This window comes from Streptomyces sp. NPDC044061 (assembly GCF_056434305.1).
The window spans coordinates 357,655-413,017 of record NZ_JBWKFL010000005.1 but is presented as its reverse complement, the minus strand read 5'-3'; the positions used below and the strand labels follow the sequence as shown (position 1 = coordinate 413,017).

General features: G+C 72.2%; 51 protein-coding genes and 1 pseudogene (1 of these 52 cut by a window edge). 24 read left to right on the top strand and 28 right to left on the bottom strand.

Annotated features, from left to right (window positions below; all coding sequences use genetic code 11):
- The 5 genes from AC07CM_RS11225 to AC07CM_RS11205 all read right to left on the bottom strand — a co-directional run.
- Positions 1-931, bottom strand: the 5' portion of a protein-coding gene (locus AC07CM_RS11225) for an SGNH/GDSL hydrolase family protein (protein ID WP_478876084.1). It extends 290 nt beyond the left edge of the window; the window shows 931 of its 1,221 coding nt (coding positions 1-931); it begins with the start codon at positions 929-931; its stop codon lies off the left edge, out of view.
- Positions 928-3,279 carry a glycosyl hydrolase family 95 catalytic domain-containing protein gene (locus AC07CM_RS11220; RefSeq protein WP_478876083.1) on the bottom strand — a complete coding sequence of 784 codons (2,352 nt, stop codon included), beginning with the start codon at positions 3,277-3,279 and terminating at the stop codon, positions 928-930. The genes AC07CM_RS11225 and AC07CM_RS11220 overlap by 4 nt, the downstream gene beginning before the upstream one ends.
- Before the next feature lie 12 nt (positions 3,280-3,291).
- On the bottom strand, positions 3,292-5,085 hold the full coding sequence (locus tag AC07CM_RS11215; protein ID WP_478876082.1) for an alpha-galactosidase D: 1,794 nt from the start codon (positions 5,083-5,085) through the stop codon (positions 3,292-3,294).
- A gap of 39 nt (positions 5,086-5,124) precedes the next feature.
- Positions 5,125-6,312 carry an ROK family protein gene (locus AC07CM_RS11210; RefSeq protein WP_478876081.1) on the bottom strand — a complete coding sequence of 396 codons (1,188 nt, stop codon included), beginning with the start codon at positions 6,310-6,312 and terminating at the stop codon, positions 5,125-5,127.
- Positions 6,313-6,477: 165 nt separating this feature from the next.
- Positions 6,478-8,259 (bottom strand): M4 family metallopeptidase, encoded by a 1,782-nt coding sequence (locus AC07CM_RS11205; RefSeq protein ID WP_478876080.1) that lies wholly within the window; start codon positions 8,257-8,259, stop codon positions 6,478-6,480.
- A gap of 312 nt (positions 8,260-8,571) precedes the next feature.
- On the opposite strand from AC07CM_RS11205, the gene AC07CM_RS11200 reads away from it, so the two are divergent.
- The 10 genes from AC07CM_RS11200 to AC07CM_RS11155 all read left to right on the top strand — a co-directional run bounded on the left by AC07CM_RS11200 (position 8,572) and on the right by AC07CM_RS11155 (position 19,051).
- Entirely contained in the window at positions 8,572-9,798 is a 1,227-nt protein-coding gene (locus tag AC07CM_RS11200; protein ID WP_478876079.1) for a serine hydrolase domain-containing protein, read from the top strand.
- 118 nt (positions 9,799-9,916) lie between these two features.
- Positions 9,917-10,594 (top strand): AIM24 family protein, encoded by a 678-nt coding sequence (locus AC07CM_RS11195; protein WP_478876078.1) that lies wholly within the window; start codon positions 9,917-9,919, stop codon positions 10,592-10,594.
- A 154-nt stretch (positions 10,595-10,748) separates the two neighbouring features.
- Entirely contained in the window at positions 10,749-11,789 is a 1,041-nt protein-coding gene (locus AC07CM_RS11190) for a tetratricopeptide repeat protein (protein WP_478876077.1), read from the top strand.
- Positions 11,786-12,817, top strand: a complete 1,032-nt coding sequence (locus AC07CM_RS11185; protein ID WP_478876076.1) for a polyprenyl synthetase family protein — start codon at positions 11,786-11,788, stop codon at positions 12,815-12,817. Before AC07CM_RS11190 ends, AC07CM_RS11185 begins: the two co-directional genes overlap by 4 nt.
- 82 nt (positions 12,818-12,899) lie before the next feature.
- Positions 12,900-13,865 carry a threonine/serine dehydratase gene (locus tag AC07CM_RS11180; protein WP_478876075.1) on the top strand — a complete coding sequence of 322 codons (966 nt, stop codon included), beginning with the start codon at positions 12,900-12,902 and terminating at the stop codon, positions 13,863-13,865.
- Positions 13,866-14,062: 197 nt separating this feature from the next.
- Positions 14,063-15,643, top strand: coding sequence for a serine/threonine protein kinase (locus AC07CM_RS11175; protein ID WP_478876074.1), 1,581 nt, complete (start codon positions 14,063-14,065; stop codon positions 15,641-15,643).
- 48 nt (positions 15,644-15,691) lie between these two features.
- Complete coding sequence (locus tag AC07CM_RS11170) at positions 15,692-16,663, top strand: LLM class F420-dependent oxidoreductase (RefSeq protein WP_478876073.1); 972 nt, start codon at positions 15,692-15,694, stop codon at positions 16,661-16,663.
- 106 nt (positions 16,664-16,769) lie between these two features.
- Positions 16,770-17,810, top strand: a complete 1,041-nt coding sequence (locus AC07CM_RS11165; RefSeq protein ID WP_478876072.1) for a hypothetical protein — start codon at positions 16,770-16,772, stop codon at positions 17,808-17,810.
- A gap of 62 nt (positions 17,811-17,872) precedes the next feature.
- Positions 17,873-18,298 carry an SsgA family sporulation/cell division regulator gene (locus AC07CM_RS11160; RefSeq protein WP_478876071.1) on the top strand — a complete coding sequence of 142 codons (426 nt, stop codon included), beginning with the start codon at positions 17,873-17,875 and terminating at the stop codon, positions 18,296-18,298.
- Positions 18,299-18,376: 78 nt separating this feature from the next.
- Entirely contained in the window at positions 18,377-19,051 is a 675-nt protein-coding gene (locus AC07CM_RS11155; protein ID WP_478876070.1) for a DUF2238 domain-containing protein, read from the top strand.
- Here AC07CM_RS11155 and AC07CM_RS11150 read toward each other — a convergent pair.
- The 6 genes from AC07CM_RS11150 to AC07CM_RS11125 all read right to left on the bottom strand — a co-directional run bounded on the left by AC07CM_RS11150 (position 19,009) and on the right by AC07CM_RS11125 (position 25,207).
- The gene (locus tag AC07CM_RS11150; RefSeq protein WP_478876069.1) at positions 19,009-19,521 is read right to left on the bottom strand and encodes a DUF6328 family protein; all 513 of its coding nucleotides are present in this window, start codon (positions 19,519-19,521) and stop codon (positions 19,009-19,011) included. The genes AC07CM_RS11155 and AC07CM_RS11150 overlap by 43 nt on opposite strands.
- Positions 19,522-19,573: 52 nt before the next feature.
- Positions 19,574-20,557, bottom strand: coding sequence for an aldo/keto reductase (locus AC07CM_RS11145; protein WP_478876068.1), 984 nt, complete (start codon positions 20,555-20,557; stop codon positions 19,574-19,576).
- A gap of 154 nt (positions 20,558-20,711) precedes the next feature.
- Complete coding sequence (locus AC07CM_RS11140; protein ID WP_478876067.1) at positions 20,712-21,308, bottom strand: TetR/AcrR family transcriptional regulator; 597 nt, start codon at positions 21,306-21,308, stop codon at positions 20,712-20,714.
- Positions 21,305-22,798 carry an MFS transporter gene (locus AC07CM_RS11135; RefSeq protein WP_478876066.1) on the bottom strand — a complete coding sequence of 498 codons (1,494 nt, stop codon included), beginning with the start codon at positions 22,796-22,798 and terminating at the stop codon, positions 21,305-21,307. The genes AC07CM_RS11140 and AC07CM_RS11135 overlap by 4 nt, the downstream gene beginning before the upstream one ends.
- A gap of 97 nt (positions 22,799-22,895) precedes the next feature.
- The gene (locus AC07CM_RS11130; RefSeq protein WP_478876065.1) at positions 22,896-23,717 is read right to left on the bottom strand and encodes a lipase family protein; all 822 of its coding nucleotides are present in this window, start codon (positions 23,715-23,717) and stop codon (positions 22,896-22,898) included.
- 272 nt (positions 23,718-23,989) lie between these two features.
- Positions 23,990-25,207 (bottom strand): FAD-dependent monooxygenase, encoded by a 1,218-nt coding sequence (locus tag AC07CM_RS11125; protein ID WP_478876064.1) that lies wholly within the window; start codon positions 25,205-25,207, stop codon positions 23,990-23,992.
- Positions 25,208-25,551: 344 nt separating this feature from the next.
- Here AC07CM_RS11125 and melC1 point away from each other — a divergent pair, with 344 nt between their 5' ends.
- The gene (gene melC1 / locus AC07CM_RS11120) at positions 25,552-25,926 is read left to right on the top strand and encodes an apotyrosinase chaperone MelC1 (RefSeq protein ID WP_478876063.1); all 375 of its coding nucleotides are present in this window, start codon (positions 25,552-25,554) and stop codon (positions 25,924-25,926) included.
- 34 nt (positions 25,927-25,960) lie between these two features.
- Positions 25,961-26,782: a tyrosinase MelC2 gene (gene melC2, locus AC07CM_RS11115; RefSeq protein ID WP_478876062.1), complete on the top strand. Its 822-nt coding sequence runs from the start codon at positions 25,961-25,963 to the stop codon at positions 26,780-26,782.
- On the opposite strand, the gene AC07CM_RS11110 is transcribed toward melC2, so the two are convergent.
- Together AC07CM_RS11110 and AC07CM_RS11105 are read right to left on the bottom strand one after the other, a co-directional pair.
- Positions 26,783-27,475 carry a ribonuclease H family protein gene (locus AC07CM_RS11110; RefSeq protein WP_478876061.1) on the bottom strand — a complete coding sequence of 231 codons (693 nt, stop codon included), beginning with the start codon at positions 27,473-27,475 and terminating at the stop codon, positions 26,783-26,785.
- Positions 27,476-27,509: 34 nt separating this feature from the next.
- The gene (locus tag AC07CM_RS11105) at positions 27,510-28,304 is read right to left on the bottom strand and encodes a VOC family protein (RefSeq protein ID WP_478876060.1); all 795 of its coding nucleotides are present in this window, start codon (positions 28,302-28,304) and stop codon (positions 27,510-27,512) included.
- 315 nt (positions 28,305-28,619) lie between these two features.
- Here AC07CM_RS11105 and AC07CM_RS11100 point away from each other — a divergent pair, with 315 nt between their 5' ends.
- Genes AC07CM_RS11100 through AC07CM_RS11085 form a run of 4 tightly spaced genes read left to right on the top strand, consistent with a single transcriptional unit; the run spans position 28,620 to position 33,025 of the window.
- The gene (locus tag AC07CM_RS11100) at positions 28,620-30,062 is read left to right on the top strand and encodes a family 2B encapsulin nanocompartment shell protein (RefSeq protein ID WP_478876059.1); all 1,443 of its coding nucleotides are present in this window, start codon (positions 28,620-28,622) and stop codon (positions 30,060-30,062) included.
- A gap of 16 nt (positions 30,063-30,078) precedes the next feature.
- Positions 30,079-31,131: a family 2 encapsulin nanocompartment cargo protein terpene cyclase gene (locus AC07CM_RS11095; protein ID WP_478876058.1), complete on the top strand. Its 1,053-nt coding sequence runs from the start codon at positions 30,079-30,081 to the stop codon at positions 31,129-31,131.
- 53 nt (positions 31,132-31,184) lie between these two features.
- The gene (locus AC07CM_RS11090) at positions 31,185-32,063 is read left to right on the top strand and encodes a geranyl diphosphate 2-C-methyltransferase (protein WP_478876057.1); all 879 of its coding nucleotides are present in this window, start codon (positions 31,185-31,187) and stop codon (positions 32,061-32,063) included.
- 53 nt (positions 32,064-32,116) lie between these two features.
- Positions 32,117-33,025: an aminoglycoside phosphotransferase family protein gene (locus AC07CM_RS11085; protein ID WP_478876056.1), complete on the top strand. Its 909-nt coding sequence runs from the start codon at positions 32,117-32,119 to the stop codon at positions 33,023-33,025.
- 22 nt (positions 33,026-33,047) lie between these two features.
- Here AC07CM_RS11085 and AC07CM_RS11080 read toward each other — a convergent pair whose 3' ends face one another.
- Positions 33,048-33,530: a VOC family protein gene (locus AC07CM_RS11080; protein WP_478876055.1), complete on the bottom strand. Its 483-nt coding sequence runs from the start codon at positions 33,528-33,530 to the stop codon at positions 33,048-33,050.
- Positions 33,531-33,652: 122 nt separating this feature from the next.
- Between AC07CM_RS11080 and AC07CM_RS11075 the strand changes: the two genes are divergently transcribed.
- Positions 33,653-34,858, top strand: a complete 1,206-nt coding sequence (locus AC07CM_RS11075) for an epoxide hydrolase family protein (protein WP_478876054.1) — start codon at positions 33,653-33,655, stop codon at positions 34,856-34,858.
- Positions 34,859-34,880: 22 nt separating this feature from the next.
- Here the strand turns inward: AC07CM_RS11075 and AC07CM_RS11070 are convergent, their stop codons facing one another.
- Positions 34,881-35,276: a helix-turn-helix domain-containing protein gene (locus AC07CM_RS11070; RefSeq protein ID WP_478876053.1), complete on the bottom strand. Its 396-nt coding sequence runs from the start codon at positions 35,274-35,276 to the stop codon at positions 34,881-34,883.
- Between the two features lie 230 nt (positions 35,277-35,506).
- Here AC07CM_RS11070 and AC07CM_RS11065 point away from each other — a divergent pair, with 230 nt between their 5' ends.
- Positions 35,507-36,394: an RNA polymerase sigma factor SigF gene (locus AC07CM_RS11065; protein WP_478876134.1), complete on the top strand. Its 888-nt coding sequence runs from the start codon at positions 35,507-35,509 to the stop codon at positions 36,392-36,394.
- 103 nt (positions 36,395-36,497) lie between these two features.
- Here the strand turns inward: AC07CM_RS11065 and AC07CM_RS11060 are convergent, their stop codons facing one another.
- Positions 36,498-36,950, bottom strand: coding sequence for an ATP-binding protein (locus AC07CM_RS11060; RefSeq protein ID WP_478876052.1), 453 nt, complete (start codon positions 36,948-36,950; stop codon positions 36,498-36,500).
- A 452-nt stretch (positions 36,951-37,402) separates the two neighbouring features.
- Positions 37,403-38,677: pseudogene (locus tag AC07CM_RS11055) on the bottom strand (DUF6777 domain-containing protein); the annotation flags it as partial.
- A 174-nt stretch (positions 38,678-38,851) separates the two neighbouring features.
- Here AC07CM_RS11055 and AC07CM_RS11050 point away from each other — a divergent pair.
- Positions 38,852-40,120, top strand: coding sequence for a streptophobe family protein (locus AC07CM_RS11050; RefSeq protein ID WP_478876051.1), 1,269 nt, complete (start codon positions 38,852-38,854; stop codon positions 40,118-40,120).
- Here AC07CM_RS11050 and AC07CM_RS11045 read toward each other — a convergent pair.
- The 4 genes from AC07CM_RS11045 to AC07CM_RS11030 form a co-directional block, all read right to left on the bottom strand.
- On the bottom strand, positions 40,117-41,121 hold the full coding sequence (locus AC07CM_RS11045; RefSeq protein ID WP_478876050.1) for a serine/threonine-protein kinase: 1,005 nt from the start codon (positions 41,119-41,121) through the stop codon (positions 40,117-40,119). The two genes, AC07CM_RS11050 and AC07CM_RS11045, sit on opposite strands and share 4 nt — an antisense overlap.
- A complete protein-coding gene (locus AC07CM_RS11040) occupies positions 41,121-41,678 on the bottom strand; it encodes a hypothetical protein (protein WP_478876049.1) in 558 nt (185 codons plus the stop codon). Before AC07CM_RS11040 ends, AC07CM_RS11045 begins: the two co-directional genes overlap by 1 nt.
- A gap of 7 nt (positions 41,679-41,685) precedes the next feature.
- Positions 41,686-44,025, bottom strand: coding sequence for an ABC transporter ATP-binding protein/permease (locus AC07CM_RS11035; protein ID WP_478876048.1), 2,340 nt, complete (start codon positions 44,023-44,025; stop codon positions 41,686-41,688).
- Positions 44,026-44,108: 83 nt separating this feature from the next.
- Positions 44,109-44,519: a hypothetical protein gene (locus AC07CM_RS11030; RefSeq protein WP_478876047.1), complete on the bottom strand. Its 411-nt coding sequence runs from the start codon at positions 44,517-44,519 to the stop codon at positions 44,109-44,111.
- A 314-nt stretch (positions 44,520-44,833) separates the two neighbouring features.
- Between AC07CM_RS11030 and AC07CM_RS11025 the strand changes: the two genes are divergently transcribed.
- Together AC07CM_RS11025 and AC07CM_RS11020 are read left to right on the top strand one after the other, a co-directional pair.
- The gene (locus AC07CM_RS11025; protein ID WP_478876046.1) at positions 44,834-45,217 is read left to right on the top strand and encodes a nuclear transport factor 2 family protein; all 384 of its coding nucleotides are present in this window, start codon (positions 44,834-44,836) and stop codon (positions 45,215-45,217) included.
- Between the two features lie 199 nt (positions 45,218-45,416).
- Positions 45,417-45,662 carry a DUF1905 domain-containing protein gene (locus AC07CM_RS11020; RefSeq protein ID WP_478876133.1) on the top strand — a complete coding sequence of 82 codons (246 nt, stop codon included), beginning with the start codon at positions 45,417-45,419 and terminating at the stop codon, positions 45,660-45,662.
- A 65-nt stretch (positions 45,663-45,727) separates the two neighbouring features.
- On the opposite strand, the gene mgrA is transcribed toward AC07CM_RS11020, so the two are convergent.
- On the bottom strand, positions 45,728-46,720 hold the full coding sequence (mgrA, locus tag AC07CM_RS11015; protein WP_478876045.1) for an L-glyceraldehyde 3-phosphate reductase: 993 nt from the start codon (positions 46,718-46,720) through the stop codon (positions 45,728-45,730).
- A gap of 112 nt (positions 46,721-46,832) precedes the next feature.
- Between mgrA and AC07CM_RS11010 the strand changes: the two genes are divergently transcribed.
- The 3 genes from AC07CM_RS11010 to AC07CM_RS11000 all read left to right on the top strand — a co-directional run bounded on the left by AC07CM_RS11010 (position 46,833) and on the right by AC07CM_RS11000 (position 49,861).
- The gene (locus tag AC07CM_RS11010; RefSeq protein ID WP_478876044.1) at positions 46,833-47,747 is read left to right on the top strand and encodes a LysR family transcriptional regulator; all 915 of its coding nucleotides are present in this window, start codon (positions 46,833-46,835) and stop codon (positions 47,745-47,747) included.
- A gap of 67 nt (positions 47,748-47,814) precedes the next feature.
- Positions 47,815-49,317: a carotenoid oxygenase family protein gene (locus AC07CM_RS11005; RefSeq protein ID WP_478876043.1), complete on the top strand. Its 1,503-nt coding sequence runs from the start codon at positions 47,815-47,817 to the stop codon at positions 49,315-49,317.
- Between the two features lie 28 nt (positions 49,318-49,345).
- Positions 49,346-49,861: a mycothiol transferase gene (locus AC07CM_RS11000; RefSeq protein WP_478876042.1), complete on the top strand. Its 516-nt coding sequence runs from the start codon at positions 49,346-49,348 to the stop codon at positions 49,859-49,861.
- Here the strand turns inward: AC07CM_RS11000 and AC07CM_RS10995 are convergent.
- The 6 genes from AC07CM_RS10995 to AC07CM_RS10970 all read right to left on the bottom strand — a co-directional run bounded on the left by AC07CM_RS10995 (position 49,843) and on the right by AC07CM_RS10970 (position 55,323).
- Positions 49,843-50,922 (bottom strand): adenosine deaminase, encoded by a 1,080-nt coding sequence (locus tag AC07CM_RS10995; protein ID WP_478876041.1) that lies wholly within the window; start codon positions 50,920-50,922, stop codon positions 49,843-49,845. The genes AC07CM_RS11000 and AC07CM_RS10995 overlap by 19 nt on opposite strands.
- A gap of 59 nt (positions 50,923-50,981) precedes the next feature.
- Positions 50,982-51,389, bottom strand: a complete 408-nt coding sequence (locus tag AC07CM_RS10990; RefSeq protein WP_478876040.1) for a VOC family protein — start codon at positions 51,387-51,389, stop codon at positions 50,982-50,984.
- A gap of 99 nt (positions 51,390-51,488) precedes the next feature.
- Positions 51,489-52,415, bottom strand: coding sequence for a M48 family metalloprotease (locus AC07CM_RS10985; RefSeq protein WP_478876039.1), 927 nt, complete (start codon positions 52,413-52,415; stop codon positions 51,489-51,491).
- Positions 52,412-52,783 (bottom strand): BlaI/MecI/CopY family transcriptional regulator, encoded by a 372-nt coding sequence (locus AC07CM_RS10980; protein WP_478876038.1) that lies wholly within the window; start codon positions 52,781-52,783, stop codon positions 52,412-52,414. The genes AC07CM_RS10985 and AC07CM_RS10980 overlap by 4 nt, the downstream gene beginning before the upstream one ends.
- 273 nt (positions 52,784-53,056) lie before the next feature.
- Positions 53,057-53,962, bottom strand: a complete 906-nt coding sequence (locus tag AC07CM_RS10975; protein ID WP_478876037.1) for an aldo/keto reductase — start codon at positions 53,960-53,962, stop codon at positions 53,057-53,059.
- A 38-nt stretch (positions 53,963-54,000) separates the two neighbouring features.
- On the bottom strand, positions 54,001-55,323 hold the full coding sequence (locus AC07CM_RS10970) for an aldehyde dehydrogenase family protein (RefSeq protein ID WP_478876036.1): 1,323 nt from the start codon (positions 55,321-55,323) through the stop codon (positions 54,001-54,003).
- Positions 55,324-55,363 lie beyond the last annotated feature (40 nt).

Below are 55,363 nucleotides of genomic sequence, written 5' to 3'. Positions count from 1 at the left end.
GCTGGACGATCTGCCGGTATCCGGCGATCAGGTCGGCCGCGGTGACGCCGGTGTGGGCCTTGAGGTCGTTCACCCCCTCGAGGAGGAAGACGGTGCGCACTCCGGGCTGGGAGAGGACGTCCCGGTCCAGCCGGTGGAGGGCGCTCTGCCCGGCGCCGTCCGCGAGCACCTTGTTGCCGGAGATCCCCTCGTTGGCCACGCCCTTGACCGTGGTCCCGGCGGTGCTCAGGCGCCGGGCCAGATAGTCGGGCCAGCGCCGGTCGCGGTCGGTGGTGGACTGCCAGCCGTCGGTGATGGAGTCGCCGAGCGCCACCACGGCTCCGGTGGCGGTGCTCTCCGGGCGTACGGAGACGGCGTCGAGGTACCACCAGGAGCCGCTCGCGTGCGTCCAGTTGGCGGCTTCTTCCTCGGCGGAGTGGTCGCCCAGGGCGAGGTACGACGTCTGCAGGGCCATCCCGTGGCCGGTGGCCGGTCCGGCCGCGTCCGGGGTGTGCAGGCTGACGACCAGGTTGACGGCGGCGGGGACCTTTCCGGGCAGCGGGTCGCTCCAGACGAAGGCGCCGGCCGGGACGGTGACCGTGCGGGCCCCGCCGAAGGTCAGCCGCCGGTTGCTGCCCGGCCGGAGCGCGGCGCCCTCGCTCTGCCGGCCGGCGTAGACGCTGTCCAGGGTCAGCGTGCGGTCGCCGAAGGCGTTGGACAGGCGGATGCGCAGATCGCTGCCGCCGACGCTGGTGTGCACGACGAGCCGGTAGCCACGGTCGGCGCCGGCGTCGCCCAGGCGGTCGGCGCTCGCGGCCCAGGTGACCACCCCGGAGGCCCGCGTGGTGGCCCCGGGAGGCGGGGCGGCCGCGTGGGCGGGTACGGACTGGCAGGCGACGCCCATCAGCAGGACGGCGGCGATCCGGCGGACGCGCCGGAACCGGCCGGTCACCGGGTGAGGTCCCTGAGCGTGACGGACTCGCCGGGTTCGAGGCGGACCGTCCGGGACGTGCCTGCGTATCCCACGGAGGTCATGGTCCCGCCGACGCTGCGGATCCGCACCTCGGTGGGTCTGCCGTCCCGCCAGCTCAGGTCGACGACGAATCCGCCGCGTGCCCCGGCGCCGGTGAGCGAGCCGGAGCCGGCCCAGGCGTCCGGCAGTGCGGGCAGGAGTTCCAGGTGGCCGGGGCGTGAGTACAGCAGCATCTCCACCACGGCCGCCGGGGTGCCGAGGTTGGCGTCGATCTGGAAGATGCCCCGGCCCTGCCCGACCTGGTAGATGTCGAAGAGGTTCGGGGCGGTGCCGTTGCTGCCGCCGCTCGACGGGCGGAGGTTGTTGACGATCAACTGGTAGGCCTTGCCGGGGTTCTTCAGCCGGGCCCAGCACAGTGCGCGCCAGGCGTTGGCCCAGCCGAAGCTCTCCGTCCCGCGGGCGGTGAGCAGGGCGGTGGCTCCGGCGACGATGTCGGCGGGGGTGGAGTCGTCGGGGCGGATGCGGTCGCCGGGGAAGAGGCCGACGAGCGGGGACAGGTGCCGGTGGGTGGTCTCGCCGAGGTTGTCCGGGGACATCCACTCCTCCAGCCATCCCGTCTTCGGGCTCACGACCGGGAGGTAGAGGCGCTCGCGCAGTACGCCGACGGTACGGGCGTAGTCGGCGTCCCCGCCCAGCTCGGCGGCGGCGGTGCGGTAGTTGCCGAAGAGGGCGTGGACGAGTTCCTGGGCGTAGGTGATGCCCTTGGCGTCGAGCGGGCCCTGTTCCGGTGACCAGTCGCTGTCGGCGATGAGGACCTCCCGGCCGGTGTCCGGCAGGGTGTGGGTGATCAGCCGGGCCTCCCAGAACTCGCAGGCGCCCTTCAGCAAGGGGTAGATCTTTCTCAGGTGGGCGCGCGAGGCCGTGAACTCGTAGTGCTCCCAGAGCGAGTTGCACAGCCAGGCGTTGCCGGCCGGGTGCCACCACCAGCCCCCTCCGCCATAGGGGTTGGTGGAGATGGCCACCGTCCAGCCGGCGTTCTTCCCGCTGGAGTTGCGATAGCGGTTGCGGGGGTCGTCGAAGAGCCTTCTGGTGAGGTCGGTCCAGGAGGGGAGCTGGGCCACGCAGTAGTCGGTGAGGGCGTCGAAGCAGGACGGCAGGCCCACCCGGTCGGCCATCCAGTAGTTCATCTGGATGTTGATGTCGGTGTGGTAGTCGCCCATCCAGTCCGGGTCGTTGCCGTCGAGCCACAGGCCCTGCAGGCCCATCGGCAGGCTGCCCCGGGAGCCGGCGATCATCAGGTAGCGGCCGAACTGCAGGTAGGCGGCCTCCAGTTCGGGGTCGGGGACGCCGTCCCGGGCGCGTGCCCCGATCCGCTCCCAGGTGTCCTGGGCGCGCTGCCGGCCGGACGAGGTACCGAGGCGGATGTCGAACCGTCCGTACAGGGCCTGGTGGTCGTCGACGTGTGTGCGCCGCAGCGTGTCCGCCGGGTGCCCGGCGGCGTCGCGGACCTTGGCGCGGGCCAGCGCCTCGGGGTCGAGGGAGGGGTTCAGATAGTGGGTGGAGGCGTCGGGCGCGTAGGTGGTGCCGCCGCTGACCACCACGGTCAGCTCCGTGCAGCCGGTGAAGGTGACGTGGCCGCCGTCGACGCGGACGGTGCCGCCGCTGCCGTGGGCGGTGACCGCGGCCGCGTACCGCAGTCCGTTGGCGAAGGAGCCGGCGAAGGACGTGGCGCCGGAGGTCTTCTCGCCGTGCGTGCCCTCGAGGGTCACGGTGCCCGTGTAGCGGCCGCCGCCCCGCTGCGTGAAGTGCAGGACGATCACGTCGTCGGGGCGGCTCGCGAAGAGCTGCCTGTCGTAGGTCACTCCGGAGCGGACGTACGACGTCGTCACGACGCCCTGGGCGAGGTCGAGGGTGCGGCGGTAGCCGGCGACGGCGGACAGGTCGTGGTCGGGGATGTCGACGGTGAGGCGGGCGAGGAGGGTGAGCGAGCCGAAGTCGGCGCGGCCGTAGGGGAACTGGCCGTCCGAGTCGAGGGTGTCGTTGAGGCCGCCGGTCCACATCGTGGCGTCGGTGAGGAGCAGCAGTTCCCGGCCGGGGTCGTTGGTGGCGAGGGCGCCGAGGCGGCCGTTGCCGACGGGGAGGCCCTGTTGGATCAGTGAGTGCTCGTCCGCGGGTGCCTGCCACCACAGCTGGTGGCGGGGGTCGGGTGCGGGAGTCGTGTCAGGCCGCCGGGGTGCGGCGGTGGCGGTGAAGGCGGGCAGTGCGGCGAGGGCTCCGGTCGCCGCGGCGAGGGCGAGGAAGTCGCGTCTGCGGGGCGGGTTCTCCATGGCGGGCTCCGGTCACTGGCGCGGTGAGGTGGGGACGTCGACGCGGTCGATGTCCGGCGCGTAGTCCGAACCGCTGTCGAAGGAGAGGGTGTTGGCGCCCTCCTTCAGGGTCACGGGCACGTTCACCGTCTCGACGCTCCCCCAGTCACCGGTCGAGGGGAACTTGTGGCGGGTGGCGGCGGAGGTGTTGGCCGAGACGTTCACCGAGCGGGCGTCACCGCTGACGTAGGCGACCTTGATCAGGTAGGTGCCGGGCCTGTCGACGACGATGTCGTCGAAGCGGAGCTTGCCGCCGAGGTAGAGGTTGCCGACCTTCTTGCCGCCGGAGCAGGCGGAGCAGTCGGCGACGGACGCGTTGCCGCCGAGTGTGTTGCCCGTGGCCTCGGCCTCGTAGCCGGTGGTGTGCAGGGCGCTGCCGTGCGGAGTGACGGTGAACAGGCGGGAGCCGTGGGCGGGCAGCGCTTCGGTGATCCCGTTCTTGTGGGAGCCGAGGTTCTCGTGGTTCCACAGGTCGCGGACGCTCGCCCCGCCGGTGAAGCCGAGGGACGACCAGTCGGCGGTGACGGCGGCGGGGGCGTCGGCGAGGTTGAACAGGGCGACGGTGTAGGTGCCGCCGGGATTCTTCGCGGCCCAGACCTGCTGCGGGTCGGAGGGGGTGACCGGCCGGGCGGGCGCTGCGCCGTTCCGGTCGACGGCGATGACCTCCCGGTTGGTGAGGAGCCCCAACCCGTAGTCATCCAGCTTCGTCAGGTCGTCGCCGGTGTAGAGCGGGGACTTGGCGACGGCCCACAGGGTGGCGTAGCTCTGCCGTTCGGCCTTGGTCAGGCCGTCCATGGCCCCATTGCCGACGTCGAGGGAGTCGAGGTCGTTCCAGCCGCCGGGGCCGGCGTGCCTCGTCCAGCCGGGTGTGTCGTCGAAACGGTCGTCGACGGAGTTCTCCCAGCTGACGAGGGTGTTGCAGTAGCACTCGACGTCGGTGTCGACGCGCCAGCCGTTGGAGTACTTCTTCCAGTCGGCGGCGTGCCCGATGTCCAGGGACCAGGAGATCTCCAGGTGGATCTGGCGGCCGGTGGCGGCTATGGCCCGCTGCCAGGCGGCCACGTCGGCAACGTTGTCGTAGTTGTCGCCGCTCTTGAAGGAGCCGGGGCCGACGCCGTCGAGCTTGAGGAAGTCGTAGCCCCAGGAAGCGAGCGACTGGGCCTGCGAATCGACGTACTTCTGGGTGCACGGCCTGCCGAAGTCGAGTTTGTAGGCACTGTCCCAGCCGTTGGTGGTGCGCAGGTCGCCGTAGACGATGTCGGCGGTGGTGCAGCCGTCGGCGTGCCGGATGGGCACCTTGCCGTCGCCGTAGGCCTCCTTCTCCAGGCCGACCGGCAGGTAGATGCCGGCCTTGAGTCCCTTGGCGTGGATGTGGTCGGCGACCGCCTTCATGCCGTGCGGGAAGCGGACCGGGTCGGCCTGCTGGCGCGCGTAGGCGTCGAACCCGGGTTTCCAGGACGTGTCCCGCCACCATCCGGCGTCGATGTTGACGTACTCGTAGCCGTAGGGCTTCAGTCGGGCGGCGAGGGCGTCGGTCTGCTTCAGGACGTTGGCCTCGGTGAGGTAGCTGTAGTCGCCGTCCGGGTTGAGGCCCGGGTACCTGGAGGACTGCATGCTCCAACTCGACCAGCCCATGTAGGGCTTGTCGGCCACGGTGGTCGCGGCCCCGGCGGGCGGGGCGGTGGCGGCGAGGCCCGCGGTGAGGGCCAGCACGACGGCGGCTCTGAGCCCGCGTGCGGGCAGGACGGAGTACGAGGGTGACCGCATGGGCCGTACCTCCTGGGGGTGGGTTCGGGTCGGGGCCGCTCAGCCCCTCCCCCTGCTGGGAGTCGAGGTGATGAAGGACTGGATCGCGGTGGCGGCGGCGCCGCGTGCCCACTCCTCGAAGGGAAGCGGGCGGGTCTGTACGTCGCACCGCGCGGCGGAGCCGAAGGCGGCCGCGGTGAACGACTCCCGGATCTGCTCGGCGAACAGCTCGTGGGCGGCCAGGCCCTCGCCGGAGATGATCACGCGCTCGGGACCGAGCAGGTTGGCCACGGTGGCGATGCCGCGGCCGATGGCCTCCCCGGCCCGCGCGTAGACCTCGCGGGCCCCGGGGACGCCCTGGTGGGCCAGGGCCACCGCCTCCTCGCCGGCGGTGATGTGACGGCCGGTCACTTCGCGGACCCGGGCGACGATCGCGGCGTCCCCGGCGATCGCCTCCACACAGCCGCGGTTGCCGCAGTGGCACGGCGGCCCGGCCGGGTCGACGACGACGTGGCCGATCTCGCCCGCCACGCCGTGGGCGCCCGCGACCACCTGTCCGTGGACCACGAGTCCGCAGCCGATGCCCGCACCGACGGTCACCACGGCGAAGTCGCTCAGGCCCGCTCCGGCGCCGAACCACTGCTCGGCGACGGTCAGCGCGCGCACGTCGTTGTCGACGGTGACCGGCAGCCCGCTGGTCGTCCCGGCGAGTTCCGCCAGCGGTACGTCCCGCCAGTCCAGGAAGGGCGAGTAGCGCACCACGCCCTCGGCGCGGTCGACGTCACCGGAGACGGCGATGCCGGCCCCGAGGACTGGGGCTCCCGACTCGGCGGCGTGGGCGAGGAGTTCGTGGACGAGGTCCGCGACCGCGGCGAGGACCTTGGGGGTCGCCCGGTCCGGCAGGGGGGCGCGACGGGAGAGGCGGATGCGGCAGCACAGGTCGGCGAGGACCGCGATCAGTTCGTCGCCGGTCAGCTTCACGCCGATGAACAGCGCCCGGTCGCCGTTGACCCGGACCAGGCCGGCGGGCCGGCCGAGGGCGGGGCGGGCCTCCTCGTCGGCGGCCTCCACCAGGTAGCCGGCCTCCAGCAGGGGCCGGACGGCCTTGGTGACGGCGGCCGGGGACAGCCCCGCCCGGCGGCCCGCCTCCAGGCGGGTCAGCGGGCCGTGGGACAGGACCGTCGTGAAGACCTGCGAGGCGGCCGGCGTGTGGGCCGGGAACGTCTCGGCGGCGGGGGTCGAGCGCATGGCCGGGAACCTATGGCCATTATTTTCCGCTGTCAATGAAAGAAACAACGGTTGATGCGGGGGCAGTTGCCGGCCTGCGGTCACCTCTCGGGCGGGGCGCCGCCGGACATGCGGATGCCCCGCGCGGGGCGGGGCATCCGGTCGTGCGGTGTGCGCTGCCGTGCGTCAGTGACGGGCGGCCGGCGTGTTGGCGGCGGTGACGTTGACCGCGGCCCACGCCTTGTCCACCGTCTTGTACTCGGTGCTGCTCGCGCCGTACAGGTCCTTGGCCGCCTTCAGCGTCGCGACGCGCGCGCCGTGGAAGTCGGTCGTGGAGACCATGTAGCGGGTCAGCGCACGGTAGAAGATGGCGGTGGCCTTGGTGCGGCCGATGCCCTTGACCGTGGCACCGTTGAAGGTCGGCGAGTTGTAGTTCACGCCGCCGATCGTCTTCTTGCCGCTGCCCTCCGCGAGGAGGTAGTAGGCGTGCGAGGAGACACCGGAACCGGCGTGCACCTCGGTGTAGTAGGTGTCCGGCGACCAGTAGTCGATCGTGCCCTCGAGCTTGTCGAGCGACGGGTGGTCCAGGCGGCGCAGGAACTTCTGCTGCAGGCCCAGCTTCTCGCCGATCAGGTAGTCCGGGGTGTCCTTGGTGTTCTTGGCGTAGAACTCCACGTTGGAGCCGAAGATGTCGGCGAGCGACTCGTTCAGCGAGCCGGGCTCGCCGTACTGGTTGCCGTCGGAGTCGACGAAGGTCGGCTCCAGCTTGGCGGTCGCCTCCACCACGCCGTGGGTCAGCTCGTGACCGGTGACGTCGAGGACGACGAGCGGCTTCTTGAACATGTCGCCGTCGCCGTCGCCGTACAGCATGCAGTTGCAGGTCGGGTCCCAGAAGGCGTTGGCGACCTTGTTGCCCCAGTGGACCATCGCGCGGGCGGCCTTGCTGTTGTTGGCGATGCCCTTGCGGTTGAAGGTGTTCTTGTAGAAGTCCAGCGTCTTGGTGACGCCGTACTGGGCGTCGGCGGCGGCGCTGGCACGGCTGGTGGTCTTGCCGTTGCCCCACACGTTGGTGGTGTTGGTGAACTTCGTCCCGGCGCCGAAGCTCTCCGTGTACTTGCCCTTGGCGTCCCGCGTCTCGGTGCCGTACCGGCTCGGGTCCTTGAGCTGGTAGTGGCCGCGCGAGGTCGCCGTGGTGGTCAGGCCGACGTTGCCCACGAAGAGGGTCTTGCCGGTGCCGTGCGCGGTGGCCGGGTAGTGGGTCGCGCCGGAGACGCCCGAGCCGAGCAGCCCGGCGTCGGCTGAAGCGGTTCCGGTGGCCGGGTCGATCGTCTCGCCGCTCTTGCGCAGCGTGTCGATCAGCTTCGGGGACAGGAACTCGTCGGCGGTGGGCGTGTTGCTGCGCACCTTGCCGGTGACGGCGTCGATGACGACGGTGCTGGCGCTGCCCTTGTCCGTGACCGTCACCTGGTAGGCGAGGGCGGAGGCGCCGCTGCGGGCGTCGACCACCAGCTCGGCGCTGCCCGCGTCGCCCTTGGCGACCTGGGCGGCCTTGGCCGCGGCCTGACCGGCGGTCAGCTTGGCGTCGGCCGTGGTGGGCTTGACGGAGTGGCCGGCCGCGCGGGTGACGCCCGTGTAGGCCAGCTGCCGGTTCAGGTGGACGACGAGGTCGCCGCCGAGCACCGGCAGGCCCTCGTGCGTGCGGACGAAGCGGACGTGACGCGCGCCCTCGGGGTCGATCAGCACGTCCTGGGCGTGGAGTTCGTCGCCCTTGGAGACGCCCGTCGCCGCGGTGTGGGCGAAGGCCGCGGTGCGCGCTGCCTCCACCACCGCCGTGGCAGTCGAGGCGGCGGACGCCGCGGAGCGCTCCACCCCCGTGGAGGGGCCCGCGAAGGCCGTACCGGCCAGGCCCGTGGCAGCCGTGGTCACCGCGACGGCGACCGCCACGCTGCGTATGTGCGGTCTACGCAATCTGATCAGAGTTCCTTCGTTCGAAGGCAGCCGAGAACAACCAACTGCCTTGAGACATGGCGCCGTTGGGCGACACGGAGGCTGGTCGGGCCTCGAGGAGCAACCCTTACGGATCAGTCATGCGCACGTAAAGCCGGAATGATCCATTTCGCGGATTTCTAGAGGAATCCTTTACATATGCCTGCCGCAGAGTGATCGCGAGTGGACCAACTGTGTGTCGGCTGTGGAGACGTTGCCCACATCGCCTAGGTTCCCAGGCCGGAATGTGACCGATGTCGCATCAAAATCCACATGGACGGGAGTGGGAGCCGGATGGTCTCAGCAACGGTGAGCAGGGGTGCGGTACTCGGAGCGGTCGTGCTGTCGCTGCTCGCGGCCCCGGCGCGGGCCGCGAGCACCGAGGCGGACGCCCGTGCCTCGACGGCGCTTCCCGCTCCCGACACCACCGGCCTGGACGGGGTGCTGCGCACGGCGGTGGCGCAGGGCGCGCCCGGCGCGCTGGCCGAGGTCGACGACAACGGCAGCACGTACCGGCTGAGCCGGGGTGTCGCCGACCGCGGTACCGGGCGGGGCATCAGCGCCGACGACCGCTTCCGCATCGGCAGCGTCACCAAGTCCTTCTCGGCCGTGGTCCTGCTGCAACTGGCCGACGAGCACCTGCTGGACCTGGACGCCCCGGTCAACCGCTATCTGCCCAAGCTGCTGCCGGACGACCGCATCACGGTCCGGCACGTGCTGAGCCACCGCAGCGGCCTGTACGACTACAGCAACGACCTGTTCGCCGACAGCGTGGCCGGCTTCGAGGCGGTGCGCGACAAGGTCTTCACCTACCAGCAGCTGGTCCAGCTCTCCCTGAAGAAGCCGCGCACCAACGCGCCCGGTGCCGCCTACTCCTACTCCAACACGAACTTCGTCGTCGCGGGCCTGCTCATCGAGAAGCTCACCGGGCAGCCGGTGAGGACCGCGTACGAGAAGCGCATCCTCGAACCGCTGAAGCTGCGCGACACCTTCTACGTCCACCCCGACACCAGGATCCCGGGCCGGTACACCCGCGGCTACCTCACCCCGGACACGGCCGGTGCGGAACTGGTCGACGCGACCGACCAGACGGTGTCCTGGGCGCAGAGCGCGGGTGCCATCATCTCCAGCGCGCGGGATCTGAACACCTTCTACTCGGCGCTGCTCGGCGGGAAGCTGCTGTCCGCCGAGCGGCTCGCGGAGATGGAGTGGTTCACCCCGGTCACCAGCTCCACCTCGTACGGGCTGGGGCTCCGGCGGCGCGACCTGTCGTGCGGAGTGTCGGTGTACGGGCACACGGGCGCGGTGCAGGGGTACTACACGTACGCGTTCGCCACGAAGGACGGCAGGCGCAGCGTCACCGCCGTCGCCAACACCTCCAACAACGGCAAGGTGCTGGACACGCTGGCGGGGGCGCTGGAGTCCGCCTTCTGCGGCAAGCAGGCGAAGGCACCGCGCGGCTCGGCGGTCGTGGAGCGGAACATGCGGTACATGCGGTACATGCGGGACATGAAGGAGTAGGGCTTCGAGCAGGGCTTGGTGACCGGGCGCGGGCGGGTGGGGGCCGGCCGCCCGGTGGCCGAACGGGCACGTTCCGTGATCTTGGCGGAACAACATCGTCCGGGACACGATGCCCCGCATGAAGGGTGATCTCTTTTCCAGTCAGCACATGGTGCAGCCGGCCGTCGAGCCCGGCATGTCCGTCGAGAACGCCAAGTGCATCAAGTACGCGGTGAGCGGCGAGATGTACGCCCGCCAGGGCGCGATGATCGCCTACCGCGGCGGCCTCCAGTTCGAGCGCAAGGGCCAGGGCGTGGGCGGCATGCTCAAGCGTGCGGTCACCGGTGAGGGACTGCCCCTGATGGCGGTGCGCGGACAGGGCGAGGTGTGGTTCGCGCACGAGGCGCAGAACTGCTTCATCGTCGAGGTGGAGCCGGGCGACCGGTTCACCGTCAACGGCCGCAACGTGCTGTGCTTCGACGCCTCGTTGTCGTACGAGATCAAGACCGTGAAGGGCTCCGGCATCGCCGGCGGCGGCCTGTTCAACAGCGTGTTCAGCGGGCACGGCCGGCTCGGTCTGGCCTGCGAGGGCAACCCGCTGGTCATACCGGTCTCGGCGCAGCAACCGGTGTACGTCGACACGGACGCGGTGGTCGGCTGGACCGCGCACCTGCAGACGTCCCTGCACCGCTCCCAGTCGATCGGCTCGATGCTGCGCGGCGGTTCCGGTGAGGCCGTCCAGCTGATGCTGCAGGGCGAGGGGTTCGTCGTGGTGCGGCCGAGCGAGGCGACGCCCCAGAAGGCGCAGCAGCACTGACGAGCCCATGAGGTGATCTGCGCCTCACAGGCAACCCCCCTTGCCGTACCGGCGTCTTGACCGACAACAGACCAAGCCCCGGCCCCCCGGGCCGGGGCACGTTTTCGGCGTGCTATACACGCCATGTATACACATGGTGTATAGAAAGGCAGGCATGTACGGCAAGGCTTTCGCCCCGGAGTACCAGGGCGCCCTGACCACCCTGTCCGTGAACTCCTCGCTGGTCGACGTGCTGGCCGAGGGCACCGAGCGGCTGCGCGAGGCCGAGCGGTCGGGCCGCCCCGACGAGGCGGCCCGCTGCGGGCTCGCCGTTGCCGAGGCGCACCGGCGGCTCGGTCAGGTGCGCGACGCCGACCGTGCCTGGAAGGCGAGTTACCGGGCCGCCCGCGAGGCCGGGGACACGGCCGCGATGGCGTGGGCTCTGTGGAGCGGTGGCACCCTCGCCCGGCAGCGCGGGGCGTTCCCGCTGGCCTGGCGGCTGCTCGGGCTCGCGGCCGAACTCGGCGAGAAGGGCGGCGACGTCGTTGTCCGCGGCTACTCCCTGGCCGGCCTCGCGGAGACCGGCCGCATCCAGGGCGACTACGCGGCGGTCGGCCGCCTGCACGAGCAGCTGCTGGCCGAGGCCCGCAGGCGCGGTGAGGCCCGGCACACGGTGTGGGCGCTGGAGGGCATCGCGCAGATCCACCGCAACACCGGGGAGTACGACAAGGCGTACGCGCTCTTCGAGGAGGCGGCGGAGATAGCCGAGCGGGCCGAGGACCGGCGCGGGCACGCCTGGGCGCTGCGCGGACTCGCCGACGTCCTCTCGGTCCGCGACGGGAACACCGAGCGGGCGCTGGAGCTGCTGGCGCGGGCCGAGGCCGGCTGCCGGGCGATGAACCTGTCCAGCGCGCTCGCCTACAACCACAAGATGCGCGGCAACGTGCTCTACCGCGCCGGACGGTACACCGAGGCCCGGGACCTGTACCTGCTGGCCCTGGAGGAGTTCCGCGCGATGAGCGAGCCGCGCGGCGAGGCACTGGCCCGCCTCGGCCTCGCCAAGTCGCTGGCCCGGCTCGGCCGCGACCGCGCCGAGACGGCGGCCGAACTCGCCGACCTGGCGGGAGTGCTGGAGCGGATCGGGCTCCGGCACGCCCGGGCGATGGTGGCCCGGGCCCAGGAGGAGTTCGGCCTGGTCGCGGAGGTCGCCCGGTGACCGCGCTCCCCCCGGCGGTCCGGACACCGCCCTCGGCCACGGAAGTCCTGGACCGCTGCCGGGAGTTGGTGCGTCCCGCGCTGACGGAGGCGGTGGGCCGGCTGCATCCGTGGGTGGCCGAGATGGCCGCGTACTCCTTCGGCTGGTGCGAGGTCGGCGGCGCGCCCGCCGCCGCGCCCGGCGGCAAGGGCGTACGGCAGGCGCTGGCGGTGCTGGGCGCCCGGGCGGCCGGAGCCGACGCGCGGGCCGGGGTCCCGGCGGCTGTCGCGGTGGAGCTGGTGCACGCCTTCTCACTGCTCCACGACGACATCATGGACGGCGACGCGACCCGGCGCCGCCGGCCCGCCGTGTGGAAGGCGTACGGCACGGGTCCCGCGGTACTCGCCGGGGACGCCCTCTTCGCGCTGGCCGTGGAGTCCCTCGCCGCGGCACCGGGCGGCCCCGGTGCCGTACGGCTGCTGTCCGTGGCGCTGGCCGACCTGGTGCGCGGGCAGGCCGACGACCTGCTGTTCGCGGCGCGGCCCTTCGCCGGGCCGGAACGGGTGACGCCCGAGGAGTACCGGGCGATGGCGGAACACAAGACGGGCGCCCTGCTGGGCTGCGCCGCGGCACTCGGGGCGGCGCTCGGCGGGGCTCCCGCGCCGGTCGTGGCCACGCTGGACCGCGCCGGACGCCATCTGGGCATCGCCTTCCAGCTCATCGACGACGTGCTCGGACTCTGGGGCGACCCGGCCGTCACCGGCAAGCCGGTGGGCGGCGATCTCCGGGAGCGCAAGAAGACCTTCCCGGTCCTGGCCGCGCTCGGCTCCTCCCGGGCCCGTCACCTGCCCGCACTCCTGGACTCCCCCGGGCGCGTCGAGGAGGCGGCCGCGCTGATCGAGGAGGCGGGCGGCCGTACGGCGACGCTGGCCGAGGCCCGCGCGCACACCGCCGCCGCACGCGCCCTGCTCGAGGAGCCGTCGCTGGCGGCGGGCCCCGTCGACGAGCTGTTCCGCCTGCTCGACCTGCTGGCGGGCCGCCACCTGTGAAACCGTGTTGACCCCGGACGGCACCGCGGGTCAGGGTGCGAGCGGCGCGGTCCCCAGCCCCGCGCCGGGAAGGTGAACCACCTTGATCGGCATCTCGGACATCGAAGCCGCCGCCCGACGGATCGCCGGACACGTGGTACGGACGCCGACCGTAGCGAGCCCCGGCCTCACGGCGCTGATCGGTGTCCCGGTCACCGCCAAGCTCGAACTCCTCCAGCGCACGGGCTCGTTCAAGGCACGTGGGGCGACGGCCAAGCTGCTGTCGCTGAGCGAGGCCGAGCGGGCGGCCGGTGTGGTCGCGGTCAGCGGCGGCAATCACGGGATCGCCCTCGCGGTGATGGCGGCGGCCCTCGACGTGAAGGCGACGGTGGTGATGCCGCGCACCGCGCCGGCGCGCTCCATCGAGCTGGCCGCGGAGGCCGGGGCGTCGGTGCGGCTGACCGACGGCATGGACAGCGCCTTCGAGCTGGTGCTCCGGCTGCGGGACGAGGGACTGACCCTGGTCCACCCGTTCGACGATCCGGTCGTGATCGCCGGGCAGGGCACGGTGGGGCTGGAGCTCGCCGAGGACGTGGCGGAGGGCGAGCTGACGGACGTGATCGTCAGCGTCGGCGGCGGGGGGCTGATCGCCGGGGTGGCGGCCGCGCTGCGCGCCCGGCGCCCGGACGTGCGGGTGTGGGGTGTGGAGACGGAGGGCGCCGAGGCCATGGGCGCCGCGCTGAAGGCGGGTGGTCCGCTGCCGGTGCCGGTCTCCTCGCTGGTCACCACGCTGAGCGCGCCGTCCGTGTCCCGGCTGACGTACGACCATGTGTCCGCGCTGGTCGAGGAGGTCCTGGTGGTGCCGGACCGGGAGGCCGTGCAGGGCTCCCTGGACCTCGCCGACCGGGCCAAGGTGTGGGCGGAGCCGGCCGCCGGCTGTCTGCTGCCGGCGGCCCGGCAGGTCGTGGCGCGGGTCGGCGACGGCGCCCGGCTGGGGCTCGTGGTGTGCGGCGGCAACACGGCACCGGCGGAGTTGTTCGGATGGGCGGACCGGTTCGGGCTGCTCTGAACGCATCCACGGCCGGGCCATTACCGTCGGTTACCCGCAGGTCGAAGCCCGACCTTGGGACGATTCCCCAAACCGCAAGCCCTTTCGAAGTTTTGAATAAAAGGCAAGAAGGGGGCTGGAGTTGAGGATTCTTTGAACGCACCCCCGCGCGCCCCGCGTACCACTGGGAAAGGACGAGTCAGGGGTTTCAGCGAGGGATGACCATGGTCGAGGCGCACGTCTCCGCACACGAGTTGATCGCCGGCCGGTACCGGCTCCTCGAGGTCTTCGCGCGCGAGACGAACCGGCTGTGGTGGTACGCCGAGGACGTGCCGGCGAACCAGCCCCGCCTGGTGGCCCAGGTCGCCCTCCCCGAGACCTGCGACGCGGACACCCTGCGCCGGGCCAAGGCCCGGGTCGTCCGCACCTCAGAGATCATGCGGCTGCTGTGCCCCGGCCAGGTCGCGACCGTCGTCGACGCCGTCGTGGAGTCGGGCACCCTGTGGACGGTCACGGAGTGGATCGACGGCATCCCCCTCGGAGAACTCCTCGACCGCGACGGACCGTTCAACCCGGTGCGGGCGGCACTGCTCGGCCTCGAGATGCTCGATGTGCTGCGGGCCGCGCACGACGAGGGCATCACCCACGGCGAGCTGAGCCCCGGCCAGGTCTTCGTCAGGGAGTCCGGCCCGGTCGTGGTCGCCGGGTTCGGACTGGCGGGCACGACCCTGGCCCCGAGGCTGACGGCACCGTCGTACGCCTCTCCGGAACAGGCCCGCGACGAGCGCGTCGGACCGGCCGCGGACCTGTGGGCGCTCGGCGCGATCCTCTACACGACGGTGGAGGGCCGCCCGCCGTTCCGCGACCGCGGCCGGCCCGAGGCCACCTTGAAGGCCGTGGACCGGCTGCCGCTGCGCACCCCGCTGCGCACCGGCCCGCTCACCCAGGCCGTCCAGGGGCTGCTGCGCAAGAACTCCCGGGAGCGGCTGGGCCGGCCGGTGGTCCGCGAGGCCCTGCTCCGGGCCGTGGACGAGGACGCCGACGCGGACCGGCAGCTCGCCCCCGCGCCCCGGCTGCGCAACGCGTACGCGGCCGTACGGCACGCGGGCCAGGCGCGCGGCCGGCGGATGATGGCGATCGGAACCGCGCTGGCCGTCGTCACGGTCGCGGCCGCGGTGCTGGCCGCCACCCACCACCTGCCCGGCGCCGCCACGGCGAAGCCGGCCGCGCGGCCCGGCGCCACGGCCGCCCCGCCGGCCGGCCGCACCGAGAACAACACCCCGCGGCCGAGCGGCAGCCCCGGCGCGGGCAGCAGCGGCGGCACCGACGCCCTGCCGGGCGGCTATCGCCGGTACACCGCCCCCGAGGGCTTCTCCGTGGCCCTGCCGGACGGCTGGAAGCGACTGACCACCACACGCGTGTCCGGGGTCGCCTACCGCGTCACGTTCGGCACGGACGGCGGCTCCCCGGCCCTCGCCGTCACCCACAGCGAGCGCGTGGGCCCGGACCCGGTCGCCGTGTGGCGCGACGAGGTCGAGCCCCAGCTGGCGCGGCTCCCCGGCTACCACCGGGTCGGCACCGTCGAGGCCACCACCTACCAGGGGCACAGGGCCGCCGACCTGGAGTGGCTGTCCGGGTCCGGGGACGCCCGGGTGCACACCTTCGGGCGCGGATTCCTGCTGGACGGCGGGGACGGCTTCTCCCTGCGCTTCACCACACCGGCCGGGACCTGGGGCGACCAGGCCAACCGGCTGGCCCTGCGGACCTTCCTGCGGACGTTCCGCGCGCCCGGCGACTGACCCGCGTCCCGGCCGTTTTCGGTCCCGCAGCCCGGGGACTCGCCTCTCATGGTGCAAATCGGATACACGATGATGACCGAGCAGGCCGGTCCCCGTGACCTGGTGGACCACTTGGTGCGGGCCGAGGAGGCGGGCTTCGACTTCTCCGTGACCTCCGACCACTACTTTCCGTGGCTGCGTTCGCAGGGCCACTCCCCCTATGCCTGGAGCGTGCTCGGCGCCGCCGCGCAGGCCACCTCGCGGATCCCGCTGATGACGTACGTGACCTGTCCCCTGATCCGGTACCACCCGGCGGTGGTGGCGCAGAAGGCGGCGACCATGCAGTTGCTGTCCGAGGGCAGGTTCCGGCTCGGGCTGGGCGCGGGCGAGAACCTCAACGAGCACGTGGTGGGCGGCGGCTGGCCTCCGGTGGACGTACGCCACGAGATGCTCGAGGAGGCGGTGGAGATCATCCGCGCGCTGTTCGAGGGCGGTCACCTCACGCACCACGGCCCGCACTACGACGTGGAGTCGGCCCGCCTGTGGGACCTGCCCGACCAGCCGCCGCCGATCGGCATCGCGGTCTCCGGCGAGCGGTCCTGCAGACTCGCCGGGCACCTCGCCGACCTGGTCATCGCCACCGAGCCGGAGAAGGGGCTGCTGGACGCCTTCGACCGGCACGGCGGCACCGGCAAGGGCCGGGTGGGCCAGCTGCCGGTGTGCTACGACCCCGACCGGGACACCGCGGTCAAGCGCGCCCACGCCCAGTTCCGCTGGTTCGGCCTCGGCTGGAAGGTCAACGCCGAGCTGCCGCACCCGGACTCCTTCGAGTCCGCGACCCGGTTCGTGACCACGGACGACGTCGCCTCCTCGATCCCCTGCGGCGACGACCCGGACGCCTTCGTGGAGGCCGTACGGCCCTACGCCGAGGCCGGGTTCGAGGAGATCGCCCTCGTCCAGATCGGCGGCGACTCGCAGCCGGAGTACCTGGACTGGTCTGCGAAGACCCTGCTGCCCGCACTGCGGGAGGCGCTCGGCTGACGCGGACGGCCGGGGCCGCCAAAGCATGGCCAATGGGCCCATATAGGCTTCCTGTCTGCACTCGCGCCGAGTGCCCGAGACCGCCGTGCCTCCAGGAGAGCCATCCGTGACCCTTGCCGTCGACCCGTCCGAGACGTCCACCCCGGTCGCCGCGCCCCTGTCCGACCTCGTGGCGCGGGACGCGCGCGAGTTCGGCGTCTACGCGCGCACCGGGGGCTGGGCGTTCGCGCTCATGGTGGCCCGCAGCGTGCGGCCGGGCGGGCAGGCCGCCGACGGGACCCCGAAGGTCTCCGCGAAGGAGTTCGCGGAGTTGGCGGGCTGCTCGCCCGAGCGGGTCATGCGCTACTACCGGGCCTGGGGCCGTGCGGCCGACGACGGTCTCGTCCAGCAGTTCGAGGTACTCCGGCCCGGCGAGGACGTCGAACTGCCGGACGCCGACGTCTGGCTGAGCTACTACGTCTCCCGCAACAGCGCCGCCTCCGAGCGTGGCACCGCCATCGCCCAGGCGGCCGAGGCCGAGGGCATCCGGCCGACCAAGGCCCTGGAGGTCGCCGAGAACCCCACCGCACTGCGCGCCGCGATCCTGGCCGACCCGTCCACCGCCCGCGCCGCTCGCTCCGCCCTGCTGGACCGGCTGAAGGAGGACCCGGACCTGCAGGCCGAGCTGGCCCGGGACGTCGTACGCACCGACGACCTGAAGAAGGCCGTCGCCAGCGAGAGCCGCGCGGCCGACCGGATCGGCTACGTCCGGCAGATCGCCGAGTCCGGGCAGATCAGGACCCCGGCCGGGCAGACCGTGGAGGCGCCGGCCCCGCTGCGCCAGGAGGCCGAGCGTCATCTGTCGCTCATCGACGAACTGGAGGACGACGAGGACACCGGCGAGTGGGCCACCGAGGCCTACGACACCATGAAGTCCCTCGTCGTCGAGACCGTCGAGGCCGACCCCGGCCTGCGCGTCCAGGAGCGCCGGACGAAGTTCTACAGCAGCCTGCAGAAGGCGACCAGGGCCTTCGATGAACTGACCTTCGACGACGCGCAGGACTTCTACGAGGACGACATGGTCCAGCGCCTGGAAGAACTCCAGCAGGCCATCGGCACCTGTCTGGCCGCGCTGCGGGGAGCACACACGAATCAGTCACTTGGGTGAGCATCTTGTGCGAGACGGGGGTACTAGAGGGCCCTACGCCGATTGTTCCCGGAGGCCCTCGCATGAATCCCTTCGTGCACAAGACCCTGGTGGTGCAGCTCCAGGCGGAGGGCACCGACCGGTGTCCCGTGCTCGCGCACCTGAGCTACGACGCCGATGACCCGTTCGCCGTCACCGTCGTGTTCGGCCACGACGGCCGGGTGCTGGCCCGGTGGACGCTGGACCGGGAGATGCTCGCCGACGGCCTGACCAAGGAGGTCGGCCTCGGTGACGTGCGGATGCGTCCGCTGTCCACCGGGAGGTGGCGGGAGCTGCGCATGGAGTTCCTCGGCGACTTCCGGCCGGACGGCGGCCGGCACCACGCGGTGGTGTTCGCCTGGGCGCCGGCGATCGCCGCGTTCCTGCGCGAGACCAACGAGGTGGTGGCGCCCGGGCGGGAGGAGGTCCCGGTCGACGAGCTGCTGGCGGAGATCCTCAGCGCGGGCTGAGTAGCGGTACTCATGCCCGTGCCCGCCGGCCGGCGCCACGATGGGCTTCCTTCGACGCCCAGGGCAAGGAGCCCCGCCATGACCGCAGTGCACCCCGCCGCACGTTCCGCGCCGCGCCGCGTGCCGCCCGCCCTGTTCGCCGGTGTGGTGGCCGTGGGCCTCGCCGTGTCGGCGTGGGGCGCACGCGACCGCACCACCTGGTTCCTGGAGACGGTCTGGGCACTGGTCGGGCTGCCCCTGGTGGTGCTGGCCTGGCGGCGCTTCCCGCTGACCGGGCTGCTGTGCGGGCTGCTGGCCGTGCACGCGCTGGTCCTCGCGGTGGGCGGCCACTACACGTACGCGCAGGTGCCGGCGGGCGACTGGGTGCGGGACGCCTTCGGCCTGTCCCGCAATCCCTACGACCGGTTCGGCCACCTCATGCAGGGCTTCGTGCCGGCCGTCCTCGTACGCGAACTGCTCAGCCGTACCTCACCGCTGCGCGGCAGCCGCTGGCTCGCCCCGCTCACCGTGTGCGCCTGCCTCGCCTTCAGCGCCTGCTTCGAACTGCTGGAGTGGGCGGCCGCCGTGGTCGGCGGGCACAGCGCGGACGCCTTCCTCGCCACCCAGGGCGACGTCTGGGACACGCAGTGGGACATGTTCTGCGCCCTGATCGGGTCGGTGGTGTCGCTGCTGCTGCTCAGCAAGGTGCACGACCGGCAGCTGCGGGAGCTTCAGCGCCGTACGGCGGACTCGTCGTCCGACCGGCTGGTGTAGCGGACCCGGGCCCACAGCGGGAGCCCGTACCAGCACGCCAGGTACCAGGCGACGACACCCGCGACCACCCATGTGACATAGCCGCCGTGCGTGGCCACCCGGAGGATCAGCACCAGGGACGAGGTCATGGTGGCGAGCAGCAGGACCAGCCCGGCGAAGGTCAGCCGGGAGGCGAGCCGCACCGCCTGCGGCTTGACCCGGCGGCCGGACACCAGCCGGTGCAGGGAGACCGGCCCGATGAGGGCACCGGTCGCGCAGGCACCGAGCACGACGGTCACGATGTAGATGACCTGGTCGGTGTGGGGCAGCGTGGCGTACTTCGGCTGGAAGACGACGGTCAGCAGGAATCCGAAGAGGATCTGCACGCCCGTCTGGGCCACCCGGACCTCTTGGATGAGTTCGCCCCACATCCGGTCGGCCCGCTCCTCCTCGGTCTCGTTGCGCCCTCTGCGCCGTCCCTCCTGCGTCATGCGGTGCGTGTAACCGCATGGACGTTCGTTCAAACGGAGGGTCCGCGGTTCGCTACCAGCGGTGCTCGACCTGGTCCTTGACGCGGCGGTCGTACAGGGCGCGGATCGCGGTGGACGTCTCCTCGGGCAGCGGCGGCAGCTTGGCGGCGGCGGCGTTGGCGCGGGCCTGCTCCGGGTTGCGGGCGCCGGGGATGACCGTGGTCACGCCTGGCTGCTCGATGATCCAGCGCAGGGCCAGTTGGGCCGGAGTGCAGCCTTCCGGGGCGAGCGCCGCGAACTCGGCGGCGGCCTCGACGCCGGTCGCGTAGTCGACGCCGGAGAAGGTCTCGCCCTGGTCGAAGGCCTCGCCGTGCCGGTTGTAGGTGCGGTGGTCGTCGGCGGCGAAGACCGTGTCCCTGGTGTACTTGCCCGACAGCAGGCCGGAGGCGAGCGGGACGCGCGCGATGATGCCGACGCCCGCCTCCCGGGCCGCCGGGAGCACCTCGTACAGGGGCTTCATGCGGAACGGGTTGAGGATGATCTGCACGCTCGCCACGTTCGGCCGGGCGATCGCGGTGAGTGCCTCGGCACAGGTCTCCACGCTCACCCCGTACGCGGCGACGCGGTCCTCCTCGACCAGGGTGTCGAGGGCGTCGAACACCTCGTCGGAGGAGTACACCGGCGTCGGCGGGCAGTGCAGCTGCACCAGGTCGAGGCGGTCGACGCCGAGGTTGCGGCGGGACCGGTCGTTCCAGGCGCGGAAGTTGTCCAGGACGTAGTTCTCGGGGATCTGCTCGACCCGGCGGCCCATCTTGGTGGCCACCAGCACGTGCAGGTCGGGCCGGCTGCTCAGGAAGGTGGCGATGGCCGACTCGCTGCGCCCGTCGCCGTACACGTCGGCCGTGTCGAAGAAGGTGACTCCCGACTCGGCCGCAGCCTCCAGGACGGACAGGGCCTGCTTGTCGTCCACGTCGCCCCAGTCGGCGCCCAGCTGCCACGTGCCGAGTCCGACGACCGATGCCCACTGCCCCGACCTGCCGATTGCGCGTTCGTCCATGGCGTCAGTGTGTCATCCGGCCCCGCATCCCGCGGAACAGGCCGCTCCGGAAGGACGGTCCGCGCGTTTCCCGCCCGCACGGCCGGGGAGGGCCGCCGGAGGGCCGGTGCAGGTGAAGCGGCGCCCCGGCGGGCGCCCGTGACCGGTCGTCGCGTCAGGCGCCGGGCGTCAACTGTGCCTGGACGACGGGGCCGTAGTGGTCGGCGATGGTGTCGATGTCGGTCACGCGCAGATGCGGGCCGCGCGCGATGCCGTACATCACGCCGAGGCCGAGGAGCTGCGCGACGGCGAGTTCGGCGCGCAGGCCCGCGTCGGGTCCGGGGAGCCGGCCGGCGAGGCGTTCGGTCACCTGGGCGCGGAAGTTGGCGCGCAGGACGTCACCGTGGTCCCCGTGCAGGGGGGCGAAGGCGATGCGCAGGAGCGGGTCGGCACCGCGCTCGCGCTGGCTGGCCAGCACATGGCGGACCATGTGGCGGCCCAGCTGCTCCAGGGGCGCGTCGAGCAGGTCGTCCGCGTCGGTGTCGAAGGACATCACGCGCGCGAACAGGGCGTCCTTGTTGCCGAAGTACTTGAGGATCAACGGCGGACTGACACCGGCCCGTTCGGCGACCGCCCGGAGGGTGATGTCGGCGTGCGCGTGCCGGGCCAGCAGGTACCGTGCCGCCTTCAGGATGACCGCCCTGGTGGCCTCGGCGTCACGGCGGGCGGGGGCGGCGGGTGCGGGGCCGGGGCGTGTGCTCACGGCACTCATGCTTCCTCCATGGCCTCGTCGCGCGCGCCCCGGGTGGCTCCGCGGGCGCGCCGGGTGCCGCCGGACGGCCCGTCGCCCGGGATGGTCAGGGCCGCGACGCAGGCGGCCAGGGCCACCGCGCCCGCCATCGCGAACGCCAGCAGATAGCCGTACAGGGTGGGCACCGCGAGGCGACCGACGAGGCTGCTGTGGTGCACGAGGACGGCGGCGACGGCGGCGCTGGAGGTGGCCTGGCCGATGGTGCGCATCAGGACGTTGACGCCGTTGGCCGAGGCGGTCTGGCCGGCCGGGACGGCGCGCAGGATCAGGGTGGGCAGCGCGGAGTAGGCGAGGGTGGTGCCGGTCGCCACCACGGTGGCGCCCAGGATGATCATCCACAGGTCGCGGCTGTCGGCGATGCGCACCGCGTAGCCGCAGGCGATGACGGCGGCGCCGAGGGCGAGGGTGATGCGCGGGCCGCGCGCCGCCGAGATCCGTGCCGACAGGGGCGAGAAGAGCAGCATGGTGACGCCGCCGGGCAGCAGGCACAGGCCGGTGGCGACGATCGACAGCCCGAGGCCGTAGCCGGTGGCCTTCGGCGCCTGCACCAGCTGGGCGGTCACGAGCGAGTTGGCGTAGAAGGCGAACCCCGTGAGCAGGGCCGCCACATGGGACAGCCCCACCCGCGGCCGCGTGACCAGGCGCAGGTCGACGAGCGGCCGCTCGGTGCGCAGCTGCTGCCACCACCACAGGGCCACGATCGCGGCGGCCGCGAGGAACAGTCCGAGGATCCGCGGGCTGCCCCAGCCCCAGGTGCCGCCCTGCGAGACGCCCAGCAGCAGACACGTCAGCCCCCCGGCGAGACCGAGTGCGCCGAGGACGTCGAAGCGGCCCGGTTCGCGTACGGGCGACTCCTTCACGGCCCACCAGGTGGCCGCCACGCCGAGGGCGCCGAGCGCGCTGGTCAGCCAGAACATGGTGTGCCAGTCGGCGTACTGGATGACCAGCGCGGCGAGCGGCAGGCCGAGGGCGGCGCCGATGCCGACCGTGGAGCTCATCAGCGCCACCGCCGAGCCCCGCCGTTCCGGCGGGAGTTCGTCGCGCAGGATGCTGATCGACAGCGGGACGACGGAGGCGGCGGCACCCTGCAGCGCCCGGGCCGCGATGAGCACGCCGATGTCGGAGGTGAGGGCGCACAGCACCGAGCCGACGGTCATCAGCGCGAGGGCCGCCGTGAGGACCCGGCGCTTGCCGTACATGTCGCCGGCCCGGCCGAGCACCGGGGTGAGCACCGCTCCGGAGAGCAGGGTCGCCGTGACCGTCCAGGAGACCGCGGCCGCCGAGGCACCGGTGAGCCGGGGCAGGTCCGGCAGGAGGGGCACGACCACGGTCTGCATGACCGCCATGAGGATGCCGCCCGACGCCAGCACCGGGATGGTGAGGCGGTCCCGCAGCGGGGCCGCCGGGGTGGCGGTGCCGGGCGGCTGGGGTATCGGGACTGGCTGGTCCATCGGCGCTCCTGCGACTGCGGAATTCGAGGTGAATAACAATTCACCCTATCGAGTGAATGGCCATTCACCAAGGCAGCCAGGGACCGGCCCGGGCCTGTCAGGTGAGGTTCTTCTCGAGGGCGGTCAGGTAGTTGTGCATGAAGTGGTCACGGGCGCCGTCGGAGGCGGGGGCGAAGGGGTCGGAGTTCATCCCCCTGGCCCGGTCGCCGAGCACCGAGAGCATCGGCATCGCCTCGTGCAGCCTGCCGTGCGAGTCGACGTAACGCAGCGCCCTGACGTGTGTGTAGCCGGGCTCCGGCGGGAGTTGGGGGACGATGTCGTTGTTGTTCACGAAGCGGTACATGCGGCCGCCGAAGCCCTGGTTGAAAGCCTCGGCGAGCAGCCGGTCGCAGGTGCGGGGCTGGCCGAAGGTGTAGACGCCGTCCGCGGCCAGGTGCGGCTCCTCCAGGTAGAGCCGCGCCCCGGCCAGCATCGCGAGCGCTCCGCCCAGGCTGTGTCCGGTGAAGTAGACGGTCCGTCCGTCGGTGCCCAGTTCCCGGAGAGTGTCGTGGACGGCCGGGTAGACCGATTCCAGGGCCTCGGCGAACCCGTGGTGGACGTAGCCGTTGCCACCGGGCCCCGGCCGGGGCGGGGTGGTGGCGTCGGAGAGCCAGTCCTTGAGCCGGGCGGGCTCGGTGCCGCGGAACGCCGTGACGATCATCCGGTCGCCGGCCATGGTGTACGCCTGGGTGTCCCGCAGCGGAAACGGCGGCGCGAAACGGGTGTGGTGGTGCCTCACCCGGTCGAAGCCCCACCGGGCGGCCCGCTCCTCGATGACGGCGCGGTCCCGGTAGGCGAGGTCGGCCGCGCGGGCCAGCCAGTAGGCGCGCCCCAGGCTGTAGCCGGTCGACGCGTGGTCGAAGTCGAGGGGTACGGCCATGACGCGGACTCCTTGGGTGGGGGAAGGAGAAGGGGGTGACGGCCGCCGCCCTGGGGTCCTTCTTCAGGATCTGGCCGGCTCGGAGCGGCGGCGCCTGCTGTCCGGCCCGAGCGGGGTCTGGTGCGTGCAGTTGCAAGGCGGAGGAGGGAGTCGACGGGATGGGGGTGCCCGCGCGCGAGCGAAGCCGAGCGTGGGGGAGCCGGCGAGTGACGACGACGCGGCGGATGCGCGTGCCGGTCCCCGCGCCCCCGGCAAGATCCGAAAGAGAGGCCCTAGTTCCGGTGGCCCGCCGACCGGGACTGCAGGGCGCGGGCCACCCGGGGGCCGAGCCGGCGCTTGAGCCTGCGCAGGACCTCCAGTTGACCTGCCGCCTTGTCGAGGCCGTAGTAGAGCTGGGGCGGGACGTACGGCAGCAGCGGCGAGTGACGCTGGCCGAGCAGGGCGAACATGCGGTGCGGCGGCAGCTGGATGTAGCGGGGCAGGCTCTCGTACCACTGGGCGCTGTGGCGGGCCGCGCTCTGCGCGGAGAGCAGGTCGGACCTGCGCTGCCGCTCGTAGGCGGACAGGGCCTCGGGCAGGACGGTGTGCTCGCGCAGGGCGGCGGCCAGGCACATGGCGTCCTCCAGGGCGAGGGTGGTGCCCGCGCCGATGGAGTAGTGGGTGGTGTGGGCGGCGTCGCCGAGCAGGACGAGGTTGCCGCGGTGCCAGGTGCGGTTGGTGACCGTGCGGAACCTCGGCCAGGGCGCGCTGCCGCCGGCCGCGGAGCGGCCCACGAGGGGATGGCCGTCGAGCACCCGGGCGAAGAGCTTCTCCAGCAGCGCGAGCCCCTCGCCCTCGTCCGCGCGGTCCAGGCCGAGGCCGGTCAGGGTCTCCGGGGAGCACTCGACGACGCAGGTGCTGTGCTCGCCGCTGTAGCCGTAGCCGTAGGCCCAGATCCAGCCGTGCTCCGTCTCGACGAAGGCGAAGGTGAAGGCGTCGAAGACCTTGCTGGTGCCGAGCCAGAGGTAGTGGTTGCGGCCCTCCTCGATCCGGGTGCCGAAGTGGCCGGAGTGCCGGGTGCGCAGGGCGCTGTGGATGCCGTCGGCCGCCACGACCAGGTCCGCGCCCGGCGGGTCGGCCGCCGTCACCTCGCTGTCGAACTCCAGCCGCACCCCGAGGGACCGGGCGCGGTCGGCGAGGATCCCGAGGAGGCGGTGACGGCCGATCCCGTGCCCCTCGTCGCCCGGCTGCCGGGCCACCTGGCCGCGCACGTGGGCCACGCCCTGGTTCCAGCGCACCGAGGCGTCCTCGATCGCCCGCGCGGACTCCGGGTCGTGGGCGTGGAGCCGGTCGAGCAGCCCGCGCCAGTACGTCACGCCCCAGCCGTAGGTCGAGCCCTCGGGATCGCGTTCGTGGACGGCGATGTCGTGGGACGGGTTCTGTCGCTTGAGCAGGATGGCGAGGTACAGGCCGGCGGGCCCACCCCCGACGCAGACGACCTTCACGTGCACACCCCTGACGATTACTCAACGTGCTCGAACGGCACCGCAGGGTAGCAGGAGCGGAGGGGTGTGGCCTCGCTTCCGGATCGCGCCAGTCTGGCGTGGTGACCCGCGCCACTCGGGCGGGCCCCGAACGAGAAGGATCGCCGGAACCCCGGGCCCGGCGGCAAGGAATTTCCCGTTCCGCGGCGGATGCGCCCTCGGGACAGCAAGATCATCTTTGTTCAATCCTGCATGACATGTGGCCAATTGTCCGGATCACAGCCAACCGGTTCGGGGCGATTTCCTCCCGCCTCCGGCGGCCCGGTAGGCATGCGGAGTCACCACTCGAACACCTCTGCAGGAGCACCCGTATGCCCGAACTCACCCGGCGCCGCGCACTCACCGCGGCGGCCGCCCTCGCCGCCGCGGCCGGAACCGCCACCCTCGTCGCACCCGGCGCCTCGGCCACCGAGCACCACCACGGCTCACCGGAGTCCTTCGACGAGGTCTACAAGGGCCGCCGGATACAGGGCCGGCCGTCGAGCGGGGGCGGTCACCACCACGAACACGGCGGCGGCTACTCCGTGTTCGTCGACCGGGTGGAGCTGCACGTCATGCGGAACGCCGACGGCAGCTGGATCAGCGTCGTCAGCCACTACGACCCGGTGCCCACGCCGCGTGCCGCCGCCCGTGCCGCGGTGGACGAGCTGCAGGGCGCCCCGCTACTGCCGTTCCCCGCCAACTGACCGCCGCCGCAAGGACTTCCGGAGCATCCCGCACATGACCGTACGCAAGAACCAGGCCGCCCTGACCGCCACCGAGAAGAAGCGGCTCACCGACGCCTTCATAGAGCTCAAGCGCAACGGACGCTACGACGACTTCGTCCGCACGCACAACGAGTTCATCATGTCCGACACCGACTCCGGTGAGCGGACCGGCCACCGCTCCCCGTCCTTCCTGCCCTGGCACCGCAGATTCCTGCTCGATTTCGAGGCGGCACTGCAGTCGGTGGACTCCTCGGTGGCGCTGCCCTACTGGGACTGGAGCACCGACCGCACGGTGCGCGCCTCGCTGTGGGCGCCGGACTTCCTCGGCGGCACAGGGCGCAGCTCGGACGGCCGGGTGACGGACGGCCCGTTCGCCGCGTCCACCGGCAACTGGCCGATCAACGTACGGGTGGACGGCCGCACCTTCCTGCGCCGCTCGCTCGGTACGTCCGTGCGGGAACTGCCGACGCGGGCCGAGGTGGAGTCGGTGCTGGCGATGGAGACGTACGACATGCCGCCGTACAACAGCGCCTCGGACGGCTTCCGCAACAACCTGGAGGGGTGGCGCGGGGTCAACCTGCACAACCGTGTCCATGTCTGGGTGGGCGGCCAGATGGCCACCGGGGTCTCCCCCAACGACCCGGTGTTCTGGCTGCACCACGCCTACGTCGACAAGCTCTGGGCCGAGTGGCAGAGCCGGCACCCGGGCGCCGGTTACCTGCCCACGGGCGGCACCCCGGACGTGGTGGACCTGAACGACACGATGAAGCCGTGGAACGACGTGCGCCCCGTGGAGCTGCTGGACCACACGAAGCACTACACGTTCGACTCCTGATCAGCCCTCGGCCGCCCGGCACTCCGGGTGACCCCAGCCCTGCGCGTTCTTGGCGATGGACTCGCCGGCCGCGTACGAACGGCCGCACAGGCAGCGGCCGGGGAACTTCGCCTTGATCGTGCGCGAGGACGCTCCGCCGCCGGTGCGGCGGGGCGCCTTCTTGCGGGGTGCCTTGGCGACCGGGGCGTCCGGCGACGGCGGGGGCACCGGGGAGCCGAGCGCACTGCCGGCCGCCTCCTGCACGGAGGCCGCCTGGCTGGCCGCGCGGTCGGCGAAGTCGTTCAGCGGGTCGCCGTCGACCTGGTGGGCGGGGACGTAGCGGAACTCGACGGACCGGCCGTCGAGCAGCGCGTCGATGCGGACCACCAGGTCCTGGTTGGCGACCGGCTTGCCCGCGGCCGTCTTCCAGCCGTTGCGCTTCCAGCCGGGCAGCCAGGTGGTGACCGCCTTCATCGCGTACTGGGAGTCCATGCGGATCTCCAGCGGCACGTCCGGCTCGACCGCGGCCAGCAGCCGCTCCAGGGCGGTGAGTTCGGCGACGTTGTTGGTGGCCCGGCCGAGCGGGCCCGATTCCCAGCGGGCGGGGGTCCGCTCGTCGTCCGAGACCACCCATGCCCATCCGGCCGGTCCGGGGTTTCCCTTCGAAGCCCCGTCGCACGCGGCCACCACACGTTCACGCATGGGCACGATCATGCCATGGCCGTGCGCGCCGCCGGCCCGGCCCCGGTCAGACGTCCAGGAAGCTCGGCCTGTCGCCCTCGGTCGTCGTGGTGTCGATCACCGAGAAGTTCGCGCCCTGTGGATCGGTGAGTGCGGCGAACCGGCCGAAGGGGCTGCTCATGGGGCCGAAACGCAGCACGCCGCCGAGCTTGGTGGCCCGGGCCACGGCCTCGTCGCAGTCGTCGACGCCGAAGTACACATTGATGTACGACGGGATCTCGGGCGGGAACTCGTCGGTCATCCGCATCCGGCCGAGGACCGTGTCGTCACCGATGTTGAAGACCCGGAAGTCGACCCCGTCGTCCTCGAGCTGCTTAGCCACGTAGGGGAAGACGGCGGTGAGGAACGCGTCCGACCTCTCGGGATCGCGCGTGAAGACCTCGGCCCAGTTGTAGGCGCCGGGCACCGCGACCGCCTCGAAGCCCTCGTGGACACCTCCCTGCCACACGCCGAACACGGCGCCGCCGGGCTCCCGGGCCAGGCACATGGTGCCGAACTCGCCGACCTGCATCGGCTCCATCAGCACCTCGCCGCCGTTGTCCCGGATCCGCGCCGCGGTCGCGGCCGCGTCCGGCGAGGCGAAGTACAGGCACCACTGCGACTGCCCCTCCTGGCCGGGCATGGGCGGTACGACGGCGGCCACCGCCTTGCCGTCCGCGTAGGCCTGGGTGTAGTTGCCGTACTCCGACGACGACTCGCCGAAGGTCCAGCCGAGGACGTCGCCGTAGAAGCTCTTGGCGCCCTCGAGGTCACTGAACATCGCATCGGCCCAACAGGGTGTTCCTTCAGGTTGCACGGCCATGGTCGGTGCCCTCCCGGTCGGCTGGTTCGTCCCCGTACCTCACGCTAGCCACCCTGCGGTCGGCCCGCGCGCCGAAGCGTCCGGGACGAAACCCCGGGCCGCCGGGGGCGCGGGGGCGACGGACCGGCGCGCGATCATCACAACCGTCGCAGAACGCTCTCAACGGCGGGTTTGCACCACGCCTTGATCAAAACCGCCCCTTTCGCGCTGTACCCGGACATCACGCGCGCTGTTTGGCTTGTCCCTGCGCACCGGCACCCCGCGCACCACCGACCGATCCGCATCACCCCTGTCCGCCTCTCCGCAGGAGGGAATGTGTCCACTCCGGACATCGCCACCGGTTCCGCAGTCGACGAACCCGATCCCGTGACCCCGGCCGACGGGCAGCTCACCAGCCTGAGCACCCAGGCGGCCCGTCGGCTCACCACCACCACGAAGTCCGAACCGCAGATGCAGGCCATCACCTCGCGATGGCTGCTGAAGACCCTGCCGTGGGTGGACGTCAAGGGCGGCGCCTACCGGGTCAACCGGCGTCTGCAACTGCGCACCGGTCGCGGGCGCGTGCACTTCGAGCAGAACGGCGCCGACGACATCCGGGTCGTCCCGCAGACTCTGACCGAGCTGCCGATCCTGCGCGGCTACCCCGACGCGGACGTGCTGCGGGAGATCGCCGCCCGCTTCCAGCCCCGGGAGGTGCGGGCCGGGCAGGTGCTGTTCGAGGCCGGGCAGCCGGTCACCGAGGCCTACCTCGTCGTCCACGGCCGGTTCACCCGGTACACCAGCGGAAAGTACGGCGACGAGGAGATCATCGGCGTCGTCACCGACGGCGACCAGATGGGCGACGAGGCGGTCGGCCAGTCCGATCCGTTGTGGCTGACCTCGGTGCGGGCCGAGACCGCCGGGGTGGTGCTGGCGCTGCCCTGGGCCGTCGTGGAGGAGTTCACCGAGCGGGTACCGTCCCTCGCCGCCCATCTCCGGGGCTATGTCGAGCGGCAGCACCTGCCGATGAACCGCAAGGGCGAGGCGGAGGTCCCGGTCCAGGCCGGCCATGTGGGTGAACCGACGCTGCGCGGAGGCTTCGTCGACTACGAACTCGCCCCGCGCGAGTACGAGTTGTCGCTCACGCAGACCGTGCTGCGGGTGCACACCCGGGTCGCCGATCTCTACAACGACCCGATGGACCAGACCGCCCAGCAACTCCGGCTCACCGTCGAGGAGATCCGCGAGCGGCAGGAGTGGGAGCTGGTCAACAACCGGGAGTTCGGGCTGCTGCACAACGTCGACTACGGCCAGCGGATCAGCACCTACACGGGGCCGCCGACGCCGGACGACATGGACGAGCTGCTGTCGATGCGGCGCAAAACCAAGGTGTTCCTCGCCCACCCGAAGGCGATCGCGGCCTTCTTCAGGCAGTGCAACCGGCGCGGCCTGGTGCCCGGCACCGCGAGCGTCGACGGCCACGAGGTGCCCGCCTGGCGGGGGGTGCCGATCTTCCCCTGCAGCAAGATCCCGATCACCGAGGACCACACGAGCAGCATCATCGCGCTGCGCACCGGCGAGGCCGACCAGGGCGTCATCGGCCTCTACCAGACCGGCATCCCGGAGGAGTACCAGCCGGGCCTGAACGTCCGCTTCATGGGCATCGACACTGCCGCGATCATCAACTACCTCGTCACGGCCTACTACTCGCTGGCCATCCTGGTCCCCGACGCGGCGGGAATCCTGGAGAACGTCCAGCTCGGCCGGAACGCCGACTGACGGCCTGGAGCACGCCATGAGCGCACCGACCCCCTCCTACACGCTGCCCGGGCCGCCGAACATCGCCCGAAGCCTGCGCGGGAACCGGCGCACCGGGGCGATCCCCGGTCTGCACCACCAGCCGGCCGCTCCCGCCGACCCGGTGAAGGCCGCCGAGGTCGACCGCCGCCTGGAGACCTGGGCCCGCGGCCTGGACCTGTTCCCCGAGGCCTGGAAGGGGGACTTCTCCGGCTTCCAGTTCGGCCGGGCCGTCGTGCTGCAGCATCCGGGCGCCCTCGACCTGGAGCGTCTGACGGTCGCCGGCAAGCTGCTGCTCGCCGAGAACGTGGTCGACTCCTGCTACTGCGAGGAGGACGAGGGCCGGGGCGGAGCACGCCGCGGCCTCGGCGGCCGGCTGATCATGGCCCAGTCCGCGCTCGACCCCTACCACGGCATCCCGGAGCTCGAGGAGGAGTGGCGCGAGGGTGTACGGGCCGACGGTCCGCTGCGCTCGTACCACTTCGCCCTCACCGACTACGCCGCCTTCGCTACGCCCAGCCAGACCGACCGGTTCGTGCACGACATCGCCCGGCTCCACCTCGGCTATCTGGCGGAGGCCGCCTGGGCCGAGACCCGGTACGTGCCCCGGGTCTGGGAGTACCTGGTGATGCGGCAGTTCAACAACTTCCGCCCCTGTCTGTCGATCGTGGACGCGGTGGACGGCTACGAGCTGCCCGAACAGGTCTACGCCCGCCCGGAGATCCAGCGGATCACCGCCCTGGCGTGCAACGCGACCACCATCGTCAACGACCTGTACTCCTTCACCAAGGAGCTGGCGAGCGACCCGGACCACCTCAACCTGCCGCAGGTCGTCGCCGCCAACGAGCGGTGCGGGCTGAAGGCCGCCTATCTGAGGTCCGTCGAGATCCACAACCGGATCATGGCGGCCTTCGAGGAGGAGTCGGCCCTCCTGTCCGCCGCCTCGCCCCTCGTGGAGCGCTACGCCCAGGGGCTCGCCGCCTGGGTGTCCGGCAACCACGAGTGGCACGCCACCAACACCCACCGCTACCACCTGCCCGACTACTGGTAACCGTCCGCACCCGCGGAACGAAACACCGTCACATGCACAACGAGGAGTCAGCGTTGACGACCGTCCCCGTCGCCCGGACCGCACCCGCCCCGGTGCCGGCCCAGTCCACGTACCAGAGCCGCGTCGCGGACTACTGGAACGCAGAGGAGAACCCGGTCAACCTCGAACTCGGCAAGATCGACGATCTGTACCACCACCACTACGGCATCGGAGCCGCCGACCGCTCGGTGCTCGACGAGCCCGACGCCGGGCTGCGGCGGGAGCGGATCACCACCGAACTGCACCGCCTGGAGCACGCCCAGGCAGAACTGCTCGCCTCCCACCTCGGGCCGCTCTCCCCCGCCGACCGGGTCTTCGACGCCGGCTGCGGCCGCGGCGGCGGCAGCGTGGTGGCCCACCTGCACTACGGCTGCCACGCCGACGGGGTGACGCTCTCCGCCAAGCAGGCGGACTTCGCGAACGAGCAGGCCCGCGGCCGCGGCATCGACGGCAAGGTGCGCTACCACCACCGCAACATGCTCGACACCGGCTTCCCGTCGGGCGCCTACGCCGCGTCGTGGAACAACGAGTCCACCATGTACGTCGAGCTGGACCTGCTGTTCGCCGAGCACGCCCGGCTGCTGCGCCGCGGAGGGCGGTACGTGGTCATCACCGGCTGCTACAACGACACCTACGGGCAGGCCTCCCGCGAGGTGTCGCTGATCAACGCGCACTACATCTGCGACATCCATCCGCGGTCGGCGTACTTCCGGGCGATGGCCCGCAACCGGCTGGTGCCGGTGCACGTGGAGGACCTGACGGAGGCCACCGTCCCGTACTGGGAACTGCGCAGGGAGGCGGACCACCTGGTCACGGGCATCGAGGACACCTTCCTGTCCGCGTACCGCAACGGCAGCTTCCAGTACCTGCTCATCGTGGCCGACCGGGTCTGAGCCCGGCGAAATCCCGTCGACAGCGGGGGCGTCGAGGCGCTGGGATGGCCCTGATGAGTGCCTTCCAGAGCCAGAAGACGCAGAAGATGCACGCGGACGAGGCCGACCTCGACGCCCCGCTGGTCCATCGCCTGATCGCCCGCCGGTTTCCGGAGTGGGCCGATCGCCCCGTACGGCGCCTGGCGTCCTCCGGTACGGAGAACGCCATGTTCCGTCTGGGGACCGACCTCGTGGTGCGGCTGCCGCGGCGCCCCGGCGCCGTGCCGGACGTGACGCACGAGCAGCGCTGGCTGCGCCGGCTCGGGCCGCTGCTGCCGGTCGCCGTGCCCGAACCGCTGGGGATCGGCGAACCGGGCGAGGGCTTCCCGTGGCCGTGGTCCGTCTACCGCTGGCTGGACGGCCGCAACCCGGTGGCGGGGGCGGTCGAGGAGCCCGAGCGGCTCGCGGGGGACCTCGGGGCGTTCGTGCGCGCGCTGCGCCGTATCGCCCCGGAGGACGGGCCGCCCGGTTACCGGGGCGGTCCCCTGAAGGGCCGCGACGAGCCCACCCGCGCGGCCCTCGCCGAGCTGGGCACACGGGTGGACACCGAGGCGGTGACGGCCCTGTGGCACGAGGCGCTGCGGGCTCCGGAGCACACCGGGCCGCCGGTGTGGGCCCACGGGGACCTGTCTCCCGGGAACGTGCTGGTCGAGGGCGGCCGGCTGAGTGCCGTGATCGACTTCGGCACCGCCGGTGTGGGCGATCCCGCCGTGGACCTGATCGTCGCCTGGAACCTGCTGCCCGCATCCGCCCGGGACACCTTCCGCAGGGCGGTGGGGGCCGACGACGCCCAGTGGGCGCGGGGGCGGGGCTGGGCGCTGTCGATCTCGCTGATCCAGCTGCCGTACTACTGGCGGACCAACCCGGCCCTGGCGGAGAACTCGCGGCATGTGATCGCCGAGATCCTCGCCGAGGCCGGGTAGGCATCGGCCATCGGCCTTCCGCTCACTCCCCCGCGTAGGCCTTCTCCAGCGCGGCGACATCGAGCTTGCCCATGCTCAACATGGCGCGGGTGGTGCGTGCCGCCTTCTCCTGGTCCGGGTCGCCGATGAGGTCGAGCAGCCGGTCGTAGACGACCTGCCAGGAGACGCCGTACCGGTCCTTGAGCCAGCCGCAGGGGCCGCCCTCACCGCCGTTCTCGGTGAGCCGGCTCCAGTAGTGGTCGATCTCCTGCTGGTCCGAGCAGAAGATCTGGAAGGAGATCGACTCGTTGAACTTGAACTGGGGACCGCCGTTGAGCGCGGCGAACTTCTGGCCGTTGGCCGTGAACTCCACGGCGACCACGGAGCCGGCCGGGCCCGGACCGGCCTCGGTGTAGCGGCCGACGCGGCCGATGCTGGAGTTCTTGAAGACGGACACGTAGAACTCGGCGGCCTCCTCGGCCTGGCCGTCGAACCACAGACACGTGGTGAATCCGTCGGTCTGCATGAGCACCTCCTGGGGCGTGGAACACGGTCATGTGTATCGACCGGTGCGCGCCGCGAAACTCATCGGCGGACCGCCGACCGGCTTCCCGGGTGACGGGCCCGCCGCGCACTAGCATCCGGGCCATGACCTCCGTGTCCGCCGAGACCGTCCGGCCGTTCCGTCTGTCGGTCCCTCAGAGCGACCTGGACGACCTGTACGACCGGCTCGACCGCACCCGCTGGCCGGCCGAGCTGGCGGGGGCGGGGTGGAAGTACGGCGTCCCGGACGGCTATCTGCGTGAGCTGGCCCGGTACTGGCGGCACGGGTACGACTGGCGAGCGGCCGAGGCACGGCTGAACGAGTGGCCACAGTTCACCACCACGGTCGACGGGGCGCACCTCCACTTCGCGCATGTGCGCTCTCCCGAGCCGGACGCGACCCCGCTGATCCTGACCCATGGCTGGCCCGGCTCGATCGTCGAGTTCCTCGATGTGGCCGGGCCGCTCGCCGATCCCGTGGCGCACGGCGGCGAGGCGGCCGACGCGTTCCACCTGGTCGTCCCCAGCCTCCCGGGCTTCGGGCTGTCCGGGCCCACCGCACAGCCCGGCTGGGAGGCGGGCCGGGTCGCCGACGCCTGGGCGGAACTGATGCGGCGGCTCGGCTACGAACGGTTCGGCGCGCACGGCGGCGACTGGGGCGCCGTGATCTCCCGCGAGCTGGGACGCGCCCACCCCGACCGGGTGATCGGCGTCCACCTCACCCTGCTGCCGGGCGCCCAGGCGGCGACCGAGCCCGACGCCGAGGAGCTGGGTGCGCTCGGCCCGCGGGAGCGGGAGAACACGCTCGCCTCGTGGCGGCGGTGGGCGGAGTGGTCGCGCGAGGGCACGGGGTACGCGGTGCTGCAGTCGACCCGGCCGCACACCCTCGCCTACGCGTTGACGGACTCCCCGGTCGGGCAGCTCGCCTGGATCGTGGAGAAGTTCCGGGAGTGGAGCGACTGCGCCGAGCTGCCGGAGGAGGCCGTCGACCGGGACCTGCTGCTGACGAACGTCATACTGTACTGGCTGACGGGCACGGCCGGTTCGTCCGCGCGCCTCTACTACGAGCGGGCTCACGCCCGTGGCCGGACCGCCCGGCCCGCCGGGCCGTCGACGGTGCCGACGGCCCTCGCCCTGTTCCCGGCCGAGCCTCAGATCCCGCTGCGGCACAAGGCGGAGCGGACCGAGAACATCGTGCGCTGGACGGAGTTCGACCGCGGCGGCCACTTCGCGGCCATGGAGGAGCCGGACCTGCTCGCCGCCGACGTCCGGGCCTTCTTCCGGCAACTGAGCGAGAAGAGCATCGGCTGAGCGTACGAGGCAGGGTCGTGCCTCAGGCGGCCAGGCACAGTCCGTTGTACGGCCGGTACGGGTGCCGTGGCGCCACAGCCGTACGACGGCTCGTGGCCGTGTGCCGGGTCAGCTCGCCGTGCGCGAGCGACAGCAGGTCGCCGAGCCCCAGGCCGAGCGCATGGGCGGCGGCCGCGAGGACCTCGGAGGAGGCCTCCTTGCGGCCGCGTTCGATCTCCGAGAGGTAGGGCAGAGAGATACGGGCCGCGTCGGCCACGTCCCGCAGCGTGCGCTCCTGCGCCAGCCGCTCCCGCCGCAGCACCTCACCGACGAGATCCCGCCACAGAGGCTCTCTGGGAGCGGGCTCCGGGCCGCCCGGCCGGGCGGGCTGAGGGCGCAGCGGAATCACTTGGGCGTCGTCGCTCACCTGGTCGGTCACCCCCTCACCCTAGAGCCCGGCTGTGCCGTCGCGCGTGGACAGCGCCGATTTCCCGCCACCGGGGCCGAGCGGGGGCATGCGGCGCGTCACCGGGGGTACCCGCCAGGTGAACGACGCCGCGGGGACGCATGGGCGCCCGGATTCCGGGTATCCGAGACAAAACCTGTACTGGGATCGGACACATCAGGCCGCAAGGCAGACGTCGAACCGTGACTTTCGTGGGAGAGGTAATGAACACCGCCGGGATCCGGTCGGAAGCAGAGGTCGTCGAGAGGACCGAGCAGGACAGGACGGGCGAGGGATCACTGCCTGGCATCGAGGACCCGGCGTCCGTCGCGCCGCGTGACGCACGGGAGCTGTCCCGTCAGTTCTTCCGTCGGCTGGTCGAGCTGGAGGAGGGGACGCACGAGTACCAGTACGCGCGCAACACCCTCATCGAGATGAACATGTCGCTGGTGCGGTTCGCGGCCGGACGGTTCCGGGGCCGCGGCGACGACATGGAGGACATCGTCCAGACCGGCATGATCGGACTGATCAAGGCCATCGACCGGTTCGAACTGTCGCGCGAGGTCGAGTTCACCTCCTTCGCGCTGCCGTACATCGTGGGCGAGATCAAGCGGTTCTTCCGGGACACCACCTGGGCGGTGCACGTGCCGCGGCGGCTGCAGGAGCTGCGCGTGGAGCTGGCCAAGGCCCGCGAGGAGCTGTCCAGCCGGCTCGACCGGGACCCGACGGTCGCGGAGCTGGCCACGCTGATGAACCTCACCGAGGACGAGGTGGTCGAGGGCCAGCTCGCCTCGAACGGCTACAACTCCGCCTCCCTGGACGCCGCGCTCACCGGAGACGGCCCCGAGGACGGCGAGGCCGTGCTCGCGGACTTCATCGGCGTGGAGGAGGAGGGCCTCAGGCTCGTCGAGGACTTCCATGCCCTCGCTCCCCTGATGGCCGAGCTCAGCGACCGCGATCGGCAGATCATCCACATGCGGTTCGTCGAGGAGGCGACCCAGGCGGAGATCGGAGAGAAGCTGGGCTGCTCCCAGATGCACGTCTCCCGGCTGATCAAGCGGATCATCATGCGCCTGCGCCAGGGGATGCTGGGCGAGCTGGGCTGCGCCTGACGACGGGATGCCCGGGCGCCCCTGCGCCCGGGCCCACCGTGAAGAGCCGACGGTAGAGGCCGTAAACGCGAAGAGTCGACCGCAGAAGCCGTGAAAGAGGCGCTCACCGCTTCAGGTCCACCCGCGCGCACACGCGCTTGCCGACCGGGACGCGCTGCACCGTCACCTGGGAGGCCAGGACGTGCACGATCTCCAGACCGTGCCGGCCGACGCGCTCGGGGTTCTTCGGAAACCGGCGGGGGAGGGCGGAGCTGCTGTCGTACACGGCCACCACGACCGCGCTGTCCGTGCCCTCCAGCTCCAGGATGTACGGGCCGGTGCTGTGCTGGTCGGCGTTGGTGACGAGTTCGCTCACCACCAGGAGCAGCTCGCCGTCGGTGCGGCTGTCGATGGCCGCGCACCACTCGGTCCTCAGCTGCTGCAGGAACTGGGCAGCGAAAACCCGCGCCTCGGCGATGCATCCGGGTTCGCCGGTGTAGTGCGCCGCGCGTCGCAGCGGCTCAACGGGTACGTCGAAACCAGTAGGTATCACTGCCCCGCCCAGATACTCGGTCATGCGTGTCTCTCTCCGGAAGCCCGATCCGGCCGATCGCTCTTGCACCAGTCCTCGTACCCCGAGCGGCGTCCGGCAGTCCACCGAGTCTGTTCGCCGAGCGCGCACGGGGAACGGCGCAGGTCGTCTCATGTCGACGAGGGGTTTCCGGTCGACACCGGGGCGTTCCCGGTCTCCGACCGCCCGCCCTGCGAGGACTGTTCCCGGCCGGACGGGGTCTGAGGCTCGGAGCCCACCGAGGACGGGGCTCCCGGGGTGGTGTTCCGCGTCGACTCGGACTTGGACGAGGACTCGGGCTTGGACGACTCGGGCTTGGACGACTCGGGCTTGGACGACTCGGGCTTGGACGACGATTCCGGCTTGGACGACTCGGGCTTCGACGACGATTCCGGCTTGGACGACTCGGGCTTCGACGATTCAGACTTCGACGACTCGGGCTTCGACGACGATTCAGACGACGGGGACGGCGACTCGGACGGCGTCTTGGACGACGGCGACTGGGACGAGGACGTCTTGGACGGCGACTCCGACGACGGCGACTGCGAACTCGAACCGGGCGAGGTCGAGCCCGGCGACGACGAAGACGTCGAGGACGACGAGTTCGGCTTGGAGGGGGCGCTCGACGTGGACGTCGGTGTCGGCGTCGACGGGCAGGGCCTCGGGGTGGCGCCCGGTGCCACCGTCGCACCCGGAGTGGGCAGGCAGGAGGCCGGCCTGTTCCAGGGGTGGGTGTTCTTCGGTGGACTGGTGTGCCGGTCGTGGCGGCCGGTGTCGTCACCGCGTTGGCGGTGGAACCAGTTGTCGTGGTGGGGGTCGTAGATCACGAAGACCTTGACCACCACCGGAGCCGGTGTCACCACGATGACGTTCGAGGGCCGGTACGACGTCCATTGGTCGCCCACCGGCCGCGGAGCGCGCTGGGCGACCGGCGGTGTCAGCGGGTTGCCGCAGGCGCAGCGCGCCCGGGGCACGCCGTGCCCGTCGACCAGGACGGCGGTGCCCGACTGGAGGACCGCCTGGTAGCCGGTGGCGTCTCCGTCGCGGTAGCCGTGGTTGGTGACGCGGGTGTCGGCGCGCAGCGTCACGGGAGTGAGCGAGCGCAGATAGGCCGGGACGGCGGCGGGCTGGACGCCGACCTGCGCGGCGTACGCGCGGTTCTTGGCCGGGTCGGCCCGCAGAGCACTGATCTGCTTCTCCACGTCGCAGCTCGGGCGGTTCTGGACGCCGCTGTACAGGCCCGGTGCGCCACCCTCGACCGCGCGCACCTGGTTGGTGGGCGACGACGGTGCCCGCGACGCGGGGCCGGTGCCCGAAGCGGTGGAGGCTCCGGGCCCGGTCGGGGTTCCCGGAGGAGTGGCGGTTCCCGGAGCGGGAGACCTGTTCGAGGTGCTCTTCGGCGGGCCGGAGGCGTCGGTGGCGGTCGACTCGGTGAACGGGTCCGGGCCTGTCTGGTTCGCGGCCTGCAGGAAGACCTCGCCCTTGGCGGCGCCGCCGCCACCCGGACGGGTGAGGACCACCGCCACGACGGCCGCTGCGACCACGATCGCGGTGATGACGGCTATGCGAGGAGCTGACCTCCACCACGGCGGGTGCGGCTCTCCGCCTCCGGCCCCGGAGCCGCGGCCCGGTGGTGGCGTGGGGGGTGGTCCGGCGGGGGGCTGGGAGGGTCCCGACAGGGGTCCGGAGGGAGGCCCGGTCGGGCGGCCGGAGGACGGAGGTTCGACGCTCACGAGCCCTTCTTCCCGCCACGAGAGCGCGGCTTATATCAGAGAAAGTCCCGTTTTGTGTATTTAGACCACAGCGTCCCATTGTGTGCTCCGGGCCCAGGTGCCTCGCAAGCGGACGCGGACGCGGACGGGCCACCCGGCGGGCGGGATGCCCGGGCGCTGCCTAGCGTGGCAGGCGTGAGCCCTCCGACCGCCTCCGCGCGGCCCGCCGCCCGGCACGGCTGGGTGCGGGCCGTGGCCACGGTGCTGACCGGACTGGTCGTGATGGCCGTGCTCGCGGCGCTGGGGCTGTGGGCGGCCGGAGCGGCGGATCTGCCGGACGGTGCGTTCGTCCGGGTGGTGGTGGCCACCGTGGTGACCGCGGTCGGCGGCACGCTCGAACTCACCGGCAACGCGGGCGCGCTGGCGAGAACCCGGGCCGGACTGACCGTGATGCCGCTGTCGGTGACGCTGGCCGGCGCCCTGGTGATCGGCGCGGGCTTCCTGCGGCCCCTGCGGCACCGCGCGGTCGCCTCGGCCGGGGAGCTGGCCGGCTGGGCCGCCCGGATCGCGGTGGTGTGGCTGTGCGCCCTGGTCGGCCTCGCGTCGGCCGCCCGGCAGACCTTCGCCGTGGACGTGGGCAACGGCACCCTCAGCGATCTCACCAGCCTCTTCGACGCGGCGCCGAGGATCGGGTTCACCACGGACGCGCCGCTGACCGTGGTGTTCGGACTGCTCTGGCTCGCCGGGGTGCTGGTGCTGGCCCTGCTGGCCGCACCCGGCGCACCGTTGCCCGGCCGGCTGCTGCGCCGCAGCGTGTCCGTGCGGCCGGCGGCGCACGCCATGGTCGTCCTGCTGCTCGGGTACGTCGCCCTGGGCCTCCTCGTCGCGCTGGTGTCGGCCGCGGCGCACGGGCACGTCGGCGAGACGTTCGCGGTGATTCTGCTCGGTCTGCCCAACCTGGCCTGGATCGCCCTCACCCTCGGCCAGGGCGCCACCTGGCACGGCCGGGTGGACGGTCCGTTCGGACTGCCGATGCCGCATGTGCTGGACGAGATCCTGCGCACCCCCGACATCGCCACGCTGAACCTGCGCACGCTCACCGAGTACGACAGCGGCATGTGGTGGCTGCTGGTCGCGGACGCGGTGCTGGTGCCGGCGGTCGCGTTCCTGATGGCGGTGCGTTCCCCGGCCCGCGTCCCGGCCTGGCAGCACGCCCTGCGACTCGCCGTCGCCCTGGCCCTGACGGTGCTCACGGTCTGTCTGCTGTGCCGGATCTCGGCGCACTACGGCCTGTCCCTGCTCGGCATCGGCGACCTGGGCGGCGGCCTGTCCGGGGAGCTGTTCCTCAGACCCCGGCTGTGGCAGGCGGTGGGGCTGGGCGCGCTGTGGGGGCTGGCCGCCGGCTTCGTGGGTGCGCTGTCGGCCCGGCCGGTGCACCGGCGTGGCAGGGTCGACACGCCCTAGCGGAACTGGCGGAACACGGGTTGAGCCCACTGCGGGGGCAGCCGGGACTCGACGGGTGGCCTTCGGTCCGTCCGGGTGGCCGGGTGCTCGTCGGCCGGGTCGACGGCGAGGTCGCCGGTGACATCACCGGATGGGGCGGTGCGCAGGGCGGCGACGAAGTCGAGACAGGTGTCGTAGCGGCCGTCCGGGCTCTTGGCGAGTGCCTTGGCGAAGACGGCGTCGACGCCCGTCGGGAGGTCGGGGCGCGCTTCGCTCGGCGGGGGCGGATCGTCGTACTGGTGGGCCCACAGCAGGGCCATGTCGTCCTCGCGCTGGAAGGGCGGCCGTCCGGCCAGGGTCTCGTAGACGACGCAGGCGAGGCCGTAGACGTCGCAGCGGCCGTCGACGGGGCGGCCGGAGATCTGCTCCGGGGCCACGTAGTCGAGGGTGCCGACGAACTGGCCGACGCTGGTGAACCCGGTCAGGGACAGCGACTTCTTGGTCAGCCCGAAGTCGGTGAGGTAGACGTGCTCGGGGTGGTCGCGGTCGGCACCCCGGGCGACCAGGACGTTGCCGGGTTTCACGTCCCGGTGCACCAGGCCGTGCTCGTGGGCCGCGTCGAGCGCGGAGGCCACCTGGGCGGCGATGCGCACGGCGACGTCGTACGGCAACGGCCCGCGCTCGTCCATGAGGTGGCGCAGATCGCTGCCGGGGACGAACCGCATGGCGATGTAGAGCACACCCTCCGTCTCGCCCGCCTCGAAGACGGGCACGATGTGCGGGTGGTCGATCGCGGCGGCCACCCGGGACTCATGGGTGAAGCGCTGCCGGAAGGTGTCGTTGCGGGCGAGTTCCGGGGCCAGGAGCTTGAGCGCGACCGGGCGGTCCAGGCGCAGGTCGCGCGCGAGGTAGACGACGGCCATGCCGCCGCGGCCGACCTCGCTCTCGACCAGGTAGTTGGCCACCCGGCTCCCGATCAGCTCCGAGGGCCGGCCGGAGGACAGGCCCGCCTGGCGCGCCATCAGGTCTCACCCTTCGGGGCGGCGAACCGGGTGGAGGCGTGGTGGGAGTCCTCGTCCGAGGCCGTCCGGTCGGTGGCGTAGGTGGTCAGCTGCCGTCCGTCGCCGTACAGCCAGCGCTCTTCGTCGTGGTCGTACACCCACATGGACTCCCCGTCGACCACGACCCCGATCCGCAGCCCGCGGGTACGGTCCTCGAAGGCCTGCCCGTCCAGGTCGCCGTCCACCAGCTCCTCGACCGCCGCCCGGTAGTCGGCGAGGGCCTGTTCGGCGCGGGCCAGCAGGGGGCGCGGGTCGGCCGTGCCGGCGGGCGGACCGTCGGCGGCGGGCGGGTCCTGGGGTACGGCGACCAGGTGGCGGCCGTCGACCCAGGCGGCCCAGCCGTTGGCACAGCGGATGTGCCCCCAGTCGCCGAGCCGCTCCACCAGTTCCACGGGCAGCAGCGGGTCGAGGGACACCGTGGGCCGGGCGGGGTCCGGGGCCTCCCACGCGGGCAGGCCGCCCGGCGGAACGACGTGCGACGGCCGGAACACGGAGGCCGGCGGTTTCGACGCTCTCATCGCTCGCCTACCTCCGTATCACGGCGGGTTCGTGCCGGCGCAGCAGCCGGGCGACCAGGACGCCGTAACCGGTGGACAGCACCACCAGCATGGCCAGGTCCAGCAGCCACACGCCGGCCGAGTGCCGGAACAGAGGGTCGCCGGTGAGGTCGCCGGGCACGATCCGGGCGAGTCCGACCGTGCTCGCCATGGCGCCGAACGCCCACCGCGAGGGCACCAGCCAGGCCAGCTGTTCGAGCACGGGTACGCCGTGCAGCGGGAGCAGGGCGCCGCAGAAGACGACCTGGACGATGGCGAGCAGCACCAGCAGCGGCATCGTCACCTCCTCCTTGCGCACCAGCGCGGAGACCAGCAGGCCGAGCATCATCGCGGTGAACGAGAGCAGGGCGACGGCGAGGGTGATCTCGGCCAGGGGCGGCAGCAGGACGCCCCGGCCGCCGGGCGTATTGAGGTCCACGCCGAGCAGCGCGACCAGGGTGAGGACCACGGCCTGTACGACCGTGATCGCGCCGAGCACCACGACCTTGGACATGAGGTAAGCCGATCTGGGCAGGCCGACGGCGCGTTCGCGGCCGTAGACCGCACGCTCCTTGACGAGTTCGCGCACCGCGTTGGCGGCGCCGGTGAGAACGCCGCCGACGCACAGAATGAGCAGCGCGTTCATCGCGGTGTCCTGGATCAGCTTCCCGCCCGCCAGGGCCCGGTCCATGGCGCCCATCACGAAGGGCAGGGCGATCATGACGGCGAGGAAGGTGCGGTCCGCGGCGAGCACGGCGGTGTAGCGGCGGACCAGGGTGCCCAGCTGGGCGCGCCGGCTGCGCGGGCGGGGCCTCGGCACGGGGGCGACCGGCGCGGACTCCGGGTGGCGGGGCTGGGTGGTGGCCTCGGTGACGTAGTGCCGGTGGAACGGCGAGTCGCGGTACTCCCCGGCCCAGTCCCGGTCCTGGTCGCGGTCGAAGGCCTCGAAGGCCTCCGGCCAATGCTCGAAGCCGAAGAAGGCGAGGGCGTCGTCGGGATGGCCGTAGTAGGCGATCCGGCCGCCGGGCGCGAGGACCAGGAGGCGGTCGCAGACGCCCAGGCTGAGGACGCTGTGCGTGACGACGACGACGGTGCGGCCGTCGTCGGCGAGGCCCCGCAGCATGTGCATGACCGAGCGGTCCATGCCCGGGTCGAGGCCGGAGGTCGGCTCGTCCAGGAACAGCAGCGACGGCTTGGTCAGCAGTTCCATGGCCACGCTGACCCGCTTGCGCTGCCCGCCGGAGAGGCTGTGCACGGGCTGGTCGGCGCGCTGCTCCAGGCCCAGTTCCCGCATCACCTCCTCCACCCGGGCCCGCCGCTCGGCCTTCGCCGTGTCCTCGGGGAAGCGCAGCTCGGCGGCGTAGGACAGGGCGGCGCGCACGGTGAGCTGGGGGTGCAGGATGTCGTCCTGCGGGACCAGGCCGATGCGCCCGCGCAGTTCGGCGTAGTCGTGGTACAGGTCGCGGCCGTCGTACAGGACGGTGCCGTGGTCGGCGGGCCGCTGCCCGGTCAGGGCGTTCAGCAGCGTGGACTTGCCCGAGCCGCTCGGTCCGACCACCGCGAGCAGGCACTTCTCCCCCACCGGGAAGGAGACGTTCTCGAGGAGCGTCTTGCGGCCGCCGTCGACGGTGACGGTGAGGTCCTGGGCGTCGAGGGAGACCTCGCCGGTGTCGACGTACTCCCGCAGTTCGTCGCCGACCAGGCGGTACGTGGTGTGTCCGACGCCGATGATGTCGTCGGGGCCGACCGGGGCGTCGGTGACGGGAGCGCCGTTGAGGTAGGTGCCGTTGTGGCTGCCGAGGTCGACGATCTCGTAGCCGCCGTCGGGGCGGGCGCGCAGTTCGGCGTGGTGGCGGGAGACGGTCAGGTCGTCGACGACGAGGTCGTTGTCGGCGCCGCGGCCGATGCGGATCATGTGCGCGGGCAGCGGCCGTACGCTGCTCGGGGCACGGAAGGTTCCGGTCAGTTCGGGGTGCCAGACCGCCGGGGGGCGGTCGGCGGCGGGGGCGAGCGGCCCGACCGGGACGGCCCGGGGGCCGTCGTCGGGGTTGCCGAAGCGGATGACGCTGCCGGGGCGGACGTCCCACTCCTGGATGCGCCGGCCGTCGGCGTAGGTGCCGTTGGTGCTCGCCGCGTCCTTGAGGGTCCAGCCGTCGTCGGCGCAGCGCAGCACCGCATGATGCCACGAGACCCTGGCATCGTCGAACACGATGTCGCTCAGCGGATCGCGTCCGACGTGGTAGTCCTGCCCCGGGCTCAGCACCGTGGAACCGGTGTCGGTCTCCAGGACCAGTTCGAGTGCCGTCGGGGCGACCGGTCGCTCCGCCATGGCCTGAATTCTACCGATCTGCCCTCATAGATGCCCGCGCGGTCGAGGGTCCACGGCGTGCACCAGAGCGGCCGTGGCACGTGTCAGGCGACGGGTACGACGAGCGCCGGCAGGGTGCGCTGCATGCGCAGGGCGTCGACGGACTCGGCGAGCAGCTCGTACTCGGTGGTGTCGTCGCTGGCGGCGATCCGGACCATCCGCCCGCCCGCCAACTCGTCGGCCACCAGCTCCTGCCCGGCGGCATCGGCACACCAGGCGCGCAGCAGCGCGGGGACGTCGGCCACCGTGTCCGCGACCGGGACGAGCGCGCCCGCCGGATAGGAGGAATCCTCCGGGGTCGGGTCGAGCCGCTCGGCGATCCAGGACGCGCGGTCCCGTAACCACCACAGGGCCAGCGCCAGGGTCGGCGCACGATAGGTGCCGAGCGGTACGCCGATGCGCTGCCCGCCGCACGTGCCGTACGCCGTGACGTGGCACAGGAATTCGTCGTGCACGATCACTCCCCCGTCGCCTCGCCGGTGTGCCGGTCCGGACCTCGCTTTCCGTGCGGCTCCTGTGCGGTGAAGTGCCCCTGACATTCGAGTATCGCCACCCCAGAAACACTGTCACCACGACTTTCCGGCCAGTCTCCTGGCATATTCACCGCCCGTTCTGGCCGAAAACGCACCGGGTATACGACGGCCCGTCATTACCCGGGAGGTAATCGACCCGGCCGGCGCCGCTCGGGCATGGTGTTCACACCGGATCGACGAACTCCCGGATCCGGCTTCCGACCAGCAGTTACGACCTCGATGGAGGCTGATTCGCCATGACCGCGAACACCCACAGCTACGACAGCGCCGTCGCCCGTTACTTCGAGGCCTGGAACGCCACCGAGCCGGAGGCCCTGCGGAAGGCGGTCGCCGAGGCCTGGACCGCGGACGGCAGCTACACCGACCCGCTCGCCGACGTCCGCGGGCACGAGCAGATCGCGGCCGTGATCGCCGCCGCCCACGAGCAGTTCCCGGGGTTCGCCTTCCGTCCCCTCGGCGCGGTGGACGGGCACCACGACACCGCGCGCTTCGGCTGGGAGCTGGTGAACGAGGCGGACGGCTCGGCGCCGGTGGCCGGGTTCGACGTGATCACGCTGGACGGCGAGGGCCGCATCCGGCAGGTGCTGGGCTTCCTGGACAGGGTGCCCGCCGGGGCCTGAGGCCGGGCCGCGATGAGTTTTCCGGCTCGCGGTGGTCTTTTCCAGGGAAGCGCCCGGGACACGCGTCCACAGGCGGACCGGAAAGGATCACCGCGAGCGGAGACCGTCATGGCCGGCATCGGCAAGAACGACAGGAACCAGAAGTCAACGGAAACGACGGGGAACGACGGGGAACGCGGACGCGGAATTCACCGCGGTCCTGCGGAAAAGCCCGGAGAAAGGAGGCTGGACATATGTCGTCCGGCCGCGGTCCGCAGAATTCTTCGGCACCCGCGGACCGGTCAAGGCCCGCGGCACGGTCGACGGCCATCCGGTCCGCAGTTCCTGCATGGCCCTGGGCGACGGCACCCACAAGCTGCCCGTCAGGGCCGACGTGCGCAGGACCATCGGCAAGGGCGAGGGCGACACGGTGACCGTGCACCTCCAGGAACGGCTCAGCTCCTGACCGCCTCCCACCCTCGGGACGTCGGCGAGCGGCTCACGGCCCGACCGCGGTCACGCCCTGCGGTCTCACCCGTTGACGATCGCGTCGATCCGCGCCAGCTCCTCCGCGTCGAAGTCCAGGTTGCGGATCGCGCCGACACTGTCCTCGATCTGCCGCACGCTGCTCGCGCCGACCAGGGCGGAGGTGACCCGGCCGCCCCGCAGGACCCAGGCCAGGGCCAGCTGGGCCAGGGTCTGGCCGCGGGACTTGGCGATCTCGTCGAGGGCGCGCAGCCGGCCGACCAGGTCCTCGGTGACCGCGTCCGAGTTCAGGAAGGGGCTGTCGCTCGCGGCCCGGGAGTCCTCGGGGATCCCGTCGAGGTAGCGGCCGGTGAGCAGGCCCTGCTCCAGCGGGGAGTAGACGATGGAGCCGACCTGGAGTTCGTCCAGCGCGTCCAGCAGGCCCTCGTCCTCGGGGCGCCGGTCGAGCATCGAGTAGCGCGGCTGGTGGATGAGGAGCGGGGTGCCGAGGTCGGCGAGGATGCGGGCCGCCTCGCGGGTCTGCTCCGCCGAGTAGTTGGAGACGCCGACGTAGAGCGCCTTGCCCTGTTGCACCGCCGAGTGCAGCGCGCCCATCGTCTCCTCCAGCGGAGTGTCCGGGTCGGGGCGGTGGGAGTAGAAGACGTCGACGTAGTCCAGGCCCAGCCGGGCGAGGCTCTGGTCGAGGGAGGAGAGCAGGTACTTGCGCGAGCCCCACTCGCCGTACGGCCCGGGCCACATGAGGTAGCCGGCCTTGGTGGAGACGACCAGCTCGTCGCGGTACGGCGCGAAGTCGGCCTTCAGGGCCTCGCCGAGCGCGGACTCGGCGGCGCCGGGCGGCGGGCCGTAGTTGTTGGCGAGGTCGAAGTGGGTGATGCCGAGGTCGAAGGCGCGGCGCAGGATGGTGCGCTGGGTGTCGACGGGCCGGTCGGGCCCGAAGTTGTGCCACAGGCCGAGCGACAGCGCGGGGAGCTTCAGGCCGCTGCGTCCGGTGCGCCGGTAGGGCATGTCGGCGTAACGGTCGGGGTGTGCGGTGTACAACGCGACTCCAGAGGGGTTGGCACACGGTCTACCGGATCCCACTCTTCCCCCGGCGGTGGACAGCGGTCCAACAGGAGAATCCGATGGAATTCAGCGGTTAGGCTTCTCAATCATGGAACTGCGCCATCTCCAGCACTTCGTCGCCGTCGCCGAGGACCAGCATTTCACCCGGGCCGCCGAACGCCTGATGGTGTCCCAGTCCGGCCTGTCGGCTTCCATCCGGGCGCTGGAGCGGGAGCTGCGGGCGCCGCTGTTCGTGCGGACCACCCGGCGGGTGACGCTCACCGAGGCGGGCCGCGCCCTGCTGGTGGAGGCCGAGCGGATCCTGGCGCAGGTGCGCTCGGCCCACGAGGCGGTGGCCGCAGTGCAGGGCGTGCTGCGCGGCACGCTGGCGCTGGGCACCGAGCAGTGCATCGCGGGGGTGCATGTGGCGCGGCTGCTGGCGGGCTTCCGGCGGCGGCATCCGGACGTGGAGATCCGGCTGCGGCAGGCGGGCTCGGGAGTGCTGGCCGAGGAGGTCGCGGCCGGGCGGCTGGACCTGGCCTTCGCCTACCGCACCCGGGCGGACAGCGACCAGTTGCGCTCGGTGTCCCTGACCAGCGAGCCGATGACCGTCCTGTGCCACCCCAGCCACCGGCTCGCCTCGGCCGGCGCGCTCCTCGCCCCGGACGACCTGGTCGGTGAGGTCTTCGTGGACTTCCACCCGGACTGGGGGCCGCGCCGCGCCACCGACGCCGCCTTCACCGCGGCCGGTGTCCGGCGCACGGTCGCGCTGGAGGTCAACGACGTACACAGCCTGCTGGACCTGGTGGACGAGAACCTCGGCATCGCCGTGGTGCCCCGGCACTTCCGGCACAAGCGGCCCTCGCTCACGGCACTCCCGCTGAAGGGCACGGGCGAGACGGAGTACGAGACGGTCGCCCTGCTGCCCCCGGAGCGGGCCACCAGCCCCGCGGCCCGCGCGCTCGTCACGCTGCTGGAGACAGGGGACCTGGCACCACCCCAGGAGGGGCCCCAGCCCTCCTGATTCCGGCCGCCCGGCGCCGCAGACTCATGACAGTCAGTCACGTCGAGGGCGGTCGGGGGTACGGAAGATGACGGAACACACACGGCGGACGGTGCTGCGGGGCGCGGCCGGCGTCGCGGCGGCGGGGGCGCTCGCCGGAACGGCCGGCCAACGGGCGGCGGCCCGGCCGGCCGACCCGAGGACGAAGCGTCACTTTCCTTTTCTGGAGGGAGCGTTCACGCCCGTCACCGAGGAGCTGACGGCCTTCGACCTGCCGGTCACCGGCCGCGTCCCGCGCGAGCTGAACGGCCGCTTCCTTCGCAACGGCCCCAACGTCCTGGGCCTGGAGGATCCCCGTGCACACCACTGGATGCTCGGCGAGGGCATGGTGCACGGGGTGCGGCTTCGCGAGGGAAGGGCGGAGTGGTACCGCAACCGGTGGGTGCGGTCCGCCGCGGTGGCAGAGAAGCTCGGGGAGCCGCGCCCGGGCCCGGCGCCGCAGGACGACTTCGCCTGCAACACCCATGTCATCGGTCACCGGGGCCGGATACTGGCCCTGCAGGAGAGCGGCCCGGCTCCCTACGAACTGGACGGCGACCTCGCCACGGTGGGCCCGTACGACTTCCGGGGCACCCTGGACGGCGCCTTCGCCGCCCATACCAAGCTGGACCCACTCACCGGCGAACTGCACGCGATCGCCTACTACCCGGCCTGGGACCACGTGCGGCACCTGGTCGTGGGCCGGGCGGGCGACGTCACCCGGACCACCCGTGTGCCGCTGGCGGGCGCTCCGATGATGCACGACTTCGCGCTCACCGAACGGCATGTCGTGCTCTTCGACATCCCGGTCACCTTCGACGCGGCCGCTGCCGGGCGCGGCGCCCCGGTGCCGTACGTCTGGAACCCCGAACACCCGGCGCGGATCGGCCTGTTGCCGCGCGCGGGCGGTCCGGTGCGCTGGTTCGGCGTGGACCCGGTGTTCTACTCGCACACGCTCAACGCCTACGACGAGGGTGCGCGCGTGGTGGTCGACGTGACGACCTACCCGGCTCCCTTCCACGTGGCCGGCCGCGGTTCGGACGGTCCCTACGGGGCGGGCACGACGAAGCTGGAACGCTGGACGGTCGATCCACGGCACGGGTCGGTCCGCCGGCGGGTCCTGGACGACCGGCCGCAGGAATTCCCGCGCGTGAACGAGGCGTTGGTCTCCCGCCGGCACCGGTACGGGTACTCGGCCGCGGCCGCCGACCTGACGGCCGCGTATCTGACCCCGAACGGCGGGAACCCGCCCGACGAGGCCTTCTCCAACGCGCTCATCAAGCACGATCTGCTGCGCGGCACCACCCAGGTGCACCGGCTGCCCCGCGACGCGGCGGCGGGCGAGGCGGTGTTCGTACCGAGGGATCCCGGAGCGGTGAAGGCGGCGGAGGACGACGGCTACGCGGTCGCGTACGTCCACAACCCCGACCGGGGGGCCGCCGACCTGGTGATCCTCGCGGCGCAGGACTTCACCGGCGAGCCGGTGGCCCGGGTGCACCTGCCCGGGAGGGTGCCGCTCGGCTTCCACGGGAGCTGGATTCCGGACGCATGACCGCGGGCGATGCGCGATGGTGGACCTTATGCATGCAAAGGACATCCTCATCGACGGCTACGGCCGTATCCAGGAAGAAGTCCATGCCGCCCTCGACGGCCTCGGACCGGACGAGCTGCACTCCCGCCCGGCGCCCGACGCCAACTCCGTCGCCTGGCTGGTCTGGCACCTGACCCGGGTGCAGGACGACCACCTCGCCGACGCCTTCGACCTCGACCAGGTCTGGTTGTCCCAGGGCTGGGAGAAACGCTTCGGGCTCGACCTGCCCCGTCACGACACCGGGTACGGGCACGGTCCCGCGAAGGTCGCGAAGGTGCGGGTCGAGTCGGCCGAACTGCTCACCGGGTACTACGACGCCGTGCACGAGCAGACTCTGGGCGCCCTGCGCTCCCTCGCCGCCAAGGATCTGGAGCGGGTCGTGGACGAGCGCTGGGATCCTCCGGTCACACTGGGCGTGCGCCTGGTGAGCGTCCTGTCCGACGACCTTCAGCACGTCGGACAGGCCTCCTACCTCAAGGGGCTGCTTCAGAGCGCGGCCGCGTAACCCGGCAGGACCACGTCCTCGATGAGGGCGTTGCGCTCGTCGAACGGGATGAACGCGCTCTTGAGGGCGTTCACCGTGACCGTGCGCAGGTCCTCGACGGTCCAGCCGGCCTCCTCGACCAGCAGGGACATCTCCCGGGTCATCGTCGTGCCCGAGACCAGACGGTTGTCGGTGTTGAGGGTGACCCGGAAGCCCAGGTCCTTCAGCGCGGTGATGGGGTGCTCGGCGATCGAGGTGGCGCAGCCCGTCTGCAGGTTGGAGGTGGGGCACATCTCCAGCGCGATGCGGCGGTCGCGCACCCAGGAGGCGAGGCGGCCGAGCTTGCCGGCCGCGAGGTCGGGGATGTCCTCGGTGAGGCGCACCCCGTGACCGATGCGCTGGGCGCCGCACACCTGCAGGGCCTGGTGGATGCTGGGCAGGCCGTGCGCCTCGCCGGCGTGGATGGTGAAGGGCACGTTCTCGCGGCGCAGGTGCTCGAAGGCGGCCAGGTGGTCGGCGGGCGGGAAACCGTCCTCGGCGCCGGCGATGTCGAAGCCGACGACACCGGCGTCACGGTAGGCGACGGCCAGGTCGGCGGCCTCGCGGACCCGGTCGAACATCCGCATGCCGCACAGCAGGGTGCCGACACGGACGGGCGTACCGGCGGCGGCCGCCTTGGCCATGCCGGCGGCGAGACCCTCCTGGACGGTCTCCACGACCTCGCTGAGCGTCAGCCCGCCCTTGGTGTTCAGCTCCGGGGCGTAGCGCACCTCGGCGTAGACGACGCCGTCGGCGGCGAGGTCGAGGACGTACTCCTCGGCGACGCGCAGCAGGCCCTCGCGGTTCTGCATGACGGCGAGGGTGTGCTCGAAGGTCGCTATGTAGCGGACCAGGTCGCCGGAGTTGGCGGCCTCGAAGTACCAGGCGGCCAGCTCGTCGGGGTCGGTGGTCGGCAGGGTGTGGCCGACCGCGGCGGCGAGCTCCACGACGGTGGCGGGGCGCAGGCCGCCGTCGAGGTGGTCGTGCAGGACGGCCTTGGGCAGGCGGCGGATCACTTCGGTATCTACGCGCGTAGCAGACATGGCGGGTCTTTCCTTGGACGGGTGGTTCAAAGCGGTGGGAGCGTGCGGCGGGAGGAGGCTCAGCCGGCGGGCTGGAGCAGGTCCCAGCGGTTGCCGTACAGGTCCTGGAACACGGCGACCGTGCCGTACGGCTCGTGGCGCGGCTCCTCCAGGAAGGTCACGCCGGCGGCGCTCATGCGGGCGTGGTCGCGGGCGAAGTCGTCGGTGTGCAGGAAGAAGCCGACCCGCCCGCCGGTCTGGTCCCCGATCCGGGCGCGCTGCTCCTCGCCCTTGGCCCGGGCCAGCAGCAGGGCGGTGCCGTGGCCCGTCGCGCCCTGGCCGCGCGGCCCCGGCTCCACGACCACCCAGCGGGAGCCGTCCGGCCGGGGCTCGTCCTCGGCAACCCGGAATCCGAGGGCCTCGGTGTAGAAGCGGATGGCCTCGTCGTAGTCGTCCACGACGAGGGTGACCAGGGCAACGCGTCGCATCGGGGCCTTCCGGTGGGGGTGGTTAGCCGGAGAGGTTATACGTAAAACTTCGACGACGCCAGTCGCCCCCGCAAGGGTGGTCGCCGGACCGTCAGGAGGTCAGGGCCGCTCGCCCTGGGCGATCTCCACCCGGTGGTGGAAGTCGGCCATCCCGGTCACCGCGGCCACGCAGGACACGGCGGTGCAGGCGAGGAGGAGGGCCGCGACGCGGCGGCCGGTCCGACCCGAGGCCCGGGGGGCGGCCAGCAGGGCCCGGACGCGCTGCGGGACCGGGCCCGTGGTCGCGGCGGCGGCGAAGTCGGGGCGGTCGGAACGGGCGGCCTGACCGGCCAGGGCGGCGCGGGCGATGGCCCGGGCGGTCAGCCGCCGGTCGCCGACCGAGACGGCGGCCGCCTCGTCGGCCGCGCGCTCGGCGGCCAGCCGGATGGTCTCGCGTACCGGGCGCAGGGCGGGATGGCAGTGCGCCGCGAGTTCGGCGGCGGCGAGGAAGTAGTGGTGACCGCCCTCGTTGTGCGCCCGCTCGTGCGCGAACAGCGCCTCCCGCTCGGGACCGTCGAGGCTGCGCAGCATGGCGGTGGTGACGACGATGCGATGCGGGCGCCCGGGCAGCGCGTAGGCGTCGGGGCGGGGCGAGTCGACGACGCACAGGTCGCCCGCTGCGGGCCGGCGCCCGGCCTCCGTGCGGGCGGCCCGGAAGGCGCGGGTCTGGTGCAGGACCGAGCGGCAGAGGGTCCAGCCGCACACGGCGAGGGCGCCGACGGACGTCGCTGCGGCGGGGAGGACGACGAGGTCCGAGGCGGTGCGCAGCGGGTGGATGAGTTCGCCCAGGGCGGCGAACAGCGGCAGCCTGAGCAGGCCGGTCAGCACGATGGAGCCGAGCGCGGCCAGCGAACAGCCCGCGAGGACGACCGCGCACGCCGTTATCGCCCACAGCGCGGCGACCGGGGCGAGCCGGCCCAGGGTGCGCCGGGCCAGTGCCGGCAGGGCGAACGGCAGCAGCAGGGGCAGCAGGAGCAGTGCGGTCATCGGTCGTCGGATTCGAGCAGGTCCCGCAGGATGCGTTCGTCGGCCGGGCTGAGCTGGGCGACGAACCGGGCGAGGACGGTCTCGCGGTCGCTGTCCCGGTTCAGCTCGCTGTGCATCCGGCGGGCGACGAGGCCCTGGGCGTCCTGCAACGGGAAGTACGCGTAACCGCGGCCATGACGCTGCCGCTCGACCATGCCCTTGTCGTGCAGGCGGGTGAGGATCGTGGTCACCGTCGTACGGGCGAGGTCCGCGCCGAGGCTCAGCTGGACCTGGCCGGTCGTCTGGGGCGCTCCGGCGGCCCAGAGCGCGGCCATGACACTCGCTTCGAGCTCGCCGGCAGGCCGGCGTTCGTCCTTGGCGTCGGTCATGGGAACGTTCCTCACCCCGTCTTCGTCCACCGTCGTCCTCGCCCAAACCGTCCGGACCGCCCCGGAAGGCCGTCTACATCATTGTAGTCACCCGATTGTAGTCACCCGGGTGCCGTGACGGTGGCCCGGCACCCGCAGGCCCATTATGAGAGGGGCTGCTCACCACGGCCGAAAGCCTGCGCGCGACCCGTCCGCCGCCCCTGCGGGCGATCCGGTTCCGCGGTCACCGCCCGTGCCCGTCCGGACGGAGTGCGGGCTCCGCCCTGCCCCCGGTCAGCCGGCCGTCGTGTGCAGGGCGTTCAGCCGTCCCAGCTCCTCGTGCGTGAGCCGCAGGGCGCCCGCCGCGACGTTCTCCGCCAGGTGGTCCGGGTTGCCGGTGCCCGGGATGGCGAGGACGTGCGGGCCCTGGTGGAGGGTCCAGGCGGTGCGGATCTGGGCGGGGCTCACTCCGTGTGCACGGGCGATGGCGAGCACCTCGTCGTCGTGCGAGGTGTCCGCCTTCCGGGGTCCGGCCTCACCCGCCACGGCGTAGAACGGCACGAACGCGATGCCCCGCTCGCCGCAGATGCGCAGCACCTCGTCGTCGACGGCATCGGGACGGTCGATGGCGTACCGGTTCTGCACGCACACCACCGGGGCTATCTCGAGCGCCTCGGCGAGGTGGCGCGGCTGGACGCCGGACACGCCGAGGTGCCGGATCAGTCCCGCTTCCCGCAGTTCGGCGAGGGCGCCGAAGTGCTCGGCGATGGAGTCCTGCTGCTGGCGCCGGAAGTTGACCACGTCGAGATGGTCACGGCCGAGCTGCCGCAGGTTCTCCTCGACGTGCCCGCGCAGCTGGTCGGGGCGGGCCGGGGCACCCCACTCGCCGTGGTGGTCCCGGAAGGGGCCGACCTTGGTGGCGATGACCAGGTCGTCGGCGTACGGGGCGAGGGCGGTGTTGATGATCTCGTTGGCGGAGCGCAGGGAGGAGAAGTAGAAGGCGGCCGTGTCGATGTGGTTCACACCGAGATCCACGGCCTTGCGCAGGACGGCGATCGAGCGTGCGCGGTCGCTGGGGGTGCCCAGGTGGAAGGCGGCGCTGCCCGTCAGCCGCATCGCTCCGAAGCCGATGCGGCGGACGGGCAGGTCGCCGAGCTCGAAGGTGCCGGACGCTTCCGCGTTGATCGTTTCAGCGGTCATCCGCGGAGTCTGGCACATCCCTTGCGTGCGTGCGGAGTTCAGCCGAGCGGCTTCGCCAGGACCGCCTTGCGGTGGCTGAACGTCTCGATCGAGTACCGCCCGTGGTAGCTGCCCATGCCGCTCTCCCCCACTCCGCCGAACGGCAGGTCTGAGACGGTGAGGTGGGCGAGTGGCAGGCCGTGTCCGAGGCCGCCGGAGGAGGTCTCGGCGGCGATGCGGCCGCGCGTCTCCTCGGACTCGGAGAAGACGTACAGCGCGAGCGGCTTGTCGCGGTCGTTGATGAAGTCGATCGCCGCGTCCAGGCCGGGCACGGTGACGATCGGCAGGATCGGGCCGAAGATCTCCTCCCGCATGACGGGCGAGTGCGCGTCGACGTCGGCGAGCACGGTCGGCGCGATGTACTTGTCCGTACGGTCGCTGCCGCCGCCGACCACCGTCCGGCCCGAGCCGAGGAGGGCGGAGAGCCGGTCGAAGTGGCGCTCGTCGACGATCCGGCCGTACTCGGGAGAGGCCTGCGGGTCGGTGCCGAAGAGGCCCTCGACGGCACGGGCGACTGCGGCCTCCAGCGCGGCGGCGGTCTCCGGGTCGGTGAGGACGTAGTCGGGGGCGACGCAGGTCTGGCCCGCGTTCAGGAACTTGCCGCGCGCGAGCCGGTCGGCGACCACGTCCAGGTCGGTGCCGCGGTCGACGAACACCGGGGACTTGCCGCCCAGTTCGAGGGTGACCGGGGTGAGGTGCTCGGCCGCGGCGCGCATCACGATGCGGCCGACGGCGCCGTTGCCGGTGTAGAAGACGTGGTCGAAGCGCTCGGCCAGCAGGGCCGTGGTCTCCGGGACGCCGCCCTCCACCACTGCGACCGCGTCGGTGTCCAGGTGGGCCGGTATCAGCCTGGCGAGGGCGGCCGAGGTGGCCGGGGCCAGTTCGCTCGGCTTGGCGACGACGGCGTTGCCGGAGGCCAGCGCGCCGACCATCGGGGCGAGCAGGAGCTGGGCCGGGTAGTTCCAGGGGGCGATGACGAGGACGACGCCGAGCGGGTCGTACTGCGTCCAGGCCGTCGCGTCGGCGCCGAGGTGAGCCGGGACGGGCGCGGGCTCCGGCCTCAGCCACTCGGCCAGGTGCTCGAGGGTGTGGTCGATCTCGCGGACGGTGAAGTCGATCTCGGTGCGATACGCCTCGGTGCCGCTCTTGCCCAGGTCGGCGTGGAGGGCGGCGGCGAGCTCGGCGCCGTTCTCCGTGAGCATCGCGCGCAGGCGCCGGAGCTGGTCGGTGCGCCACTCGACGGGCTTGGTGCGACCGGTGCGGAAGGTGGCGCGCAGCCGGGCCACGACGTCGGCGGGCTGCTCGGGGGCGGAGTGGTTCACGTGTGCCTCGCTGGTGGTGCCCGGGAACGTCGGCCCGGGC

What these genes read in the sequence shown, in the direction of transcription:
- AC07CM_RS11170 (WP_478876073.1), top strand. Translation starts at nt 15,692, where the DNA reads ATGGTGCAAATCGGATACACGATGATGACCGAGCAGGCCGGTCCCCGT.
- AC07CM_RS10985 (WP_478876039.1), bottom strand. Translation starts at nt 52,415, where the DNA reads ATGACCGCACTGCTCCTGCTGCCCCTGCTGCTGCCGTTCGCCCTGCCG.
- AC07CM_RS11075 (WP_478876054.1), top strand. Translation starts at nt 33,653, where the DNA reads ATGACCTCCGTGTCCGCCGAGACCGTCCGGCCGTTCCGTCTGTCGGTC.
- AC07CM_RS10990 (WP_478876040.1), bottom strand. Translation starts at nt 51,389, where the DNA reads ATGCGACGCGTTGCCCTGGTCACCCTCGTCGTGGACGACTACGACGAG.
- AC07CM_RS11155 (WP_478876070.1), top strand. Translation starts at nt 18,377, where the DNA reads ATGACCGCAGTGCACCCCGCCGCACGTTCCGCGCCGCGCCGCGTGCCG.
- AC07CM_RS11200 (WP_478876079.1), top strand. Translation starts at nt 8,572, where the DNA reads ATGGTCTCAGCAACGGTGAGCAGGGGTGCGGTACTCGGAGCGGTCGTG.
- AC07CM_RS11210 (WP_478876081.1), bottom strand. Translation starts at nt 6,312, where the DNA reads ATGCGCTCGACCCCCGCCGCCGAGACGTTCCCGGCCCACACGCCGGCC.
- AC07CM_RS11130 (WP_478876065.1), bottom strand. Translation starts at nt 23,717, where the DNA reads ATGGCCGTACCCCTCGACTTCGACCACGCGTCGACCGGCTACAGCCTG.
- AC07CM_RS11005 (WP_478876043.1), top strand. Translation starts at nt 47,815, where the DNA reads ATGACGGAACACACACGGCGGACGGTGCTGCGGGGCGCGGCCGGCGTC.
- AC07CM_RS11190 (WP_478876077.1), top strand. Translation starts at nt 10,749, where the DNA reads ATGTACGGCAAGGCTTTCGCCCCGGAGTACCAGGGCGCCCTGACCACC.
- AC07CM_RS11150 (WP_478876069.1), bottom strand. Translation starts at nt 19,521, where the DNA reads ATGACGCAGGAGGGACGGCGCAGAGGGCGCAACGAGACCGAGGAGGAG.
- AC07CM_RS11035 (WP_478876048.1), bottom strand. Translation starts at nt 44,025, where the DNA reads ATGGCGGAGCGACCGGTCGCCCCGACGGCACTCGAACTGGTCCTGGAG.
- AC07CM_RS11065 (WP_478876134.1), top strand. Translation starts at nt 35,507, where the DNA reads ATGAACACCGCCGGGATCCGGTCGGAAGCAGAGGTCGTCGAGAGGACC.
- AC07CM_RS11000 (WP_478876042.1), top strand. Translation starts at nt 49,346, where the DNA reads ATGCATGCAAAGGACATCCTCATCGACGGCTACGGCCGTATCCAGGAA.
- melC1 (WP_478876063.1), top strand. Translation starts at nt 25,552, where the DNA reads ATGCCCGAACTCACCCGGCGCCGCGCACTCACCGCGGCGGCCGCCCTC.
- AC07CM_RS11040 (WP_478876049.1), bottom strand. Translation starts at nt 41,678, where the DNA reads ATGAGAGCGTCGAAACCGCCGGCCTCCGTGTTCCGGCCGTCGCACGTC.
- AC07CM_RS11110 (WP_478876061.1), bottom strand. Translation starts at nt 27,475, where the DNA reads ATGATCGTGCCCATGCGTGAACGTGTGGTGGCCGCGTGCGACGGGGCT.
- AC07CM_RS11175 (WP_478876074.1), top strand. Translation starts at nt 14,063, where the DNA reads ATGACCATGGTCGAGGCGCACGTCTCCGCACACGAGTTGATCGCCGGC.
- AC07CM_RS11095 (WP_478876058.1), top strand. Translation starts at nt 30,079, where the DNA reads ATGAGCGCACCGACCCCCTCCTACACGCTGCCCGGGCCGCCGAACATC.
- AC07CM_RS11160 (WP_478876071.1), top strand. Translation starts at nt 17,873, where the DNA reads ATGAATCCCTTCGTGCACAAGACCCTGGTGGTGCAGCTCCAGGCGGAG.
- melC2 (WP_478876062.1), top strand. Translation starts at nt 25,961, where the DNA reads ATGACCGTACGCAAGAACCAGGCCGCCCTGACCGCCACCGAGAAGAAG.
- AC07CM_RS11135 (WP_478876066.1), bottom strand. Translation starts at nt 22,798, where the DNA reads ATGGACCAGCCAGTCCCGATACCCCAGCCGCCCGGCACCGCCACCCCG.
- AC07CM_RS11145 (WP_478876068.1), bottom strand. Translation starts at nt 20,557, where the DNA reads ATGGACGAACGCGCAATCGGCAGGTCGGGGCAGTGGGCATCGGTCGTC.
- AC07CM_RS11220 (WP_478876083.1), bottom strand. Translation starts at nt 3,279, where the DNA reads ATGGAGAACCCGCCCCGCAGACGCGACTTCCTCGCCCTCGCCGCGGCG.
- AC07CM_RS10980 (WP_478876038.1), bottom strand. Translation starts at nt 52,783, where the DNA reads ATGACCGACGCCAAGGACGAACGCCGGCCTGCCGGCGAGCTCGAAGCG.
- AC07CM_RS11195 (WP_478876078.1), top strand. Translation starts at nt 9,917, where the DNA reads ATGAAGGGTGATCTCTTTTCCAGTCAGCACATGGTGCAGCCGGCCGTC.
- AC07CM_RS10975 (WP_478876037.1), bottom strand. Translation starts at nt 53,962, where the DNA reads ATGACCGCTGAAACGATCAACGCGGAAGCGTCCGGCACCTTCGAGCTC.
- AC07CM_RS10995 (WP_478876041.1), bottom strand. Translation starts at nt 50,922, where the DNA reads ATGTCTGCTACGCGCGTAGATACCGAAGTGATCCGCCGCCTGCCCAAG.
- AC07CM_RS11140 (WP_478876067.1), bottom strand. Translation starts at nt 21,308, where the DNA reads ATGAGTGCCGTGAGCACACGCCCCGGCCCCGCACCCGCCGCCCCCGCC.
- AC07CM_RS11085 (WP_478876056.1), top strand. Translation starts at nt 32,117, where the DNA reads ATGAGTGCCTTCCAGAGCCAGAAGACGCAGAAGATGCACGCGGACGAG.
- AC07CM_RS11215 (WP_478876082.1), bottom strand. Translation starts at nt 5,085, where the DNA reads ATGCGGTCACCCTCGTACTCCGTCCTGCCCGCACGCGGGCTCAGAGCC.
- AC07CM_RS11045 (WP_478876050.1), bottom strand. Translation starts at nt 41,121, where the DNA reads ATGGCGCGCCAGGCGGGCCTGTCCTCCGGCCGGCCCTCGGAGCTGATC.
- AC07CM_RS11105 (WP_478876060.1), bottom strand. Translation starts at nt 28,304, where the DNA reads ATGGCCGTGCAACCTGAAGGAACACCCTGTTGGGCCGATGCGATGTTC.
- AC07CM_RS11010 (WP_478876044.1), top strand. Translation starts at nt 46,833, where the DNA reads ATGGAACTGCGCCATCTCCAGCACTTCGTCGCCGTCGCCGAGGACCAG.
- AC07CM_RS11080 (WP_478876055.1), bottom strand. Translation starts at nt 33,530, where the DNA reads ATGCAGACCGACGGATTCACCACGTGTCTGTGGTTCGACGGCCAGGCC.
- AC07CM_RS11025 (WP_478876046.1), top strand. Translation starts at nt 44,834, where the DNA reads ATGACCGCGAACACCCACAGCTACGACAGCGCCGTCGCCCGTTACTTC.
- AC07CM_RS11060 (WP_478876052.1), bottom strand. Translation starts at nt 36,950, where the DNA reads ATGACCGAGTATCTGGGCGGGGCAGTGATACCTACTGGTTTCGACGTA.